The organism is Halanaerobium sp. ST460_2HS_T2 (assembly GCF_003337665.1).
GTDB classification, from domain to species: domain Bacteria; phylum Bacillota; class Halanaerobiia; order Halanaerobiales; family Halanaerobiaceae; genus Halanaerobium; species Halanaerobium kushneri.
The window spans coordinates 57,672-115,342 of the sequence record NZ_QPJF01000004.1 but is presented as its reverse complement, the minus strand read 5'-3'; the positions used below and the strand labels follow the sequence as shown (position 1 = coordinate 115,342).

Genomic DNA, 57,671 nt, shown 5'->3' with positions numbered 1-57,671 from the left:
TTTCTAAGGTGCTTGATCCAGATAAAACAAATGTTGTGTTTAATGGTGACTGGTTAAATGAAATGGATTTTGCTGATGTATTAGAACTTTCCGCTCATTATACAGTAGCAAGAATGCTGGAGCGTGATGATTTTTCCAAGCGCTATAATTCGGGAAAACCAATCGGGATTCACGAATTTTTCTATCCTTTAATGCAGGGTTATGATTCAGTTGCAATTGAAGCTGATGTTGAATTGGGGGGGACTGACCAGCGTTTTAACCTTTTAGTTGGACGCAAACTGCAGCAGGAATACGGCCAGGAGGCTCAGGTAGTACTTATGATGCCTTTACTGGAAGGTTTAGATGGTGTTAATAAGATGAGTAAAAGTCTGGATAATTATATTGGAGTTTATGATCAGCCTGCTGATATGTTTGGAAAGGTAATGTCGATTCCGGATGACATGATTTTACGTTATTTTGAGCTTTTAACTGATGTTTCAATTAAACGCTTAGAAGAGATGAAAGAAAAGCTCAGTCGGGATGATTTTAATCCTATGGAGCTAAAAAAGGAACTTGCACATGAGATTGTAAGCGAATATCACAATGATGAGGCGGCAGTTAAAGCCCGCCAGGAATTTGAAAGTGTGTTCTCAAAAGGTAATCTGCCAGAAGATATTCCTGTAATTGAGATCGCAGAATCTGATCTGGAAGCTGGCGAGCTCTGGATAGTTAAACTGGTTGCTGCCACTGGACTTGTTGACTCTAACAGTCAGGCCCGCAGAATGATCAAACAGGGTGCTGTCACAATAAATGATGAAAAATATGAAAAGATTAATCTGGATATTAAAGTTGAGGATGAAATGATAATTCAGATTGGTAAACGCCGCTTTGCTAAAATTAAATTAGTTTAAATGGTACTATAATTTATTTTTCTGTTCATTATAAATTAGTTTAAAATAACTAGGGTCTCAAAATCTTAATTCTCCATCCAGATCAGCTTTAAGAAAAACAAATAATCATATTTTGCAATTAATAAGACTACCTTCCCGATCAGAACCTCGTGTTCTGCGGTCAGCTGAGAGCATCCTGTTCTCAGGTCTTATTAATTGCTCATATTCTTAAAGTTTTTCTAGAAAAGCTGCTTAGTCAGTCGATTTAAGATTTTGAGCACTAGTTTCAGTTAAATACAATTACGAACAGAAAAATAAATATACTTTAATATAACTAATTTAATTTCAGCGGCAGCAGTTATTAGGAGAACAATCCATAATTAATTCTCAATGAAAAGCGTCGTGGAGATTAATATCTGAGAGAAAGAAATAAATTTATAGAGAGGAAGGTTTTAATGATTAAAAGTGGAGATGAAATAAGACAGGCTTATCTTGATTTTTTTGAGTCAAAGGGTCACTTAGTTATGGATAGTGCACCGCTGATTCCCAAAAATGATCCGAGTCTGTTGTGGATAAATGCCGGGATGGCTCCTTTTAAGCCTTATTTTGACGGCAGCCTTGAGCCACCTAAAAAGCGTATTGCTACCAGCCAGAAGTGTATCCGTACAAATGATATAGAAAATGTCGGTAAAACAGCCCGCCACCACACCTATTTTGAGATGCTGGGTAATTTTTCTTTTGGCGATTATTTTAAAGAAGAGGCCATTACCTGGGCCTGGGAGTTTGTAACAGAAGTATTGGAACTGGATCAGGATAAGCTCTGGATAACAATTTATAGAGAAGATGAAGAAGCTTTTAAAATCTGGCATGATCAGGTTGGGCTGCCGGAAGAAAGAATTGTCCGCATGGGGAAAAAAGAAAATTTCTGGCAGATTGGAACTGGTCCCTGTGGTCCCTGTTCGGAGATTCATTATGACCGCGGTGTAGAAGCTGGAGATAGTGAAGAAGATGTACTCGGTGGTGAGGGTGACAGATATTTAGAAATCTGGAACCTGGTATTTACTCAGTACAATTATACTGAGGCGGGAGAATACAAAGAATTACCAAATAAAAATATAGATACCGGAATGGGTCTGGAGAGGGTTGCATCAATTCTGCAGGAAACTGAAACCAACTTTGAAACAGATTTAATTAAACCGATTATCGATCAGGTAGTAGAAATGACAGGTATTCCCTATCAGCAGGATCAGGAGAGTGTTACTGCTTATCGAGTAATTGCCGACCACATTCGTTCAGCCTCTGTTGCTATTTCAGATGGAGCTCTGCCTTCCAATGAGGGACGGGGTTATGTAATTAGGCGGCTGATTAGAAGGGCTGCTCGTTATGGCCGCAAACTTGGTTTTAAAGAACCATTTTTATATAAATTAGTAGAAAAAACAGCTGAGATTGTAAAGGGAGTTGCTCCCGATTTAAAAAAACAGCTGGCTCATGTTAAAAATGTGCTTAAATCTGAAGAAGAAAGTTTCTTAAAAACCTTAGAACAGGGTTTAAATATTCTGGAAGAAATGCTGGCTGAACTTGAAGCCGAAAATAAAGAAGTACTGGCCGGTAAGGATGCCTTCCGCCTCTATGATACTTACGGCTTTCCCCTTGATTTAACTGAAGATATTGCAGCCGAAGCCGGAATTAAAGTTGATGAAGATGGTTTTGAAAAAGAGATGGAAGCTCAGCGGAAAAGAGCTCGCGAAGCCAGAGAGGAAACTTCTTTCAGCAGTGGTGAGGTAGAAAAGTTATACGCAGAGTTTAAAGATCAGATTGAGGAAGATAACTTTACCGGTTACCACTCCTTCAAAGAAAAGACTAAAGTTGTTGGCCTGCTTAAAGATAAGCAGAAGGTCGAAAAGCTTGGCAAGGGGGAAAACGGTGAGATTATTCTTGCAAAGACTCCATTTTATGCAGAAAGTGGAGGTCAGATTGGGGACAAAGGGGTAATTAAGTCTGATAATTTTGAGGCAGAGGTTAAGGATACTATTAAAAAAGCTGATGTTTTTGTTCATCAGGTAGAAGTAAATAAAGGTGAACTCAAGCCTGGTTCTGCTGTGGAAGCAGTAGTATATCATAACCGCCGTCTGGCAACTGCCCGTCATCATTCGGCAACTCATCTGCTTCATAAAGCTTTAAAAGAAGTCTTAGGTGAACATGTAAATCAGTCAGGTTCTCTGGTAGCTCCAGATAGATTGCGTTTTGACTTTACTCACTTTTCTGCTCTTACAGCAGAGGAAATTGATGAGATTGAAAGAAAAGTAAATCAGGCAGTAATGAAAAATTATTCTGTTCAAACTGAGATAAAAGATATTGATGAAGCTAAAAAGATGGGAGCGACTGCTCTTTTTGGTGAAAAATATGGCGAAGAAGTCAGAGTTGTTAAAATGGGTAATTACAGCCTTGAATTATGTGGTGGAACCCATGTTGATGCTACTGGTGACATCGGAGCCTTTAAAATTGTTTCGGAAAGCGGTATTGCTGCTGGAGTAAGAAGAATTGAAGCAGTAACCGGTGAATATGCTCTTGATTACTTTAATTCAAAACTTGATCTTTTAAATAAGACTGCTGCTGAACTAAAAACTGAGCCTGATAATTTGCTGCAGCGGGTTAAACAATTGCAGAAAGAACAAAAAAATCTGGAAAAAGATCTGGAAGCATTAAAACAGAAATTAGCTGGTTCGAAAAAAGACGAATTGATTGACCAACTGCAGGAAGTAGAAGGAGTAAATTTACTGACAGCAGAATTGGATGGACTTGATAATTCAGCCTTAAGAAATTTAAATGATCAGCTGAAAGATAAAATTGATTCAGCTGTAATTGTTCTGGCCAGTAAAGGTGAGAACAAGGTTATTTTTGTTGCCTCTGTTACTGATGATCTTATTAAAAAAGGATTTAAAGCTGGAGATATTATCTCAAAAGTAGCCCGAATTGCCGGTGGTGGTGGGGGTGGACGTCCTGATATGGCCCAGGCAGGAGGTTCAAAACCAGAAAAGACTGCTGAGGCACTGGCAGAAGTAGAAAAAATTGTGAGGGAAATTGAAGGCTGATTAAATAAAATATTAAATTAAGCTTTATAAGTAAAAATTACTGATAAAAACAAGGAATTTGCAGCTGACTGCAGAAATAATAATATAAGGCAAATTAAAATACGGGATGTGATATATATGGCCGCAGAAGATTTTAATGATAAAACTATGAGATTTAAGATTAATAAAGAAGAATTAAGTGAAGCAGCATTTGTGCTGGGTAAGGTTTCTAAGGCCCTGGAGGAAAAAGGGTATAATCCTATTAACCAAATTGTCGGATATTTACTTTCTGGAGATCCTGCTTATATAACAAGCTACAAAGATGCCCGGACAATGATTAGAACTATTGACCGCGATGAGATTATAGAAGAATTACTGCGGAGTTACTTAAATAACTAGCAGGATGATACTGTTAAGGCAGCTGAATTTTCTCAGCTGTCTTTTTTTAACTAAAGATATCAAAAAATGTTGAATATCAACTAAGGAAAACAATAAATGTCTTGTTATTATTCTTTTTTTTATATAAAATTTGCTTATAATCAATTAATCATATTTGGGAGGAATTAATAATGAGATACGCAGTAATTGGAACCGGGTCACGTTCAGCAATGTATTATGAAGCCTTAGTTGAAAATGAAAAAATAGCAGCAGAAAATGAACTGGTTGCTCTGCTTGACTTAAATCAGACAAGAATGGACTATGTTAACGAAAAACTGGGTCTTGAGCTGCCAACCTATAAGCCGCATCAGTTTGAAAAAATGCTGGCAGAAGAGAATATCGAGGGGATTGTAGTTACCACCAAAGATTCACATCACCATGAATACATAATTAAGGGTCTGAAAAATGATTTAAAAGTGATTACAGAAAAGCCGATGACCACCAACGAAGTAAAAAATCAAGAAATAATTGATACTATGGAAGAAACAGGTAATGATTTAACTGTTACATTTAATTATCGTTATTCACCTTACCGCTCTAAAGTAAAGGAAATGCTGCAGGAGGGAGTAATTGGTGAGGTGACAATGGTTGAGTTTCACTGGTATCTGGATACGACTCATGGTGCTGATTATTATCGCCGCTGGCATGGAGAAAAAAGAAACTCAGGTTCACTCTGGGTTCACAAGGCAACTCATCATTTTGATTTAGTAAACTGGTGGCTTGACTCAGCCCCCGAAGAAGTATTTGCCTTTGGTGAGAAAAGATTTTATAAACCAGAAACTTTTCAGTATAGAATGAGATGTAAGGATTGTGATGTTAAGGAGCAATGTAATTTTGAACTTGATATGAGTTCTTCAGATAAACTTTCTGCTCTTTATCTGGATGCAGAAGCTGAAGACGGCTACTTTAGAGATCGCTGTGTATTCTCTCCAGAAATAAATATCTGGGATACAAGAGCTCTGACTGTCAGGTATCAGAACAGAGCACTTTTAAGTTATTCACTTAATAACTATGCACCTTATGAGGGATATAAAGTTGCCTTTATTGGAACTGAGGGAAGAATTGAACAGGATGTTGTCGAAGCTTCTTATATTAGCGGACATGATGGAGAATTAGAAAGACAGACCCCGGATAATAATATCAGGCTGGAAGTTTTTCCACTTTTTGAAGAGTCCTATACAATTGATGTAGAAGTGGAAGAGGGTGGACATGGTGGAGGAGATAAGCGTTTATTAGAAGATATTTTCCTTGAAAATCCTGAAGCAGATCCACTGGGACGACAGGCAGGTGGCTATGATGGGGCAATGTCAATTTTAACAGGTATAGCAGCCAGACGGTCAATTGAAAAAGATCAGCCAATTAAGATAGATAATTTGGTAGAATTTCCATCAAGATTAACAAAATAATTTTGATTAGCAAATATAGTTTAACTCCCTATTAAGTAGATAAGACTTCTGATTAATTTCAGAAGTCTTAATTGCTATTAAGACATAAAAATTATGGAGTGATAAAATTGAATTCATTTAAAAGATTTTTAAACTATGTTAAACCTTACTGGCATTATATTTTATTTGCTGCTTTTGGGGGAACAATTAAATTTGTTCTGCCAATGATTTTTCCTCAGATTATGCGATATTTTGTTGACGAAATCCTTGTTAATGCGGGCAATATATCTGTCGGTCTGAAATCTGAGTATATTAGTAAAATCCACTATTATTCTTCGTTGATGATTGGCCTTTATTTTTTCGTCTGGATTCCAGGGGTTTATATTCGACATAAATATGCAGGTAAACTGGCTCAGAGTGTAGTTTTTGATCTTCGTTATAATCTATTTAAGCATATTCAGAGAATGTCTGCTTCTTATTTTGATCAAAATAAATCAGGAGCCATTGTAACCAGATTAATCAGTGATATTCAGCTCTGTCAGAATATGCTAAATAGTGCTATGACAAATGTCTGGATTGATGGGTCTATTTTAATATTTCTGCTGATTATTATGTTTAAGATGGATGTAACACTGACTCTGATCAGTTTATCAATTCTACCTTTTTATATAATGATAATTAAAACTATAGGCCAGCGGGTTAAAGAATCGAGTAGAATGGTTCAGGATGAAATCGAAAATATTCAGGGGGATGTTCAGGAAAAAATATCAGGAGCAACTGTTATTAGAGCTTTTACAATGGAAAAACAGGAAGAAGAAAAATTCGAAAAAAAATCTAAAAAACTTTTTAATTTTAATATGAATCGAGTTAAACTCTCTTCTATTAACAATGCTTTAAATGGTTTTTTAATTAAAATAGCACCTGTAATTATAATCTGGTTTGCTTCAATAAGTATTCTTAATGGTAATTTATCAATTGGTGAGATGACAGCTTTTTATGCCTATCTGGGTATGTTCTATATGCCAATTGAACGATTTTCTCGGCTAAATGTTGTTTTTTCGAATTCAATGGCGGCTATCGATAGAGTTTTTGAGGTTTTTGATAAAACACCTGAGGTGCAGGAAAAAGAAAATGCCCGAGAATTCGTTGATATGGAGAAAAAAATAGAATTTAAAAATGTTAATTTCTCCTATAATGGGGAAGAAAAAGTTTTAAAAAATATAAATTTGACTGTAGAAAAAGGAGAAAAGATTGCTTTTGTAGGGGCAAGTGGAGCCGGGAAATCCTCTCTGGTCAATTTGATTCCTCGTTTTTATGATGTATCTTCAGGTAAAATCTTAATTGATGGAGAAGACATAAGAGAATTTAAGCTAAAATCACTGCGAGAAAAGATAGGAATAGTTCTTCAGGAGGCAATTTTATTTAGCGGTACTCTTAGAGAAAACATTCTTTACGGGAAAAAAGATGCTGCGGAAGAAGAAATAATCAAAGCGGCTAAAGCAGCTAATGCTTACGATTTTATTATGCAGCTGGAAAATAATTTTGAATCTGAGGTCGGGGAAAGAGGTGCGCGCCTTTCGGGAGGACAAAAACAGAGAATAACAATTACCAGAGCTTTTTTAAGTGACCCTTCCATTTTAATTCTTGATGAAGCCACTTCTTCACTTGATTCCAGATCCGAAAATTTAATCCAGGAGTCTTTAGAAAAATTAATGGAAGGAAGAACAACTTTTATTATTGCACATCGTCTTTCTACAATTATGAATGTGGATAAAATTGTAGTTTTGGAGAAAGGAGCAATTAAAGAAATAGGCAGTCATCAAGAATTACTGCAGAAAAATGGCCTTTATAAAAAATATTTTAAAGAACAGTTTCAGGAGGCGATTAAATATTCAAAAGAGGATTTGCTGGAAAACTCAACTACTTAACTGAATAAATTTAGTATTCGAAACTATTTTCTGAAAATGTTTTTTATCTAGCTAAAGGCCTCTAATTAGAGGTCTTTTACTTTTCTGTATTCAAGTGGTGATAAATCTGTAAAATCCTTAAAAATTCTGCCAAAATGAGTAATGTTATTAAAACCAACTTTGGTTGCAATTTCTGTAACAGAAAGATTACTCTGCAAAAGCAGTTTGCTTGCTTCTTTTATTCTTACATTATTTTTATATTCTACAAAGTTAAAGCCTGTAACTTCCTTAAACACACGGCTTAAATAGCCAGAGCTGTAATTAAATTTTTTTGCCAGTCTACCTAGAGTTAATTTTTCATTGTAATTCTGACTTATATAAGCAGCAATTTCAGAAATTTTCTTATGTTTCTGGTCCGGATACTTGAGATTTTGAATGGTTGATTTTGCCAGAATTCTTTTAATGAAAATTAACATTTCAGCAATAATTAAATTTATATATAAAGCATTTTCTGCATCTCTTTCTTTTTTTGATTCGGCAGTTAACTTAAATAGTTCTTCTTCCAGCCAGAGCTGCTGCTCTGGATTCAGGCTTAAAACATTTTCTTTCTTCTCAAAAATCCCAAAAAGTTCTGCTGCATTCATTTCGGCTGCCAGAGAAGAAAATAGATTCTCATCAAACTGAATTAAAATCCTTTCATGTTCAGGTTTTTTCCTATCAATAGTGCTGGTTTTATGAAGAATATTTTTATTAATTAAGACCAGATCCCCTTTTTTTACATGGTAGCTGCGCTGATTAATAAAATAATTGCGTTCACCTTTTAAGAGATAATAAATTTCAAATAGATTGTGGTAATGTTTTTGATCCATATTAAATGGTTCTGAATTTCTTTTTACATGAGTAATAACAGGTTTGTTCATTTTTCGCCTCCAGAGAATAAATTAAATTGATTAAATCACTTATCTTTAAGCTGAAAAATTTGCTTATTTACTAAAATGATTATATAATATTTTATTGAAGAAAGAAAATTGGAGGCAAAAGATTTGAGAATTTTAGGACTGGATTACGGTAACAAAAGAGTTGGAGTTGCAGTAAGTGATTCTCTGGGCTGGACAGCTCAGCCGCTGTCAACACTCAAAATGCACGGACATCAGGAACTGCTTTTAGAAATTAAAGAATACATAGATAAATATGCTGTAGAAAAAATAGTTGTCGGGATGCCCTATAACATGGATGGTTCAGTCGGAAAAAGAGCGGAAATAACTCAGGCTTTTGTTAACTTTTTAAAAAATAATCTTGAGCTTCCGATAATAATTCAGGATGAACGTCTAACAACAAGTCAGGCTAAAAATATTTTGCTGGAGGCTGATGTGAGTAGACAGGGTAGAAAAAAGGTGATTGATAAGATGGCTGCTGCTTTAATACTGCAGTCTTATCTTGATCAGCAGTAAAATTGCTATCCAGTATCAACAGTTAATTAAAAGAAAGGGGTAATTAAAATGAGTGATGGTAAGTTTTGGATTGACGAAGATAAAAAGGAATTAGTTTTATCAGATGGCACCGGAGAGAGCCGTTTTATAATAGAAGATGATCTGGTTATTGATGGGGTTAAATATCTAATAATTGTTGATGCAAGAGCGGGCGAAAATGCTGATGCAACAGTTGTTAAAATTTTAAATGAGGGTGAAGAAGAAATTATTATTCCTGTTGAAGAAAAAGAGGAATTTGAAAAAGTTCAGGCAGCTTACATAGAAGATATGGAGTAATTTTTAATTAAGCCGGCTGAGCTAAAAACCTGCTTTTATCTGGATGAATTTTTAGAAACTAAAGAATTAGATTATGAGAGGAAGAATATGAAGTTGAAAAGAACAGCCCTGGTATTTTTAGTTTTTATTATATTACTCAGTTTTTCGCTGAGGGCTTATTCTTTAATGGAGCCTATAAATGAACTCGATCCACAGGAAATTCTGGTTGAGATTGAAAAAGGAATGACAGGTCGTGCAATTGCGGAAAAACTGGAAAAAGAAGGAGTAATTAAATCTTCAACCATTTTCTATTTATTACTTCGATTTAAAGGGATTGATAATCTCAGAGCAGGTTATTATCGCTTTTCAACTTCCGATACTCCTCTAAAAATTATAGATAAACTGCAGCGTGGGGAAGAAGAAATATTTAAAATTACTATCCCGGAAGGATTTACTCTGCAAGAAATTTTAAATAGATTTGCAGCTCTGGAGATTCCTAAATATAAGAGAGATTTACTGGCCAGAGAAATAAATCGTCAGGTTGCAGAGCTAAAACTGCCAATGGATTTTTCTGATTCAGATTTAAGTAAAGATCAGATTTATCCGGCTGAAGGAATTATTATACCTACAACTTATAATTTCCCCCTCAGTTATAGTGAGAGTGACATAGCTGAAGAGCTGATAAATTATTTTGTAGAAAAAAGACTGCCACAAATTAAAGAGGCAGCTGCCAAAATGGATTATTCTGCTTATGAACTTTTAATAATTGCTTCTTTAATTGAAGAAGAAGGGAAACTAAAATCCGAAAATAAAACTATTGCTTCGGTTATTTATAACCGTCTGCAGGCAGGGATGCCGCTGCAGTTGGATGCTACTGTTCAATATGCTTTACCAGAAAGAACTAAAAGAGTGTTATATAATGATTTAAAAATCGATTCTCCCTATAATACCTATCAGGTATCTAATCTGCCGCCCACTCCAATCGCCAGTCCCGGAGATCTTGCTGTAGAAGCAGCTATTAATCCTGCTCAAAGTGACTATTTATTTTATTTTGCCCGGGAGGACGGCAGTCATGTTTTTACAGAGAGTTATGACCAGCATCTGCAAAAACAGAAAGAACTAAATTATTAAAAGCAGAAAAATCATTAAGCAATCAGTCAAAAAGCAGGCAAAATTTAAGGAAGTAGATTATGAAAATTACCGATATTAACAATCAATTTGCTAAAAATAAATACATAGAAGCGGAATTTGTTGAGATTGAAAAAGAATGTAAAGCAAAGCATATTCCAATTATTGATCGCGATGCGGCAGATTTGCTTAAAATGCAGTTAAAAATTAAAAAACCCCATAAAATACTTGAGATTGGAACAGCCGAGGGTTTTTCAACATTATTACTGGCTAAATACAGTTCTCAGTGGTCAGAGATAACTGCTGTCGAAATTGATTCTCAGAGAGCTTTAAAGGCAAAAGAAAATTTTGCTCGTTTTAATTTTCAGGATAAAATTGATTTAAAGATTGGCGATGCTTTTGATATCCTAATGTATTTACAAAAAGATTATGATTTTATTTTTCTTGATGCTGCCAAGGGGCAGTATTTTTATCTTTTTGAATATTTAATGGAGCTTCTGGCTCCAGAAGGACTTTTAATTTCCGATAATGTGCTCTATAAAGGTAAGGTTTTAGAAACAGGTGAAACACATCATAAAATCAGGACAATAGTCAATAATTTAAAAAAATATTTAAAATTAATAATGAACCATCCAGAGCTTGATTCTACTATAGTGACTGCAGGCGATGGGATGGCAATTAGCAGGAGGAAGGATATAAATGAATAAAGTTGAATTACTGGCACCGGCAGGGAGTTTAGAAAAATTAAAAACTGCCATTTTATTTGGTGCAGATGCTGTATATTGTGGAGGTTTAAACTTTGGCTTAAGAGCTGGAGCTGATAATTTTACTGTTGAAGAACTGGAGGAAGGAATTGAATTTGCTCATCAGCGTAATAAAAAGGTTTATATGACTCTGAATATGATTCCTCACAATAAGGAGTTGGCTCAACTTCCAGAATATATAGATCAAATTAAAAAGCTCAATCTGGATGCATTAATTATTTCTGATCCAGGAGTTTTTGCTGCAGTTAAAAAAGAAATGCCGGAGATGGAAGTTCACATCAGTACCCAGGCCAACAATGTTAACTGGGCTTCGGCTTTATTTTGGGCTGATCAGGGTGCTGAACGGATTATTCTGGCCCGGGAGCTCAGTCGGGAGGAAAGCAAAGAAATTATAGCAAAAACAAAAGGCAGAGTTGAACTGGAGTATTTTGTTCATGGAGCAATGTGTATTTCTTATTCTGGCCGCTGTCTATTGAGCAATTATTTTGTTGGGCGTGATGCAAATAAGGGAGACTGTGCTCAGTCCTGCCGCTGGAAATATCATCTGGTTGAGGAAAAGAGGCCTGGCGAATATTATCCAGTTGAAGAAAATGATCAGGGAACTTTTATTATGAATTCTCGCGACTTAAATCTGGCAGAAGAGATACCAGAACTAATCGATATAGGACTCAGCAGTCTAAAAATTGAAGGTAGAATGAAAAGTATTCATTATGCTGCCACAGTAGTTAATACTTACAGGCAGCTTATTGATCAGTATTACAGGGATCCTGAAAATTTTAAAGCTGATCCCGAACTCCTGGCAGAACTCAGAAAAATAAGTCATCGAGATTACACAAAAGGTTTTTATTATGGAAAACCTGGAGCTGAGGGGCAGCGATACGAAAGCTCTTCTTATTTGAGGAGTTACGATTTTATGGGAGTTGTTAGAGAATATGATAATTCTAAAAGGGAAGCTGTTGTAGAAGTCAGGAACAAGATTTTTAAGGGAGATGAGCTGGAATTTATAGTACCCGGGCAGAAAACTTTTACAGTTAATGCCTCTTATTTACTTGATGAAGAAGGGGCAGAAATCGATTCAGCTCCTCATCCAAAACAGCTAATTAGAATCCCACTTAAAATTGAAGTTCCTGCTGGATCGTTACTGCGCCGGCAAAAGGAGAATTAAGATGAAGGATACTTTAAAGCTGAGATATGAGATTGATCCTACAGAAATTAATTATATTGACATGATTATTAAAGCCTACGAGGGAGTTGGCATTGTAAATGTCGATCATGATAATCCAGGTGAAATTTGGATTGATGTTACAGAGGGCACCAAAAATGAGGTTAAAGAAATAATGTCTGATCTGGGGCAGGAATTTAAAGTGAGATTGATTTCAGAAGAATAATTTTTTATCTTATTAAAAAGGTTATATCCATTATTCCCTGTATTGACTACAATCTTAAATATTCTAAATAAGAACTGATTAAAATGTAAAATAAGAACATTTGACAATCAGTCAGTAATTGTTTATTATTAAGTTGATAATCATACATAATTTAATAAGTCGATAATGATTATTGATGTTGAACTGGAAGTAAAAGAAGGAGGAAGATTGTATTATACATTTAACTAGTAGTTTACAACAGGGAGGTAATAGTGATGCTGAGTAAAAGCAGGATTTTAATCTCGGTGATGTTACTCCTCATAATGGTGGCTTTTGTCAATCTCGAGGAAGCGAAGGCTCTGGAACTGACTGAATTTGGAAGTAGAGCAATGAGCAGGGGAGACGAAGGAATAGATGTAGCTGTATTACAGCAGAAACTTAAACAGTTAAATTTTTATAAGGGAAATATAGATGGGATTTATGGAGGAGTTACAGTTAAAGCAGTTAAGAAATTTCAACAAGAAAATGGACTAAGTGTAGATGGCGTTTTTGGTGAGAGTTCTTTTAAAGTTCTACCTGAGTTAAAAGCACAGTTAAACTACAACATATCCAGAGATGATATTATCTTACTTGCCAGAATTATTCATGGTGAAGCTAGAGGTGAAGATTTTAGAGGGAAAGTTGCTGTCGGATCAGTTATTTTAAATAGAATTGTCAGTAATCAGTTTCCAAACACAATTAGAGATGTTATCTTACAGAAGGGACAGTTTAGTAGTTTAATGGATGGGCAGGCTAACTATTATCCGGGCGAAGAAGAACTGCAGGCTGCCAGAGCAGCTTTAATTGGATATGATCCAACTCTGGGTTCGATTTATTTTTACAATCCGGATATTGCTACAAATACTGCCTGGATATCTCGACGTAATTATGTAACCAGAATTGGTGGTCACGTATTTTTACGATAGAACAAAAAATGAAAGTTTCATAAATATAAATATAAATATTATTAATTAAACTATGTAGAAGCAAAAAAATAGCACCATTCCGGTGCTATTTTTTTAGATATTAATATCCAATTTTTGTTATTTGGGTAAAATATTATTTTTCTTCCTGCAGATTTTTCATATTCTCCATACATTCTCCGCAGATTGTTCTACCTTTATATTCGATAGTGTCATCTGCACTGCCGCAGAATATACAGGCTGGTTCATATTTTTTCAAAATAATTTTTTCTTCGTCAACGAAGATTTCCATTGGGTCTTTTTTATTGATATTCATAGTTTTTCTGAGCTCAATTGGAATTACCATTCTACCCAAATCATCAATTTTACGGACGATACCAGTAGATTTCATGTTAATTCTCCTTTCTTAACAAATTTCGACAAATTATTCTTATTTATTACATTATACAATTATTCAGACCCATAGTCAATACCCAAAAGTTATTTTTTCAAGTAAAAAATGGATATTTAAGCGAAAAAATTCAAAAAACTTATTAATATCTCTCCCGATTTATGATAGAATATAAACAGTCATCTAAAATGGGGTGTTATATATGGAAAAGTTAAAGGAAAAGTTTCAGAGAAAGTTAGCAGAAAATAATTATAAATTAACCAGGCAGAGAGAGATTATTCTGGAAACAATTCTGGCAAAAGAAAACTGGCATTTTACAGCCGAAGACTTATTTTCAGCAGTAAAAAAAAGGGATAAGGATATTGGCATGGCAACTATTTATAGAACCCTGGAGCTGATGCAGAATTTAGATATAGTACATGTTCTTGATTTTAATGATGATTCTCGTAAATACGAAATTCATCTTGAGGAGGCTCATCATCATCATTTAATTTGTAAAGGCTGTGGTAAGTTGATTGAATTTAGTGATCAGGATATAAATTATTTTGAAGCTGAGTTGGAAGAAAAATATAATTTTGAAATTACAGAACATAAGTTAAGATTTTATGGTTATTGTCAAGAATGTAAGGAGAGAAATTAAGCAAGAATAAAGGTTTTTTTTCTTTATTATAGAATAGTATATATATAGCAATTAAGAGAGGTAGGTTGAGTTATGGAAGAAACTAAAAAATGCTTAAAAGATTTAATTGTATTTCAGAATCTTGACCCGGAGGAACTGGAGTTACTATGTGAAAATTCTTATGCTAAATTTTACGAAAAAGGTGAAGTTATCTTTTTTGAAAATGACAGTGTAAAAAAATTATATTTACTTGTAAATGGTAAGGTTAAACTTTCTATGCTTTCTGCAGAAGGGAAGGAAAAAGTACTGACAATTCTGCAGGAAGGAGATATTTTTGGTGAACTTTCACTTTTTGACGAAGACCCTCATCCCTTAACAGCCGAAGTGATGGATGATGCCCGTCTGTTAATTATTCCCTGGAATGAAATGGAGAAGATGATTATTGACAGGCCTTCACTTGCAATTAAGATTATTGAGGCTCTTTCCAAAAAAACTAGACTTTTAACCAGTCAGGTAAGAGAACTGGTTTTTCAGGACGCTGCAGGTAGACTGGCCAGCCTGCTTTCGAGACTGGCAGAAGATTTTGGTCGAGAAATTGAAGATGGAACGGTGATTGATTTAGTTTTAACCCATCAGGAAATAGCAAATTTGATTGGCTCTTCCCGGGTTACAGTTACTAAATTGATCAATAAGTTTATTGATGATGGTGTAATAACAATTAAAAAACGAAAAATTATTATTAAAGATTTTGAATCACTGGGAGAACGTCTGCAGACAGTTTTTTAAATAAAGCTGGATTGAATCCCGGTGTTCCAATACATAGGAGACACGCTGGTATACTTTTCCAGCGTGTTTTAAGTTAAATAAAAGAATAACAAATTTAAGAATTCAGGAGGTAGAAGATGAGTATTTTTATACCAGATAGTGAAACAAAATTATATGGCTTACTTGGTAAAACACTAAGTCACTCGATTTCCCCATCTCTGCATAATAATGGTTTTAGAGATTTAGGGATTAATGCAATCTATTTGATGCTGGAAACTAAAGATCAGGATCTAGGAGAATATATTAGTTCTCTTAAAAACTTAGGATTTGCCGGCTGGAATGTGACGATTCCTCATAAAGAAAGCATTATTCCTTATTTAAATGGCTTTTCTTCTCTGGCCAGAGCTGCAGGAGCGGTAAATACTGTTTTAAATAGAAGGGGAAGATTGACCGGTTATAACACAGATGTAATTGGTTTTCAGCGTCAGGTTGAGGAAACTGGATTTAAGGTTAAGGATAAAAGAGCAGTTGTAATTGGAGCGGGAGGAGCAGCCCGTGCAGTTATTGCAGCTATGGTTCAGCTGGATCTTAAAGATATTACAATTATCAATCGAACAGTAGAAAATGCAGCAGAACTGGCAAAACTTTTTAAAGAAGAAAATTCTAAGCAAAACTTCGATTTCTGCAGTCTGGAAGAGCAGGAATATGCAGATGTTCTAAAAGCAGCTGATCTGGTAGTTGATACAACTCCAGTTGGGATGTATAGTAATAATATTAAAAATATAGTAATCAATCCTGATTATCTGCATGAAAAGCAGCTGGTGATAGATCTGGTTTATAATCCTTTAAAAACCGAAATTTTAAAGGAAGCAGAAAAGCGAGGAGCACAGATAGGGAATGGCCTGCCAACTTTAATTTATCAGGCAGAAGCGTCTTTTAAACTCTGGACACAGGAGATGCCAAAAAAGAAGAAATGGTATCAAATAGCCGAAAAAGCAGTCAGGGAGATTGAAGCAAAAAAATAAATAAAATATTATAATAAAAGCAAAACTGACGAAAGTCTGTGACGCAAAAACATAAGTCTAAGGATTATTTTCTATGATTGTTATGTTTGCCTCAGGTGGAAAATTGCCGGTGTTTAAAACATCATGGCAATTTTTTGCTTTATAGATAATTTTAAAATAATTATTAAACTTTCATTAAAATTATGCAGGAATTTCATAATCGATGCCGAAATTAATTATATCATCGCAATAATTTAACAAAATCTTTCAAATTTCAACAAAATAATATATATTTTATTAAAAAGGAGTATTTTTATGAGTCCAAGAAGAAAAAAAATTGGAGATCTACTTTTAGAATATAATTATATAACTCCCAGACAATTAGAAGATGCTCTCTCTGCTCAGGATGAAATGGACATGCGTCTGGGACAGGTTTTAACAGAGTTAGGTTACATTTCAGAAGAAGATTTAACAGATGCTCTAGAAATTCAGCTTAACATTCCTAGAGTTCATTTAAATAATTATTTAATAAATGCACATTTATCTCAGTATATATCAGAAAATATTGCCCGAAGACATCATGCTGTACCATATGATGTTGAAGATGATACCTTAAAAGTTGCGATTCAGGATCCAACTGATCTAGTAGCTATAGAAAACATTGAGGTTAATTCAGGGATGAAAGTTGATATTGCAATAGCTACTCATTCGGAAATTATGAAGGCAGTTAATCAAATATATTCTCTGGTTGATACAGATACTTCAGAGATTTTTGACAGGTTAGATCAGTATAATCAAATTAATGAAGAGCCGGAAATAGACCAGCTGCGGCAGATGGTGGAAGATGCTCCGATTGTCAGGCTGACCAATTTAATTATTACTCAGGCTATACAAAAACAGGCAAGTGATATTCACATTGAACCTTTAAAAAACACTTTAAGAGTTCGCTACCGGGTAGATGGTATTTTGCATGAGGAGCTGACAGTTCCCAAACACTCGCAGGCGGCTTTAATTTCTCGTTTAAAAATTATTGCTGATCTTGATATTACCAAAAGAAGAATTCCACAGGATGGCCGGGTGCAGATGACCTTTAAGAGTATGCAGATTGACATGCGGGTTTCTACACTGCCTACAATTTATGGAGAAAAGGTGGTTATCCGACTTTTAAATAGAGATGACAGCCTCTTAGATATTAATAAACTTGGTTTTCGCTCTGATAATCGCGAGAGATTTAATAGACTGATCAAAAAACCATATGGAATTTTGTTGGCGACCGGACCTACTGGTAGTGGTAAATCAACAACTTTATTTGCAGCCTTAAGCGAAATTAATTCACCAACTAAAAATATTGTTACAATTGAGGATCCGGTTGAATATCAGCTGGATGGAGTAAATCAGGTGCAGGCCAATACAAGTACCGGTTTGACCTTTGCCAAGACCTTAAGATCGATACTGCGTCAGGATCCGGATATTGTAATGGTCGGTGAGATTCGGGATGAAGAAACTGCAGAAATTGCAATCAGAGCTGCCTTAACAGGACATTTGGTTTTAAGTACTCTGCACACTAATGATGCCAGTAGTGCAATCACCAGACTTTTAGATATGGGACTACCAGATTATTTGGTAGCTTCAACAGTGATTGGAGTTGTAGCTCAGAGGCTGGTGCGGAAGTTATGTCCAGACTGTAAGGAAGCTTATCAACCTGGAGTTGAAGAAAGAAAATTTTTAGGTGACCCAAATGTTGAAAAACTTTGGCGACCTTCTTCTGATACATGCAAAAAATGTACAGATGGCTATAAGGGAAGAATTGCAATTCATGAGGTTCTTGAAATCAATGATGATATGGAAGAAATGATAGCTGAAGGAGCAAACGAACTGGAGATTAAAAAATATGCCAGAGAAAATAATATGAAATCCTTATTAGATGATGGTAAGCAGAAATTAAAAGAAGGTATTACCAGTTATCAAGAAGTAGTAAGTTCTATTATTTAAAATCTTTTATAAGGGAGGGATGCCGATGGATGTTCTTGATGTTATGAAAAAATTAGCAAAAGATCGTTCGGTTTCTGATCTTCATTTAACAGTTAAAGAAAAACCCATTATTAGATACAATGGGAAACTCACTTATTATGAGGAATATCCAAATAAACTTGAAATAAGTGAAGTTAAAGAAATTGCAAAGGACTTAATGACAAAAAGGCAATGGGATACTTTTGAAGAACTTGGTGAGATTGACTTTTCTTATAGTTTGCCTGGTCACTCAAGATTTAGAGTAAATGCCTTTAAACAAAGAGGTTCAGTTAGTTTAGCTTTAAGAATAATTCCTCAAGAAGTACCTGATATTGATTCATTAGGTTTACCAGATATTTTAAAAAAATTGTCAATGCAGAGGAAAGGACTTATTTTATGCACCGGTCCAACTGGGAGTGGTAAATCTACTACTCTTGCTGCAATGGTCAATATGATTAATGCCAATAGGCATGCGCATATTATTACTTTAGAAGATCCAATTGAATATTTGCATACTCATGATAAATCAATAGTACATCAAAGAGAAATTGGTTTTGATACAATGTCATTTAAAGCAGGATTGAGAGCTGCTTTAAGACAGGATCCAGATGTAATCCTTGTGGGTGAGATGAGAGATTTGGAAACCATATCTACAGCTCTAGAAGCATCAGAGACTGGACATTTAGTTTTTGCTACTTTGCATACAAATGATGCTCCCAGTACTGTAGAAAGAATTATTGATGTTTTCCCTGCACATCAACAACAGCAGGTAAGAACCCAGCTAGCAGCTTCAATAAATGGCATTATATCACAACAATTAGTAAATAGAAAAGATGAAAATGCCCGTATAGCGGCCATGGAAATTTTAGTTGCGACATCTGCTGTCAGAAATATTATTCGTGAAGGGAAAACTCATCAACTGCTTTCTGCAATGCAGACTGGTGGCAAATATGGAATGATAATTATGGATAATTATCTTGTAGATTTATATAATAAAGGTATTATATCATATGAAGAAGCTATTCAACGTTCTGATGATTCTAATTATATTAAGAAAAAAGTTAGTAGTGCGGGAAGATAAAGGGGGGATAATAATGGCTTCTTTATTTGAATATAAAGCAAAAGACAAAAATGGGAATAAAATAATAGGAGAATTAGAAGCAGATAATAAAACTGCAATTGCATCTCAATTAAAAGAAAAAGGCTTTTATATTACAAATATTAGTGAAAAGAAAAAATCTAAAGATGTAAGAGAAATTATAAATTTTACTAATAGTGTAAGTACCAAAGAATTATCAGTTTTCAGCCAGCAGTTTGCAACAATGATTGATTCTGGAATTAGTCTAGTTGATTCTCTGCAGATTATGTATGATCAAATGGATAACAAATTTTTCAAAAAATCATTAGAAGAAATATTAGAAGATGTTGAAACAGGGATCTCTTTAGCAAATGCTATGCAAAAGCATAAAAAAATTTTTCCGACTTTATATATTGAATTAATTCGAGCTGGAGAAGCTGGAGGTGTATTAGATGTTGTTCTTAACAAACTGGCTGATCATTATGAAAGACAGAGCAAATTGAATTCAATGATTAAATCAGCACTTTATTATCCATTAACTATTTTAGCTGTTGCTATTTTAGTAGTTACCTTTCTAGTAGTTCAAGTGGTGCCTCAGTTTGTAGGTATGTTTAGCAGTTTGGGAGCAAATTTACCTTTGATAACTCGTATTTTACTTGCTATTAGTGATTTTATTAGAAGTTACTGGTGGGCTATTTTGCTTTTCCTAACTTTAATATTTTTTCTTTTTAGTAGATATCGGAAAACAGAAAAAGGACGACTTAAGACTGATAATTTAATTCTTAAGATACCAATTTTCGGAGACATGATGCAAAAAATATATTTATCAAGGTTTTCGAGCACCCTTTCAATTTTAGTTGACAGTGGAGTAGGTTTACTTGAATCCCTATCTATAGTAGAGAATGTTATCAATAATAAAGTCTATAGTGATGCTCTTACTATGATTAGAGTTCAGGTTAGAGAAGGAATGAGCCTCGCAGCAGAACTTGACAGATATCCCAAGTTATTTTCGCTGATGGTTATACAGATGACAAGAGTTGGGGAAGAAACAGGAGCATTGCCTAAGATGATGGTTAAAATATCTGATTTTTATGATAGTGAAGTAGAAACAAGTGTTGATGGAGTTATTACTTTAATTGAGCCGGCAATGATTGTTATTCTAGCAGTTGTGGTTGGTTTTGTGGCTGTTTCAATAATTACTCCAATGTTTGATATGTTCCAATATATTTAAATTATTTGATAAGGGGTTACTATTTTGTTGAAAATAAAGGAATATAATTATAATATAATCAAAATTATACCTATTTTTATGATAATATTTTTCACACCTCTGATAGTTTTTTTAAAAAAAAGAATTTTATCTGAAGTAACTTCTTTATACTGGGTTGAATCTTATAATCTTGATTTTTTCTCATATTATAAGATGGTCTGGCTTTTAGGATGGACACTGATTTTGTTATTTTTCTTCTGGCGGGAAGCTAAAAAGAGAAAACTTAAATTTAGAGTACAATTTATTTTTTTAACTGTATATCTAATAATGATAATTTTATCAACAATTTTTTCTGATTTTCAATATGTTTCTCAAATAGGATTCCCTGATCGTTATGAGGGGATGCCGGTTTTAATTTCTTATTTAATAATAATGATGGCAAGTTATTTTTTAATTAACAGTAAAAAACAATTAGAAATATTGATTAATGGTTTATTTATTTCTGCATCTATAATTGCTCTAATAGGAATTTATCAATTTTTCGGTTATGATTTTTTCAGGAGCATTATTGGGAGAAATTTAGTTTTACCAGAACAAATGTCTCAATTAGCAGAAAGTATGACTTTTAACTTTGGTGAAAATATTATTTATTCGACTCTTTATAATCCAAACTATGTCGGTAGTTATTTTTCGATGCTGCTTTTATTATCATTGGTTTATTATATTATGCAGGAAAGCAGAGAAAAACAGTTTTTATATGGATTTTTTGTTTCTTTATTTTTTGCAGCCTGGATAGGTTCAATGTCTAGAGCCGGTATGGTCGGTGGAATATTTGCTTTTTTATTTTTGCTGATAATAATGTACAAAGAGATAATTAAAAAGTGGAAATCAATTTTAGTTTTATTTATTATTTTATTTTTAATTGCACTCGGAATGAATTATCAAAGCCAGGGGAAAGTTTTTGGAGAGTTTTTAACTTTTGGTAAAGAAACTGAAATGGCCTTAAAAGGTGAAGAGGAATTAGATTTAAAAATCAAAAAAATTGTAACTTCAGAAAATAATTTGATTTATAATACAAAAGATTTTAAGTTATTAGTTAAAAAAGAAAATACTGATCAAAAGAATAATTTGAGCTTTTATAATGGCAAAAACAATAAAAATTTGGCTTTAGCAAGAAATAAAAATAGTTATATTGAAGTTGAGAATCCTGATTTCGAGCTTCTTAAAATGAGATTTGATTCTAGAAGAAATTCCTTATTAATCAAATATGGAAATAAAAGGTCTGTATTTTTAATTAATGAAGAGGGATTCTGGATAATGGGTTTAAAAGGTGGAGCTTATAAAATAAATGAAGCAGCAAAATGGGGATTTAAAAACAAGGAAAAATTTGCGAGTTCCAGAGGGTATATCTGGTCGAGATCTATTCCTTTGCTTAAAGAAACGTTATTACTTGGTAATGGTCCTGATACCTATCCTTTTTACTTTCCTCAGCATGATTATAGGGGTAAGTTAAATGCATTTAATTTAACTACTAAAATTGTAGATAAACCACATAATTTTTATCTACAGCTTGCTATTAATACAGGTTTAATTTCTTTAATATCTGTTTTTTTATTATTTGCTTATCATACTATAGAAAGTTTAATGTTTTATTTTAAAAGAGATTTTAATAACTATTTTGACTATCTTGGAGCTGCAGCTTTTACGGCTTTTGTAGCTTATGCCGCGGCAGCTTTATTTAATGATAGTGTTGTTTCAGCAGCACCTGTTTTTTGGTTTATTTTGGGTATAGGAGTGAAATTGAATTATTTAAATAAGCAGAGGGGGTGATTTTTTAATTAGAGGTTGGTTTAAAGTGGGGAAGATATTATTAAATATTTAATAAAAAAGAGGAGAGATAAAAATGAGAAAACTAAGAGAAAAAATTTATAATGACGCAGCTTTTACATTAATTGAGTTACTTGTAGTGATAGCAGTTTTAGGTATTTTAGCAGGTATTGCTGTGCCAAGGATTACTGGGGTACAGGATCAAGCAAGAAAAGAAGCATTAAATGCTACTGCTAGCAGTGTTCGTAATGCGATGGAGATGGCATATGCAAGTACAGGGAAATATCCAGATTTAGATAGTATCACATCAACTAGTGGGATAAGTGGTTTGAGTAGTGCTATTAGCAGTGGGACAGGTATTTCAATCAGTCTTTCTGGAAATGATGATATTACAGTTGATGATGGAGTAACAACTTCTACTGATGGTGGATTTACGATAAAATTAAGCGATGGAGATAATGATATTACAATTAATGAAGATGGATTTAATTCACTAAACTAGAATGATTAATCTAATATTTTTTACATTTGGTTTAACCATAGGTAGTTTTCTAAATGGTGTAATCTACCGCTTACCTGAAGGAAAATCTTTAGTTAAGCCTAGATCACACTGTATGAACTGTGGAACTACCTTAAAAGTTTTTGATTTAATACCTATATTTAGTTATTTAATCAATAAAGGTAAATGTAGATACTGTGGGGAAAAAATTTCCCTGCAGTATCCATTAATTGAATTATTAACAGCAGTTTTATTTTTATTAACTTATATTAATTTTGGTTTAACTATCAAAACTTTTGTTTATCTTTATTTATTATCACTTCTGATAGCAGCTGCTGTTATTGATTATCAAAGACAGATTATACCAAATAAAATAACTTATGTTGGTTTTATATCAGGCTTGTTTTTTGCTATAGTGTTTAATTATATTTCTTTTCAGACAGCAATAATTGGAAGTTTAATTCCTGCCTTATTTCTGCTGCTAATAATTTTGATTTATCCACAGGGAATGGGAATGGGAGATTTAAAACTAGTTGCTATAATTGGAATTTTTACAGGCTGGCAGGTTCCGTTAATTGGAATCTTTATTGGCTCTTTTATTGGAGTTATTATAGCTCTACCATTTTTGATCAGCGGTAAATTTAACTCTAAAACAAAATTGCCTTTTGGACCCTTGATTATAACTGGTAGTTTGATAATGATGTTCTGGGGAGAAGAACTGATTAATTTTTATTTCAATTTATTTCTTTAATGGCTTATTTTATGAAAGGAGGCCAGGTCAATGATAAAAAATGAAAAGGCATTTGCAATGATATTTACCCTGGCTTTACTTGCTGTTGTGCCAGTTATGGCACTTACACTTGCTAATTATAGTCTTAATTCTTTTCAAATTGCAAGAAGTACTAATAATAAGACTAAAGCTTATTACATTGCCCGTTCAGGGGCTGAAGCAGCTATATCTGCCTGGAAGGAAGCAGACATAGAAAATGGCAGTTTAGAAACAGTAATTTTTGATGATCAGGATAATTTTGTTTTGAAAAGTGAATATCAAGATAATCCTTCTCAGTATGGAGAAATAATAGCTGAAATAGATGTTGAATTTGAAAAGGAAGCTATTAATCCAAACCAGGATCAGTATGGCCATACTATTTTCACCTCAACTGCTAAAATAACTAATTCTTCAGGTGAAGAAACAGTTAAGGCTAGAGTAAGTCCGTATCTTAATGTTAATAGTCAAACTAACGCTGAAGACTTAGGCTGGTATAATTATGATACTGGTCAGATTTTGCCTGGTTCAAATGTTAAAGAAACAACAGTAACAGAAGATTTTTGGGACTGGCTATCTGGCATATTTGGACTCGGATATGAAGCAGAAACAGTAGAGATTAAATACCATGATCAAGTTTATGGTAGTGTAGAAATTACTACTGATGATTCTGATTTATACTTACAGAATAACAATAGTAATAATAAGGTTGCTTATTCTGCTAACTCAATCTATTTTAATAATGAACTTGATTTAAAACAGAGTGGAGATAATCAGGGTGCTTTGATTACAATTGGTGAGAATTTAGTTTTTAGAGAAAGAATAGAAATTAGAAAAGGTTTGACAAGTTATGGCTCGTTAATAATTGGATTACCTGAAGGTTTGGGTTATCAACTTGACGGCTATAGCGGTGATTTTGGTAGAGTGTATTTTAATCAGGGAGTTTATAGCCCCTTATGGTTTTGGGATAATGAAATTATAGCTCCTGGTTCTGCTTATTATTTTAAAAAAATTACTGAAACAAATGAAAGTGGAGAAATAGTTCAAACAGGTATAGATTTACTTCGCTGGGACGATGGCGATTATGACGGACAGGTTTTGATACCTATTCCAGCAGATGATCCAAACTATTCACCACCTGTTCCTGAAGAAGAGTATATTATTAATTGGTTTTAAATTATGATTTTTGACAAATAGACTGGAGGTATCACAGATGAAGATCAACAAAGGTACAGCAGCATTTACATTGATTGAAGTTTTAATGTCTCTTGTTGTTGTAAGTATAATAATAGCAGGTGTGATGCCTACTGTAATTGAGTCATTTAAAATAATCAATCAATCAGCTCAAGAAAATCAGCAGGTTTTAGAATCAGAAGGACAGGTTCAGAGTAAGATTCCTACTAATGAAACTTTTACTGGAAGTATTTTTCCGGTTAAATTTAAGAATGAAAATTTAGATACTATAGATGTTAAAGGAAGTTTAATTAAATCAACTACCAGTGAAGCAAATTATATTACTTTTTTAGCTGATAGACCTTATATTAAACTTAATCCTTATGTTTTGGTTGAGGGATATAAACCACTAAGTGCCGGTTATGATCCTTCAGAATTATTAGTTGATGCCTATAATACAAATTTTAGCTCTGAATTAACAGAACTAAATATTTATGATAAAAATAACAATGACATATTAAGTTCATTTTATAGCTTAGATAGCATAGATGAAAATCCTACAGCACCTTTAGATGATCGAGCTTTTATTGAGTTGTCATCTGGTTTAACTAATGCTTTTTCTCCATATACAGTAGAAATGATAACCGAAAGAGATGAAAGTATTGAAGCTGAAGAACCTCAAATTGTAAAAGCTAAATTAGATATTTTATTACCTAATTTTATTGCAGCTGGTGATTCTGGTAGAACAGTAGTTTCAGCTGATGGAGACTACTGGGTTAATCGAGATATTACTAGTACAAATAAAATTAATTCAGTTTTAAAGGGAAATGAAGAATTCTTACTCTTAGGTGATAATGGGAGGATTAATATTTTAGCTGATGAAGAAGATTGGAATTCTATTACTCTTCCAGTTGACTACACACAGCTTTCTAGTGATTTTAATCTTAATTCTGGTATTTATTATACAGAAGAAGATGATAAAAAGTATGAATTAGTAAGTAATTTTGGTGTTTTTATTAATAATATAAATAATAGTGGCTGGTCTTTAAATCCAGATGTTCCGGTTTATAAAACTAATGTAACAGAATTAAATGACAAATCATCTCTGTATTTTGATAATAAGAAAAATAGTATTAACACTGAATTATCTGATGCCTTAGCAGGAGATAATCGAGCAATATTCATGGTTTTGCAGCCTGAAGATAGTGCTGAAATATTATTTGATATCAATGATTATTTTATTAATCAAAATTCAGGAGAACAAATGACTTTATTAAGAAACTCAGAAAATAAACTTCAGCTAAAAATAGATCAGGATTCATATTTGCTTACTGATGAGGTAGTTAATAATGATCAGGCTTATTTAATAACTATAAATATGACAGGACCAAGTCTTACAAACATTGATCTTTACATTAATGGTGCTGAAACAACTAATACTATAACTAATGATCAAAATATTAACACTCAAGCTAAGAAAATCTTTTTTGGAAATAATTTTAAAAGCAACAAGCAATTTTCTGGGCATATAGCAGAATTTATTATTTATAATAAAATGCTCTCTGCTTCTGAGTTAGATGCCATTAATAATTATCTTCTGCAGAAATTTGATATATCTGCAGTTAGTGGTACTGCACCTACGGATTTATCTAATATAGTTAACTGGTTAGATGCAGAATATTTATCATCAGTAAGTAATGATGATAAGATATATTCTTTACAAAGTTCAGATATGAGGAAAGGGAACACATATAGTTTTGAAAATGAAGCTTTAAATTCTATAACTTTAGCTAATATTTCTAATTCTCAAATTATGGTTGCGGTTGGTGATAATGGAATTATTTTAAGAAAAGAAAATGATGAAAACTGGAGTTTTATTAGATCAAATATTAATGAAAGTCTAAATGAAGTTGTTTATAGTTCTCAATTAGGAAAATTTATTGCTGTTGGTTCAAAAAGTGGTAATACTTTAATCAAAATCTCTGATGATGGTCATAGTTGGAATGATATAACTCTAACATCAATTGATACTGATAGAATTTTAAGCTCCATTACAAGTTATGATGCGGATGATTCTACAACATTGATTGCAGTTGGAGATAGCAGTTCAAATAATGATTCTATTATTTTATATTCTACAGATGGTGAAAACTGGTCTGAATATAGTTCTAATACAGATAATAATTTAAAAGATATTGATTTCAAAAAAATAAATGAAGAAATCGTTTATGTGGTAGTTGGAGACAATGATCCAATAAATAATGAAGATGCTGTTATATTATATTCTACAGATGGTCAGAGCTGGATTGAATATAATTCTGGTGTTTATGATGATAGTTTAAATGGGATAGGGCGATAACTATGAAAATATATAAATATTTTAAAAATGAAAGTGGTATTACACTTGTAGAATTTCTGGTTACACTTGGTGTTATTGGAATTGTTGGTGGTTTAGGGACAATGGTTTATATTCAAGCAAATAATGCTTTTGATGCAGCTGAGCAAAAATGGCAGGTACAAACTGATATGAGGATACTTGCAAATTTTTTGAACTCAAATTTAAGAAATGCTTATGGAGTAGATATTTCACCTGATGGTTTTGTAGGGAATTTTACTGATCAAGATCGATATATTTATATAAATGATAATAATGGTGATGGATTTGGAGAGGTTATTTACAAAGATGAAAATCTTGAAAAAAGAATTATTGGGCAAAATGAGTTTAAATATAAAATTGACTGGACTAAAGAAGCAGGAGATAAATCTAAAGTTATAAGATATATTATTAGATCTATGTATAATGATGAAGAATTAAATTATTCTGTGGATTCTAAAATATTTTTATCAAATATGGCTAAAAATAATGAAATATCAGAAATTAACGGTAGTATAAATGGAATTTATTTTAAAAGTTCTGCTGAAGGTACCCCGTTACCAAATTCTCAAGTTAATACATTTTGTTTTATAGCTACAGCTGCTTATGGTTCTCCTTTTAATCCAGCAGTTAAAACATTAAGGATGTTCAGAGATTTATACTTATCCAAATATAAATTGGGCCAAAAATTTATTGCTTTATATTATAAATATTCACCAAGTTATGCAAAAATAATTTCTTCAAATCTTTTTCTTAAATCTATAACTAATATTTTATTAATGCCATTAGTTTTTTTATCTTTTCTGTTAATTATTAAAGAAACAGGATTGATAGTACTTTTTTATCTTATACTACTAATTATTTTTGCTTGGAAAAATAAATTTTTGGTTAAGGCTTTAAATAATAAAATATAAAAGTAGGAAAGTGAGGTGTCTGAATTATGTTTTTCAAAAAGAAGAATTTTACCTGTATAGATATTGGAAATCATAATATTAAAGTAGTAAACTTAAATGTTGATGGAGAAAAATTAAAATTAAATGATTTAGCGATTAAAAGAATTCCAAATGAAATTGTAAAAAATGGTATTATAATTGATTATGCAATAGCGGGTGCTGAGCTAAAAGAAGTTGTTAATTCAATGAAAAATATCTCCAAAAATATAATAACTACAATACCAAATAGAGATTTATTAATTAGAGAAGTAGAAATTCCACTTATGAAAGATAATGAAGTTAAAGAATCTTTAAAATGGGAAATAAATGATGAACTACCTTATGATGTAGAAAATGCTGTATTTGATTATGAATTAGTAAAAAAGTTTAAAGATAAGTTAAAGTTTATGGTTATAGTTGTTAAAAAAAATATTTTAAAAAATTATCTTTCAATATTAGAGAAAGCTAACTTAAAAGCTAAAGTTGTTAATATTCAACCAATGGCATTACTTTCAATCTTAGAATATAGTAATCTACTAAATAATTCAGAGATAATTGTAGATATAGGTTCTTTTTCATCTCAAATTACAATAGGTAATAAAACCGAGATTTTCCTTTCGCGAACAGTAGACATTGGAGGAATAAATTTTACAAAGATTTTAATGGATAACAAAAATTTAGATTATAAGACTGCAGAAAATGAAAAACACGATTTGAATTTAGATACTGAACTTAGCGAAAAAAATGATTATAATTTAAATTTAGATGCAGGAATTAATTATAATTATCAATTTGTATCATCAGTTAATGATCTAGCTTCTGAAATTAATAGATCTATTGAATTTGTTCAAATGAAAAATAGAGAGCTTAAGTTTGACAATATTTATATAACTGGTGGTGGGTCTAAACTTTCAGGTTTGAAAGATGAATTAGGAAAAAATATATCACAAAGCTTAATTACTCTTAATAATTATAAAATGATTAATATGAATTCTAAAATAGAAGAACAGTTTAGAAATAATAAAGCAGAATTTGCAGTAGCTATTGGCCTTGGAATTAGTGAGGTGATGGCAGATGAGGATTAATCTGATTAAAGAAGAAAAAAAGCAGATAAGCTTTGATTATTTTGGAGTGGGAATCCTTTTAACAATTTTAATTCCAATTATGATGATTGGAATAATCCAGTATTCATTAATTTCTGAGAAAAGAAATGTGCAGGCAGAGATAAAACAGATCGAAAGTCAGCTGGATATTTATCTGCCTTTAGAAAGAGAATTCAAGGAATATGAGGAAATCATAACTGCTCTTAAAGAAACCCCTACTGTTCCTGGTTACAGCTGGGACGGACCAATTGAAGCTCTCGGTTATATAACACCTCTAAGAGGGGTTATTGATAATTTTTCTTTAAGACAAAAGACTTTAAATATCAGAGGCAGAACCAGAATAGGGGAAGAGCTGCAGGAATTCAGACAGGCCTTAATCAATTCTCCTTATTTTATCAATGTGAAATTGGATACTTTGGAAAAACAGGAGGTAGTAAATTTTACTATTACTGCTGACTTAGTTAGAGAGGAGGGCGAATAAAATGTTTAAGGATTTAAGCAGAAGAGAAAAAGTATTATTAATTTTGGCATTTTTAATTGCCCTCTCAGCTATTTACTATTTCTATTTTTATGAGCCTTTAAAAGCAGAAATTGGAGTCTTAGAAAATGAGAGGAATAACAGGCAGAATCGCTTAGATATAGCAATGACTTTTGCCAGTAGACTGCCGGAAATCAAAGATGAATATAGAGAAATAATAGCTGAGTTAGAAAGTAGAGGCGAGTATATAGATAAGGATGTAATTAATCTTTTAATTGATTTTAGAGAAATTGCTCGTGAGAATAATCTTTCTTTAACTCTATTTAGACCAAGAGAAAATGAAGGGGATATTTCGATGGCAGTAAATATCAGTGGTGGTTTTAGAGAAGCCAGCAGTCTTTTAGAAGCCTTTAAAGACTGGAATTACTGGTTTGAATTTAGAGATGTTAATATCAGCCGGAATGCAGAGGGTGTTTTACTTTCAATGACAGTGCTTTATCATGACCGTCTTGTAGATCAAGAACTACTTCGTAAGGGGGTTGAGACAGATGAAGGATAAATTATTAATGATTTTTATTATATTGTTTCTAACTTTTTGCTTTTCTTTCTCTGTGCTTGCTCAAAATCAAAATGGAGAAATCTATAGTGGAAAAGAATTTAGAAATCCTTTTGTAGAATATATTGACCCCGTACCTGAGATGCCTGTTGAAAGCAATAGCGTTCAAGCAGAAGAGCAGTCTGACAATCAGACCCAAAACACAGCTGCAGAGCAAAACAGAAAACCGGCACCACCTAAAATAACAGTTGAAGATGTAAGAAGGGAACTTCCATTTTCTTTAAATGGAATTATCAGCAGTAATAAAGAAAAAGTTGCACTGCTAAATACCGGAGGAAGTATGAAACTTATCCGTGGGAATTATAAAGAAAATGATTATCAGATTATCTCTATAGAAAAAGAAAGTGTGATAGTTCAAAATCGCGGATTTAAACTTCGGTTAAAGATTGGAGGGGAAGTTGATGAAATATAAAAAGAGATTACTTATTTTTACTTTGGTTTTTGTTTTTGCTTTTTCCTTGGGGGTTATGGCAGGACCACAGGATAAGATTGAAAATATGTCTTTTAAAAATACTGAGGTTGTAGATGTTTTACGTGCCATTGCAGAAGTTGCAGATGTTAATTTAATTACTGACAGTAACGTATCAGGTAATATTACAGTTAGTCTAAAAGATATTACGTTTGAAAAATCTCTTGATTTAATTACTCAAACTCGAGCGTTAAGCTACAAATGGGACGAAAATACTGTCGTGGTTGCGGCTCCTGAAAGACTTGATAGTATTTATGCAAATATTAAAACAGAATTTGTAAAGGTGGAATCTGCTGACTTTGATAATATTGGGACTATTGTTAAAGATATTTTCCCTGAAACTCAGATTACAGCTGACTCAGTTAGAAGACAATTTATTTTAAAAGGTGAAGAATCAAGGATTAATGAAATTAAGGAAATGATTAATCGACTTGATTCGTCAGCAGTGATTCAGGAAAAGAAAGAAAAAGAAATTGCCCAGGCAGAATCTGTAAAAGCTGCTGAGGAAGCCAAAGAAGAAAAGTATACTAATAGTTATCAGGTTATTAATGCTGAAATAGCAGATTTAAGTGATAAATTAAAAAATATTAATTCTAAACTTTCAATTAGATCAAATCCTTTAACAAATAAAATTATTATCAGTGGAAATAAAGAAGATGTAGAAGCTGCAATCTCAATGGCCAAAACTTATGATAATAGTTTAGAACCAGAAACAAGAAATATACGAGTTGATTATGTTGATACAGAACAGATTACCGAAATAGTGGAAAAATTTTATCCAGATATTAAGCTTCATGTTAATGCAAAGCGCAAAGAGATAATAATTAATGGAGCCAAAAATAAGTTGAATAATGTAGTGAATCTTGTTAAAAAAATTAATGTACCTCAGTATCAAGTAATGATTGAAATTAGAGTAGAAGAAATTGGAGCTGATTTATCGAGAGAGATTGGTATTGACAGTCTCGAAAACTTTTCAACAATAGAATTTGAAAAAGATTCTGATGGAAATATTGATGGAATTAATTATACCTGGCCAGAGTTATTTAGACTTTTAGATCAGAACAGTAATTCTGTAACATTAGCAAATCCTCGATTAATGACTTTAAATGGGGAAGAAGCTACTATGTCTATTTTAGATGAAGAACCATATCCGGTAAAAGAAATAAACGATGATGGTTCAAGCAGTATAACTTATGAATATGCTGAAGCTGGAGTAAAAGTTCTATTTACTCCCTGGATAACTGAAAATAATGAGGTCGAGTTAAGTATTGAACCTGAAGTGAGTAATTTTACAAGAATTAATCCTGATTCACAGGTTCCACCTGCTACCAGTACTAGGAGTGTAAAAACTAAATTAAGATTACAGGATGGTGAAATGTTTGCCATTGGAGGTTTAATTCAAACCGAAAAAAATGGTTCAGTAACCAAAATTCCATTACTTGGAGATATACCTATTATAGGAGAACTATTTAAGTCGAGGTTGGATGAAAATGATAGAACAGAGTTAATTATTTTTGTCAGGCCCAAAATATTAAAACATGGAGAAGGAATTAATAATTCTAAACATTTAATTTCTACCGATTTGAATCTTAATGAAGATCCAGAAGATAATAAAAATGAAAAGGTTAATAATAAAAATGAAGTAAATCTCGAAAAAAATAAATCTAATGAAAAAACTAAAGATGAAATACTTGAAGAATATAGTAACAAGTCTGAAAAGGAATTTGAGGAGTTAACTCCTGAAGAATTAGAAGCGATTTTAAATAAAGAATAAAAAAGACTTAATAATAAATTAAGCATCGATATATGATAATTTAAATTTATTTGATGATAATATTAAAATTTAAAAATCATAGAAGTAAGTTCAGTTCTGTTATTCACCTCAGTTTTATTAAAAATATTACTGAGGTGTTTTTTTATTGTATTTACTGAAATAAAAAGATTTTCAGCTATTTCCTGATTATTTTTACCTTCAATAAGTAATTTTAAAACTTCCCTTTCTCTATTAGTAAGATTGTACCTATTGGCTGCGATTTTCAATAAACTATTTTTTCTCTTAGTCTTTTTATTTTTTAAATTTTCAATGGTAAATAATTTGTGTAAATGGTTAGAGCATTGCTTACTTATTAATTCTAAATAAATTAAATCAGTTAAAGTAAAATTGTTATCTTTCTGGCTTCTAAAAAGGCTTATTGTTCCCAACAGTTTATTTTCAAAATGAATATCTATTCCACAGGAGTAATAAAGATTATTTTTAGCCAGAAAATCATTGAAGTATTCTGTTTTACTCCAACTTTTATAATTCATTAGATCAGTGCTTCTAATTGGTTCAACTTGATTAAAGGCAATTTTTCTTATGTCGTCAAGTTTATGGTAATAATCATTATAGGAATTAAGTGCCAATTTACTAATATTAAAACAAATTGGATCCTGTAATAAATCTTCATTTTCATCAAAAAGAAAAAAATTAGCTCCATAAAAAGGAATTATATTATTTAATTTTTTTAAAAAATTATAAGAATAGAATTGAAGATCAACTATTTTACCTGTTTCATAAATAAAATCAAATAAAAGTTTCCAGTTTATTTCTTTTTGATTAAAACTCATAAATATCTCTCCTAAAATATAATACTTTTGGGTAATATTAATTTAAAATATAAAATGTTATACTTTATACAATATATAATATAATTCAGGATTTTCGACAAAATTCCTGCAAAAAATAAAGGGGGAGTATTTATGAGAAAAAAATTACTTGTAGTGGGCTTAGTTTTATTATTTAGTATTCTTTTAAATAGTGCTGTTTATGCACAAATTGGGGGTTTTTATGGTTTAGATTCAATTTTGATGTCTGACTGGCAGTTAGATTATATTAAACCATTAGATCCAGGAGATCTTAAAAAAGGAGAATATAGATTTAGTCCTATTATTGGACGAATAAAGACTGGAAGAAATGAATATGATTTTACAACTTCTACAGAAGACTATAATTATGATAATACTACCACTGCATATATTTTAGTCTTTGATACGGCTCTATCTGATAATTTGAGTCTACACAGCAAATATGCATATCAGCCGTGGGAAACATATACTTATGATGACTATAGAAATATAGATGAGTCGAGAGGAAGTCTTTTAGATCTTTTTATCAATTATGAGTTCAAAGAAGATAAGACAATGTTTTTTGGTTATAATAGAAGTCTAAGTAATGACAGAGATTATAATAACTCAGATGAATTAATTGATGAAACAGAGTCTTTAAATAATATTTATTATTTAGGTTTTGAAATTAGAGGCTCATTTGCTAATGAAAAAGAATAAATAATTTTTAAAATTACTGCTCCCTTAACCGGGAGCTTTTTTCTTATCCTAAAGCTTGACTTTTCAAAATGAAAACTATATAATTTATAGACAATAAATATTAAATATAATGCTATCTCTATAGTAAAAAAGCTGACAGTTTTATTAAAAAATAAAAATAAATTTAAGGAGGACAAAGTAGTGAGCAGAAATATTTATTTAAACGGAGAGATTGTTCCGGAAGATCAGGCAAAGGTTTCAGTTTTTGACCATGGTTATTTGTATGGTGATGGTATTTTCGAAGGGATTAGAGCCTACAGTGGTCGAGTTTTTATGATGGATGAACATATTGAAAGATTATATGAGTCAGCAAAAACAATTATGCTTGATATTCCATTGAGTAAAGAAGAGATGGAAGCAGCTATTTTAGAAACAATTAGAGCTAATGAATTAAGGGATGCTTACATAAGAGTAGTAGTTTCACGTGGAAAAGGAGATTTGGGTTTAGACCCCCGTAAGTGTCCAAAGCCAACAGTTGTAATTATTGCCAGTGCTATTCAGCTTTATCCAGAAGAACTATATGAGACAGGTTTAAAACTTGTTACAGTACCAACACGTCGGAATGGTCCGGAAATGGTTAATCCCCGAATTAAATCTTTAAATTATTTAAATAATATTATGGCGCGAATTGAAGCCAATATGCAGGATGCACCGGAGGCTATTATTTTAAATAGTGATGGTTATGTTGCAGAATGTACGGGTGATAATATCTTTATCATTGATGGAGAGACTCTTTATACTCCACCTAAATATGCGGGTATTTTAAAAGGAACTAAAAGAGAAGTAGTACTTGAAATAGCTGAAGAAATGGGATTAGAAGTTAGAGAAGAGCTATTTACAAGACATGACATTTTTACCGCAGATGAATGTTTCTTAAGTGGAACTGCAGCCGAAGTTATTCCGGTGGTAGAGGTAGATAGTCGTAAAGTAGGAAATGGTGAAGTTGGAGCAAAAACAACCAAACTAATTGCAAAATTTAGAGAAATTGCAAATTCCACTGGAAAAGAAATTTATACTGATTAGTCTGTCAGGTGGGCCTTTAATAATTAAGTATTAATATATGAGATATATTCTAAATAATGAATATAAATAAGCTTTTCAGAAAGAAGTTAGTAGATTAAGGAGGAAAAGAATGAGAAGTGATAAGATAAAAAAAGGTATCGAAAGAGCCCCTCATAGATCATTACTTTATGCTCTGGGACTCGACGATAATGACATAGATAAACCTTTAATCGGGATTGCCAACTCGGCAAATGATATAATTCCCGGTCATAAACATTTAGACAGAATTAAAGATGCTGTTGAACATGGAATTACTGCAGCTGGTGGTACAGCTCTAACTTTTGGTACTATTGGAGTCTGTGATGGAATTGCGATGGGCCATAGTGGAATGCATTATTCTCTGGCCAGCAGAGAAATAATTGCAGATTCAGTGGAAGCAGTGGTTAATGGACATCAGCTGGATGGGCTGGTTTTAATACCAAACTGTGATAAAATTGTACCTGGAATGATGATGGCAGCAGCTCGACTTGATATTCCGGCAATTGTAATCAGTGGTGGACCAATGGAAGCAGGCAGCCACTGTGGTAATGCCATTGACTTACACAATGTCTTTGAGGCGGTCGGTTCTGTTACTTCCGGTAAGATGGAGGAAGAAGAGCTGGATCAGATAGCCCGTTCTGCTTGTCCAGGAGTTGGCTCCTGTGCCGGGATGTTTACAGCCAATTCGATGAACTCTCTGGCTGAAGTATTAGGGCTGGCTTTACCGGGTAATGGAACAATTCCGGCTGTTAAGGCTGATCGAATTAGACTGGCTAAAGCTGCTGGAAGAGCAGTAATGAAACTGGTGGAGAAGGATATTCGACCTTCTGATATTTTAACAGAAAAATCATTTGAAAATGCAATTACTGTTGATATGTCCCTGGGCTGTTCAACAAATACAGCTCTGCATCTGCCGGCAATCGCCCATGAAGCAGGAATAGATCTTCCTTTAGATAAGTTTAACGAGATTAGTGATCAGGTGCCTCATATCTGTTCTCTAACTCCAGCCGGTAAAAATCACATGGAAAACTTAAATTCAGCTGGCGGTATCCATGCAGTTATTAATGAGCTGGTAAAAGGTGATCTAATTAATTTAGATACAGTTACTGTTACCGGGCAATCACTGAAAGAAAATTTAAAAGCTATTAATTTTGTAGATCATAATATTATTCGTTCTTTAGATAATCCTTATCATGATCGAGGTGGACTTGCTATCTTAAAAGGTAATTTGGCTCCAGAAGGTTCGGTTGTCAAAAGAGCAGCGGTAGCGGATAATATGATGTCCCATCGGGGACCAGCAAGAATTTATAATAGTGAAGAAGAATCAATTGCTGCTATTAATAATGGAGAAATTAATCCCGGTGATGTGGTAGTTATTAAAAATGAAGGTCCTAAAGGAGGACCGGGAATGAGAGAAATGCTCTCACCTACTTCAGCTCTGGCTGGAATGGGCCTTGATGATAGTGTGGCTTTAATTACTGATGGTCGTTTCTCAGGCGCTACCAGAGGAGCAGCAATCGGCCATGTATCGCCTGAGGCAGCTGCCGGGGGACCAATAGCGGCTCTAGAAGAAGGAGATATTATCCATATCGATATGGATAAATTTATTCTGGAAGTAGAGTTATCAGAGGAAGAATTAGCAGCCAGAATGGATAAAGTAGAACCATTTGTCCCGGATATCAGCGGTTATTTAAAGCGCTATGCAAAATTAGTAGGTTCAGCTTCTAAAGGAGCAGTACTTGATTAAAAGTATTATATAGTCTAAAATGTAATAAATATCTAAAAAATCAAAGATATTTTGTGAAAATGATTGATAAAAGTATCATAATTTAGTATAGTAAAAATATAAATAGAATATTAAATGAAGTTATAAGAATAGCAAGCAGTAGAGAAGGGTTGGCTTCATTTAAGAATTTTATTAGTCGAAATAGGAGTTTAGTTTTTTTAATCTAGGATTAAAGAAGCTGAAAATTACTGAAATTTTATTTTAAATAATAAACAAAGAAGAAGTTTATTTAATTTTCAGTTAATTTAAACCCGGTTTTCGATTATAGATTCTTAGATAATTTTCTGCCCTGGATAATTGTATTCAGGGCTATTTTTGTATCTATTTATAATTTTAATTTTTCAAAATCACAGCGGAGGTGAATCTATGCCAAAATTAAATGGTGGAGAAATAATTATTGAATCATTAAAGAAAGAAAATGTTGAAGTTGTATTTGGTTATCCTGGAGGTGCTGTTATTAATCTCTATGATGCTCTTTACAATTCAGATTTAAAACATTATCTGGGAAGACATGAACAGGGAGTTGTTCATGCGGCTGATGGTTATGCTCGCAGCAGTGGAAAAGTTGGAGTCTGCATTGCAACTTCTGGACCAGGAGGAACAAATTTGGTTACAGGACTGGCCAATGCTCAAATGGACTCTGTGCCCTTAGTAGCATTTACAGGTCAGGTTTCCAGCTCTTTAATTGGAAAAGATGCCTTTCAGGAAGCTGATATTACGGGTATTTCCCTACCCATTACCAAGCATAATTTCTTGGTCACAGATATTAAGGATCTGGCAAGAACAATTAAAGAAGCTTTTTATATTGCCCGTACAGGGAGGCCAGGACCGGTACTGATTGATCTGGCCAAGGATGTAACACAGGCGGTTACAGAGTTTAAATATCCTGATCGAGTTAATCTACCTGGTTACAGACCAACTTTCGAAGGACATAAACTGCAGATTAATAAGGCAGCTAAAGCAATCAATAATGCAAGTCGTCCACTTTTATATGTAGGTGGAGGAGCGGTTATCTCAGGGGCAGAAAAGGAATTACGAGAAATGGTCGATAAAGCCAAAATCCCTGTAACCACAACTTTAATGGCACTTGGTATTTATCCGGAGGATCAACCTCTGGCCCTGGAAATGCTGGGAATGCATGGTACTCAATATGCAAATAAGGCGACTCTGGAGACCGACCTTTTAATCGCAGTTGGTGCTCGTTTTGATGATCGAGTAACCGGTAAATTGGATGAATTTGCTGCTCAGGCAGATATAATTCAGATTGATATTGATCCAGCAGAAATAGGGAAAAATATTGATGTAGAAATTCCAATTGTGGGGGATGTAAAGACAGTACTTAGAGAACTGCTTCCTCATATAGAAGCGAAAGAAAATGGAGTCTGGCAGCAGCGGATCAAAGAGCTTAAGGAAAATTATCCACTAAAATATGAAGATGATGGTTCAGAGACTATAAAGCCTCAGTACATTATGGAAGAAATTGATAAATACACTAATGGTGATGCAACTATTGTCACTGAAGTTGGTCAGCATCAGATGTGGGCGGCTCAGTTCCACAAATATAAAAAGCCACGTCAATTTATCACTTCCGGAGGACTGGGGACAATGGGCTATGGACTTCCGGCCGCAATCGGAGCTCAGATTGGACAGCCGAAAGAAAAGGTTGTGTTGATTGCAGGAGATGGCAGTATTCAGATGAATATTCAGGAACTTGGAACAGCTCAGGCTTACAATATTCCGATTAAAGTAATTATTTTTAACAATAAATATTTAGGAATGGTCAGGCAGTGGCAGGAAATATTCTTTGAAAAAAGATATTCTTCTACAAAGATTCCGGCTCCTAATTTTGTTAAGATGGGAGAAGCTTATGGGATCTGGTCTAAGTCTGTGGATAAAAAATCAGAACTTGATAGTGCCTTAAAGGAAGCCATGGAGCATCAGGGACCGGCTATTTTAGATGTACACATTCCGGAAGAAGAAAATGTCTATCCAATGGTACCAGCAGGTGCCGGCTTAAAAGATATGATAGGGGGATAATTTATGACACATATTTTATCAGTTTCCGTACTTAATAAGCCCGGTGTTTTAACCAGAATTGCCGGACTCTTTAGTCGGCGGAATTTCAATATTGAAAGTTTAAATGTTGGTAAAACAGAAAATCCTGAGATTTCAAGGATGACAATTGTAGTTCAGGGTGATGAGAAAGTATTAGAGCAGGTAACCAAACAGCTGCACAAGCTGATTAATGTTTTAAAAATTACTGAACTTGACAAAAATTCTATTGTGGAAAGAGACTTAATTTTAATCAGAGTTAAGTGTACTCGCAAACAGCGATCAGAGATTATCCAGATTGCTGACACATTTAGGGCTCAGATTGTTGATGTAGCACCTGATAGTTTAATGATTGAAGCCACAGGTACTGAAGATAAACTGGAAGCTTTAACGGAACTTTTGAGGGATTTCGGTATAGCAGAATTTGTAAGAACAGGAATAGTTGCCTTAAGTAGAGGACAGGCAGCTAAATAAAATATAAGAACATAAAAGGAGAAGATAAGAATGGAAATATATTACGATAAAGATGCAGATTTAAAGTACTTAGAGGATAAAGTAGTAGCAGTTATTGGTTATGGTAGTCAGGGACACGCTCAGGCTCAGAACTTAAAGGATAGTGGAGTTAATGTTGTAGTTGGTTTAAGAAAAGAAAGCTCAAGCTGGCCGGTAGCAGAAGAGGATGGCTTTGAAGTTTTGACTACTGCAGAGGCTGCAGCAAAGGCGGATCTAATTCAAATTTTAATTCCTGATATCAAACAGGCTACAGTCTTTAAAAATGATATTGAACCTAATTTAGAGGAAGGAAATGCCCTGGTGTTTTCCCACGGTTTAAATATTCATTATGATCAGATTGTACCACAGAAAAATATTGATGTCTTTATGGTAGCTCCTAAATCACCAGGTCATTTAGTTCGTCGTCTTTATGAAGATGGTAAGGGTGTACCAGGATTACTTGCTGTTTATCAGGATTATACAGGTAAGGCTTATGAGCTTGGTTTAGCCTATGCAAAAGGAATTGGCTGTACTCACGCTGGAGTTATTGAAACAACCTTTAAAGAAGAGACAGAAACTGATCTCTTTGGAGAACAGGCTGTTTTATGTGGTGGTACAACTGCACTTGTAAAAGCCGGTTTTGAAACTTTAGTTGAAGCAGGTTACCAGCCAGAAATTGCTTATTTTGAAGTTTTAAATGAGCTGAAATTAATTGTTGATCTGATGTTTGAAGGTGGAATTTCTACTATGAGAGATTCTATTTCGGATACAGCTCAGTACGGAGATTTGATATCTGGACCAAGAGTAATTGATGAACATGTTAAAGAAAACATGCAGGCTGTATTAGAAGATATTCAGTCTGGTAGGTTTACTAGAGAATGGATTTTAGAAAATCAGGCAAATCGTCCTGTATTTAATTCCTTAACAGAAAAAGACGAAAATTCTCAGATCGAAGCAGTTGGACGTAAATTAAGAAAGATGATGTCCTGGATTGATTAGTTAGCAGGACAGATAAAAGGTGGTGAATATGATGGCAGGTGTTAAAATATTTGATACAACATTAAGGGATGGAGAACAGTCTCCAGGTGTGACTTTAATTCCCGAAGAAAAGCTGGCAATTGCCAAACAGCTGGCCAAGATGAAAGTTAATGTGATTGAAGCTGGATTTCCTATTTCCTCAGATGGAGATTTTAATGCAGTTAAAATGGTAGCTGAAAATGTAAAAGGTGTTGAAGTAGCAGCTCTGGCTAGATGCCGCAAAAGTGATATTGATCGAGCCTGGGAGGCTGTGCAGCATGCTGAAAACCCCAGGATTCATGTTTTTATTGCATCTTCGCCAATACATTTAGAATATAAATTACAGATGTCAGAAGATGAAGTATTAAATAATGCGGTGGAAGCTGTTAAATATGCGGCTCAGTATACTGATAATATTGAGTTTTCAGCAGAGGATGCCTCTCGCACAGGTACTGATTTTTTGGCCCGACTTTTTGAGGCAGTAATTGATGTTGGTGCAAAAGTAATTAATATTCCGGATACTGTTGGTTATGCAGTACCCTCAGAATTTGGTCAGTTGATCAAGGATGTTAAAGAAAAGACTCCTAATATTGATCAGGCTGAAATTAGTGTTCACTGCCATAATGATCTGGGGCTTGCAGTGGCCAACTCTCTGGCAGCTATTGAGAATGGGGCAAGTCAGGTAGAAGTTTCAGTTAATGGCATTGGTGAGAGAGCCGGAAATGCTGCTCTAGAAGAAATTGTGATGGCCTTATATACCAGACAGGATTATTATAATCTGGATATAACTCAGGATACAACTCAAATTGCTCGTCTCTCTAAGTTAGTAGCTAATTCGACCGGTATTACTCTGCAGGCCAATAAAGCAATTGTAGGAGCTAATGCCTTTGCTCATGAAGCAGGAATTCATCAGGATGGTGTGATCAAGGAAAGAACTACCTATGAGATTATGGATGCAAAAACCATTGGTCTTGACCATAACAAACTGGTTTTAGGTAAACATTCCGGACGTCATGCTCTAAAAGATTTTCTGGAAAAATATGATTATGAACTTGATCAAGAGAGCTTTGAAAGCTTTTTTAAGCGGTTTAAAGATCTGGCTGACAAGAAGAAAAATGTCAGTAATGCAGATATCATTGCTCTTCTGGATAATGAACTCTATGATTACGAAAAGATATATGAAATGGAGTATATATCAGTATTAACAGGTAAGGGACTACTCCCAACAGCTACAGTTAGACTGAAAAAGGAAGGCGAAATTATTCAGTCGGCCGCCTGTAATGGCGATGGCCCGGTAGATGCAATTTTCCAGACTATCAATGAATTAACTGGTATTGAAGATATTAAACTGATGTCTTATAAGATTGATGCGGTTACAGAAGGTAAAGATGCACTGGGAGAGGCTTTTATTGCTGCCGAAATTGATGGCAAAATTTTTACTGGTCACTCATCTCAGACTGATATTACAGAAGCCAGTGCAGCCGCCTACATTGAAGCAATTAATAAGTATCTTGTTTATACTAAAAATAAATAAAATCAAAACAGCCTGAGATTACTCGGGCTGTTTAAGAATATTTTAAAAAAATCTATAATATTATAAGGAATTTAAGAGGAGTGATTAACTAAATGGGAATGACAATGATTGAAAAAATCCTGGCTGCTCATTCTGATCGGGATGAATTAAAACCTGGAGAGATAGTAAACGCCAGAGTTGATATGGTGCTCGGTAATGATATAACAACTCCAGTGGCAGTAAAGGAATTTGAAAAAATTGGTGTGGATAAAGTCTTTGATAAGGATAGAATTGCAATTGTACCTGATCATTTTACTCCAAATAAGGATATTAAAGCAGCAGAGCAGGTTAATATGATCAGAAAGTTTGCCAAAAAATATGAAATTACAAATTTCTTTGAAGTGGGTCAGATGGGAATTGAGCATGTCTTACTACCGGAAAAGGGATTAACTTTGCCTGGTGAAATTATTATTGGTGCGGATTCTCACACCTGTACCTATGGTGCTTTGGGTGCTTTAGGAACTGGAGTTGGAAGTACTGATATGGCAGCAGCTATGGCTACAGGTAAAGCCTGGTTTAAGGTGCCACCTACAATTAAAATTATTTATAAAGGTGAGCTTAAGCCTCACGTTAGTGGTAAGGATTTAATTTTATATACAATTGGGAAAATTGGTGTAGATGGTGCTTTATATAAAGCGATGGAATTTACAGGAGAAGCAATTGAAAATCTTTCTATGGACGGCAGAATGACAATGTCTAATATGGCAATTGAAGCTGGAGGTAAAGCGGGATTAATTGCAGCAGACGAGAAAACAGAAGCCTATCTTAAAGATAAAGCTCAGCGTGATTATACTGTACTTAATGCAGATCCAGATGCAGAATATGAGAAGGTAATCGAGATAGATGTCAGTCAAATCACACCTCAGATTGCTTTTCCTAGTCTGCCTGAAAATACCAAAGGGCTGGATGAAATCGAAGAAAAAATTGAAATTCAGCAGGCGGTTATTGGTTCCTGTACCAATGGTCGACTGGAAGATTTAAGAGTAGCAGCAGAAATATTAAAAGGACATACAGTTAACGAAAATGTTCGCTGTCTTGTATTTCCAGGGACTCAGAAGATTTACAAACAGGCAATGAATGAAGGATTATTTGATATTTTTATTGATGCCGGAGTAGCAGTTTCTACACCAACCTGTGGACCCTGCCTGGGTGGACATATGGGTATTTTAGCTGAAGGTGAAAAAGCTATTTCTACAACCAACCGTAATTTTGTCGGTCGGATGGGTTCAACTAAAAGTGAAGTTTATCTGGCTAGTCCAGCTGTGGCGGCAGCATCAGCAATCAAAGGCTATATTGCCGGTCCAGAGGAGGTTAAATAATGAAATTAAAAGGAAAAGTATTTAAATATGGAGATAATGTAGATACAGATGTGATTATTCCAGCTCGCTATCTTAATTCATCGGATCCAGCCAATTTAGCGGCTCACTGTATGGAAGACATTGACGAAAATTTTGCTGAAGAGGTAACTGACGGTGATATTATTGTTGGTGGTAAAAACTTTGGCTCCGGTTCTTCTCGAGAACATGCTCCTCTTGCTATTAAATATGCAGGGGTTTCCTGTGTGATAGCAGAAAGTTTTGCCCGAATTTTTTATCGTAACTCGATTAATATTGGTCTTCCAATCTTAGAGTCACCGGAAGCTGTTAAAGCAGCCGAAGCAGGAGATGAGCTGGAAGTTGATATTGATCAGGGTGAAATTAAAAATATGCGCACAGGTGAGACTTATCAGGCAGAACCATTCCCTCCCTTTATGCAGGAAATTATTAAAGATGGCGGTTTAATCGAACATGTCAAAAAGGAGCTGGTATAGATGAGTAATATAGCATATATACCGGGTGACGGAATTGGAGAAGAGGTTACCCGACAGGGAATAAAAGTTTTAGAGTATCTGGATAATGCCTATAATCTTGGTCTGAAGTTCGAAAAATTTGATCTGGGGGCTGAACGATATTTAAAAACAGGCGATATTTTACCTGATGATGTTTTAAATAAGTTGGAAACCTTTGACTCAATTTATCTGGGAGCTGTTGGGGATCCACGAGTTGAGCCAGGAATTCTAGAAAAGGGAATTTTACTTAAACTTCGCTTTTATTTTGACCAGTATGTAAATTTAAGACCTATTAAATTGTATAAAGAAGAATTTTCTCCTCTTAAAGGTAAAGGAATTAAAGATATTGATTTTACTGTTGTTAGAGAAAATACTGAAGGAATTTATGCTGGTATAGGTGGCTTTTTAAAGAAAGATACTCCAGATGAAGTGGCTACTCAGGAAATGATTTCTACTCGTAAAGGTGTGGATAGAGTAATCAAATATGCTTTTGAGTATGCTCAAGAATTTGGTAGAGAACCTAAACTAACTGTCTGTGATAAGAGTAATGTATTGACCTATGCTCATAATCTGTGGCAGCGCTCTTTTAAAGAAATGGGTAAAAATTATCCTGATGTTGAACAAAATCACTTTTTAGTTGATGCAATTACCATGAAAATGGTTCGTAATCCGGAAATTTTTGATGTAATTGTTACCTGTAATATTTTTGGTGATATCATTACTGATCTTGGAGCAGAAATTCAGGGAGGAATGGGAATGGCTGTTTCTGGTAATATAAATCCAGAAAGCATTTCTATGTTTGAACCCGTTCATGGAAGTGCACCCGATATTGCCGGTCAAAATATAGCTAATCCACTGGCAGCCGTTTTAGCAGCGGGAATGATGCTCAGAGAACTTGGCCATGGTAATTTGACACCAAAGGTAGAAGAGGCAGTTAAGGATGCTTTAGAGAATAATATGGTTACTTCCGATCAGGGTGGAGACTTAAGTACAGATGAAGTTGGGGATTATCTGGTTCAAAATCTTAAAAGCAAAGAGGAAGGTGAGTAGTGATGACTAGTGGGATTAACACTTTATGATACAACTTTAAGAGATGGCTCACAGGGAGAAGGAATTTCTTTATCACTTGATGATAAGCTCAGAATTACAAGACAGTTAGATCGTTTTGGAATTGATTTCATTGAAGGAGGATGGCCGGGTTCCAATCCTAAAGATGAGGCTTATTTTCGCGAAGTTCAGAATATGAATTTAGATCACGCTAAAATAACTGCTTTCAGTTCAACCAGAAGAGCTAATATAAGAGCTGCAGAAGACAGTAATATTTTAAAACTTGTTGAAGCAGGAGTTGATTATGTTACTATTTTTGCTAAAAGTTGGGATCTTCATGTAACTGATGCTCTTCAGATTCCACTAAAGGAAAATATAGAAATGATTAAAGATACTGTTTCTTTTTTAAAGTCAGAAGGATTAAATGTATTCTTTGATGCTGAACATTTCTTTGATGGTTATCTTGCTAATCCAAATTATGCTTTAAAAACATTAAAGGTGGCTGCTGAAGCGGGAGCTGAACTTTTAATTTTATGTGATACTAATGGAGGAATGCTTCCCTCTCAGGTGACAAAAATAGTGCAGGAAGTTAAGGCAGAGTGTGATACTCCACTTGGTATTCATTCTCATAATGATGGCAATCTGGCTGTAGCAAATTCTCTGGCGGCTTATGAGGAAGGTGCAGTTCAGGTTCAGGGCACGGTTGGAGGTCTGGGAGAGCGCTGTGGTAATGCTGATTTGTGCAGTGTTATTCCTGCTCTACAGTTAAAGTATGGTGAAGAACTGGTGACCTCTGAACAATTAAAACAATTAAAACCACTTTATTTCTTTGTTACTGAAACTGCCAATTTAATCCCAATTAATAATAAGCCCTATGTGGGGAAAAGTGCTTTTACTCATAAGGGAGGAATTCATGTCAGTGCGGTTCGTAAAAATCCTCATACTTATGAGCATATAGAGCCGGAGTTGGTTGGTAATGAGCGCCGGGTACTTGTTTCTGAGTTAGCTGGAAAGTCAAATCTGAGGTATAAGTTAAAAGAAATTGGTTTTAATCTTGAAGATTTTTCTGATGCAATGATAAAAAAACTGATCAAAAAAGTTAAATCATTAGAAAATCAGGGTTATCAGTTTGAAGGAGCAGAGGCTTCACTGATTCTTCTAGCCTTCAGAGAATTTAAGGATTATAATCCTTTTTTTGAGATAGAAGATTTTAGAACCAATAGTGTAAACCGTGATAATAAAACCTATTCAGAAGCTGTAGTAAAAATGAAGGTTAATGGTGAGAAGGTTCATATTGCTGCTGAAGGAGATGGTCCTGTTAATGCGCTGGATAATTGTTTTCGTAAGGCTTTAGTATCATTTTATCCGGAAATAACCGAAACCAAACTAATTGATTATAAGGTTAGGGTTTTGAACGGAAATGATGGTACCGCAGCTAAGGTAAGAGTATTAATTGAAACTGCTGATCTGGAAAAATCATGGACAACTGTTGGAGTTTCTACCAATATTATTCAGGCATCCTGGGATGCACTACTGGATAGTATAGAATACTGGCTTTTAATTGAAGCAGGAATAAGTATAAATTAAAAATGAGATAATTTAAAGAGACAGCTGTAGAGTAAGATCTGCAGCTGTTTTACTATGTTATTGTGTTATTTTTCACTAATAAAATAGTTATTAATGTATAAAATTAGAAATAATTTAACTATTAATTTGTATAAAAAGAAAAAAATTACAAAAATATGCAGGAGAATTTTTTTTGACCACGAATTAATAAATTATCATAGAATTTTTTAACAATTAATTTAAATAAAATAAAAATATGGTAATTAATTAAAGAGAAAAGATAAATGGGTGGTAATTTTATGCAAAATTTTTGTGAATATTTATACAAAAAATATAGTTTTGATCAGAAAATTAGAAATGAAATTGAATCAAAAATTACAGAAAAAGGAACTAAGTCTTTAATAAATTATATAAAGGAAGAAAATATATTAAGCGAAAAACAGTTGCTGCAGGCAGTATCCGTATATTTTGAAATTGAATTGTTTGAAAATTCGCAGGTTAAGGTAGATAAAAAAATTGCTCTTAAGCTTGATCTTTCTCAGTCTGAAAAATATAGGCTTTTATTACTGCAAAAAAATGAAAAGATAATAATATTTGGCAGTATTTATCCTCCTGATTTGTTTTTAAAAGAAAAGTTAAAATACCAGTTTAAAAGCAGTATTAAATTTTATTTAATGACCGAAGTTGAATTTAATAGAGTAAAAAATTCAATTTATAATAGTTATTTTCAATTGGATCAGCAGGAACTGCTGAGTGATTTTGGGAATTTTAAAAAAATTGATAGCAGGGATATTGATAGCTTAAAAGATCTTGTTGATGATGCACCAGTGGTTAAATTACTCAATAAAATTTTAACTGAAGCAATTTCATTAAATGCAAGTGATATTCATCTGGAAAAAAAGAAAAATTACTTTAAAATTAGATACAGAATTGACGGTATTTTAAAAAGTTATTATAACTTGCCTGTCGAAATAGCAGCAGCTGTTATTTCAAGAATTAAAATAATTTCAGGAATGGATATTACAATACGTCATTTACCTCAGGATGGAAAACTGGAATTTAAATTCCAAAATTCTAATTATGATATTCGCTGTTCAGTCATTCCAACTATTTATGGAGAAAAGGCGGTTTTGAGACTTCTTTTAAGAAGTGAAAAATTATTGTCAGTTAAAGAACTAAATTTAAATAGCTATAATCTAAAAAGATTCAAAAATATTTTTAAATATAATTCTGGAATAATATTACTTTCAGGCCCTACCGGAAGTGGTAAAACAACAACTTTATTTTCAATTTTAAATAGGCTGGCTGCAGAAAAAAATAATATTATTACTGTAGAAAATCCTGTTGAATATAGATTAGAGCTTCTAAATCAAATTGAAATTAATAATGCTCAGGGCTTAAGTTTTCCTGTTATTTTGAGATCTATATTAAGACAGGATCCTGATATTATTATGATTGGAGAAATAAGGGATAAAGAAACTGCAGAAATTGCAGTAAGAGCAGCCATTACAGGCCATCTGGTTTTAAGTACTATACACACCATTGATAGTGTTTCTGCTGTAACAAGACTTATTGATATGGGGATAGCCCCATATTTAATTAGCAGTACTCTTAAAGCAGTTGTAGCCCAGAGGTTACTGCGTAAATTATGCCCGGATTGCAGAGAAAAAAGAAAAATCACCCGAGAAGAGATTAATTTTATTGGAGAACAAAAATGTAAATATGTTTTTCAGGCTGTAGGCTGTCAAAACTGTAGTGAGGGTTATCTGGGAAGAACTGCAGCAGCAGAAGTACTACTGATTAATAAGGAATTAAGAAAACTGATCAGTCAGCAGGCAGATTATGAGCTGCTCAAAAAAGCAGCGCTGACTTCAGGAATGTTAAGTCTGGCTGATTCTGCTTTTAAAAAGTTAAAAAAAGGTGTCACCTCAAGCGAGGAAATTCTAAGAGTAATCGAACTTAATTCCTGAGACAGGAGGAGATTCAAATTAATTTAAATAGAAAATTTGATCTTAAATTTTTTGCGTCTCAGCTTAAAATAATGTTAGATTCTGGCTTGAATTTAAACAGATCTTTAATGATCATCTCAAAACAGACAAAAGTTCAGCAGGAAGAAAAAATTTACGGAGAGCTGTTAAAAAATATTGAGTCAGGTTTAAGTCTTGCTGAAGCAATGGAAGAGGAAGAAGTTTTCACCAGTCTTTTTACTGAAGTAGTCAGAGCGGGAGAAGAAAGTGGGACTCTGGTTGAAGTTTTAGAAAAGCTGGAGAAATATTACAGCAGCCGAGAAAAGCTGAAAAAAGAAATTAAAAAAGCAGTTTTTTATCCACTTACTGTAATTATTACTATTTTTACTGCAGCTGTTTTTATTTTTAAATTTATTTTACCTGTATTTGTGGATCTATTCGCAGAATTTAGTGGAGAACTACCGCTAATTACTGAGATATTTTTGCTGTTGAGTCGAGCATTTAATGATTATTTCTATATAATAATAATTTTCATAATATTTTCAATAATATCTTTTGTATATTTTTACAAAAGTGAGAAGAGGAGAGATTTAAAAAGTAAAATCATTATGCATATTCCGTTTTTATCAGTTGTTTATCGTGATTTGATTTTAACTCAAATAGCTATTTATTTAGCTCTATTCTTAAAAAGTGGTTTAAAATTAATTTCTGCCCTGGAACTTGTAAAGAATATAATCAGTGATTATCATTATCAAAATTTTATAGATAAAACAACTTTGAATATTTCAAAAGGGGCTTCTTTAGCGGAGTGTTTTGCGGATAGTAGATATATTCCTGATCTATTTTACTATCTTATAATGACTGGCGAAGAGACAGCCCGAATGGAAACTATGTTGGAAAGAGCAGGTGATTATTATTATCAAAAATTAAATGATGAAATTGCTCAAATGCTGCAGTATTTAGAGCCGTTTTTAATAACATTAACTGCAATTTTTGTTGCTTTACTTGCTGCAGCAGTAATAATGCCAATGTTTCAGATCTATTTAATTATTTAATTTTATGTTTAGGCTTATTTAAATTGATTTAGCTTCAACTTAATGGAAACTTAACAGAGAAAGGAATTTATTAATGATAATTGAATCTAATTTAATAAACAGAAATTTGACTAAAAATGAAGAGGGATTTACTCTAATTGAATTATTAATAGTAATTGTAGTACTTGGAATTTTAATGTCAATGGCTGTACCTGCATTAAGTGGAGTTAAAAATAAAGCAGATACAGCAGTAGCTAAAGCTGATCTTCATAATATCATGCAGAGTCTTGAAATGTATTATCTTGATCATGGTGAATATCCTGGCCAAAGTACTAAAAGTGATATAAGTTCGATTAGCAGTGATTTAACTGAATTAAATATAAAAAATTCAGAGACTGATTACAGTTATCAGAGTGATTCTGATACTGGAGCAGAAAAATATATAATAATTTATCAAGCTGCTGCAGATGAATTTTATTATATTTCTACTGCCGAATCTTCCCTAATTGGACCTGAAGCTACAGAACCTACATTATAGCTCAATGGAAAATAGGCAGGGTTTTACTTTGATTGAGATTTTAGTTGTAATTACAGTAATGGGGATTTTATTTACAATAAGTTATCGTCCACAGTTTAAAAATGATTTTACAATCAGGCAGGAAATTAACTGTTTAGCAGCAGATTTTAGGTGGGCCAGAAATAAGGCAATCCTGGATAATCAGACTTATATTTTTAGAATTTATACAATTAAGGAAAGTCCTGAATCCAGTAAAATCCCTTATTACTTTTATGTTGAAGAAGATGAAAATATGATTATTAAGAAAAAAGGGTACTATTCTTCTGATTTGATTCTTTATAAAACCTTAAGCTATAAAGCGGTAACAGATAATTATTATGAATGGATTAGATTTAATAATACAGCTACAGCTAGAGGCGGAACAGTTGCCCTGGCTAAGGCAAAAACAGGGGCCAGAAAATATTCAATTACAGTAAATCAATTAGGGAGGGTTAAAGTTGAAAAATAATGCTGGATTTTCTTTACTGGAGGTTATAATAACAATTTCTCTAGCAGGAGCTGTTCTGGCAGTGATGAGCAGAACAATCAAAACTGGACTGGAAGTACACACTTTTCTTGCAGACAAAAATGCAGCTGTAAACTGGACTGAGTCTGTATTAGAGGCTTATAAAAATAGAGAATTAATTAGTGAGGGGGTTGAAGACAGCAGCAGTGAGTTTATTAGAAATTTAGAAATGCTGGAAAATGAATCTCTACCCAGAGATTACGAGATGACAAGAGTTGAGGTGATTCCATATGAAAAAGATGGAATAAAATATGATGGTTTATATAAGTTAAAGGTTGAAGTTGATTTTAAATGTAGGAATAAGGAGCATCAGAATGAAGTTTTCAGTTTGTTGCAGAAATGAACTTAAGGTTGAAGAAGGATTTACTCTGTTAGAAATATTGATAGTAATTACTATCTCATCTTTGCTGGCTGCAATCTTTATGCAATTAATTATCAGCCTCTATCAAAGCAATAATTTTTTAAACCTTCAAAATTCCTGGCAGCTGGATGGTTATTTGGTTGTTGATTTTATGTCCTTACAAATTAGAAATGCCAGTAAAGTTGAGATTATTAATCAGAAAGAAATTGATGTTTTCAGCTATTATGGCGAAGAATATCAGTGGCTTAAATTTAATATCTATCAGAGTGGGGGACATAATGCTCTTGGGAGAGCAATTGGAAGTAATAATCCTGATTTTAAAGATTTTGGTAGAAACCTTGCTCTGGTAGATCAGATTGAAGATTTAAATTTTAAATTAGTAGATCCAGATTTGCTTAAAATCACTCTTTGGGTAAAAAAAGGAGAGAAAAAATTAATTATTAGCAGGTTAATAGATTTATAGATTTAAAAACAATAATAAAAGCAGGTTTAGATTATGATGATAAAAAATAATAATGGCTTTGTTTTATTTCTAAATTTGATTTTGATTACATTAATTGGGCTGTTTATACCTCTTTTAATTCAACAACAAAGAATTAATTTTAAAATTTTAGATAATAGAATTGTGGCAGCTCAAAATAAAGAAGCAGTTGATTCAGCTCTGCAGTATCAGCTCTATTTTTTGAAAAACGAAGATCTACTGCTTAATGAAAAACTGGAATTAACTAGTGAGTTAAAAGTAAATATTTATGGAAGGGAGGATGATACATTTATCTATCTTTTTGCCAGAATTGATAGTGAAATTCCTTATAATGCTGAAATGAAACTGGAAAAAGAAAGTTTAAGAATCATTGAGAAAAAAATATATAGGAGTGATTGATAATGTTTAATAATTATTATTCAGTAACAATACCGGCTGAGGACAGTCTGAAGAATTTAGTTGCCAGAGCAAAAGACAATAAGATTAATTTTGTAGATGGTATTAATGAGATTTCTTCTATAGGTAAAATCAAAAGATTTAATTTTAACTGTCAGTATATAGTTTTGCTGCCTGCAGCTTCACTTTTTTATCACTCAGTTGCACTGGAAGAAAAGAACCCTTATCGAATTAGTGAAGATAATATTTTGAGTAAATTTGCTGAGGTAAAAAGTAATTTTGAAGACGAATACTACTATGATTATTTAGAAATAGTCTCCGATCAGACTCAGGAACGAGAGGTTAAATTTTTTGCAGCGGATAAAAGAATGCTGGATCCCATAACCGCAGATATGGAAAAATATAAAAATAATTATTTGGTTTCGGCTCTTCCAGTTGCTATATTTTCAGTAATCAATAAAATTGTAGATGCAGAAAACTATCTTCTTTATTATCAAATAAATGGCAGCTATACCTTACTGACTGCATTAAATAAAAAACTTGATCTACTTCAGTCCTCAATTAAAGAGAAAGAGTTGAAACAGGAAATTAAAAGAACAAAAAAATATTATTTAAATAATAAAAATATTAAACTTGAGATTCTGGAAGGAAAAAGTGATTTGCTAAATCTTGGTGATTTAATAGATTTAGAAGCAGATGATTTTGTGTTTTTGACTTCTTTACTCTGGAGTATCAGCAAATGCCAGTGATTTTTAAAGAAAAGAATTTTGACCGAACATTGATTTTAATAAAATATTTTTTAGTTATTATTTTAGTACTGCTTATAGCCCTAATTATTGTAAATTATAATCTCAAAAATAAAAATAACATTTATCAATCCAAATTAGAACAGCTTAAAAAAGAGGCAGACAAATACTTTTATTTAAATAAAGAAAAAAGTAAAAATAAAAACCAACAAAATATTACTCCCAAAAAATATATTTTATTAAAAACTCTGGCAGCAAATACTGAAAACGTGATTTTTAATTCTGTATATTTCAAAAATAACAAAATTATTCTGAATGCAGAAAGTGAAAACCAGAAAAATATATTTAGATTTATTGAGCATTTAAAAACTAATAATAATTTAACCAATATAAATTTAGTTAAGATCAGACAAAATAATAAATATTTTTTTCAACTTGAAGCAAATATAAGTCGGTAATGGGGTGTAAGGATGGAAAAAAATATGAACAAACCACTAATAATTTCTTTATCTTTTTTGGTCTGTTTTTTATTAATTATACAGCTTGGAAATAGCAGAGTATTATTTGATAGACAAAAAACACTTAAAGAAAACATAGAAAAACAGCAGCAGAAAAATATTTTATTAAAAAATAAATATTCTTTAAATGAGACCTTTTCTCAAGCTGCTTCTCGAGAAAAAATAGTTAATTTAAAAGAAATAACTACCCAAATACTTGCAGAATTAAAGCTTTATCATTTAATATTAATTGATTTTAGCAGTACAAAAAATGAACTTAATTTAAATTTAACTGGAGACTTTAATTCTTTTCTGAAATTTCTATACTATATAGAAAATGAACTAAAAGTTTTAAAGATTGAAGAATTTAAAATAAAGGACAATAGTAAAAGCTTATTTTTCTTTTTAAAATTAAAAAAAGAGCTGATTTAGATGAAGAAAATTCTTATAAATAAAAAAATGATTTTATTTTTAGCTGTTGGATTATTGCTTATAGTCTTTTTGATCTGGACCCAATTTTTTGGAGTTGAAATAAGCGATATTTATGATCAGCCTGATAAGTTTAAAAATGATAAAATATTTGCTGAGAAATCGAAGCAGAAAAAAATAGTTAAAACAGAAAATGAGGTTTCTAAAGAAAAAATAAATGAAGTAAAAAATGAAACACAACTGAAAACAAAAATTAAAGAAATTGCTTTGATCAGCGAGATCAAAGACCCCTTTAAGTCTGTTAACAGCTCTCAGAACTCTAAAAAAAGAGCTTTAAAAAGTATAAATAAACCAGATCAGTTGTCAGAAAGTAATAATAAAGAAAATTATAATCCAAAACTTATAGATTTAGAAAAAAATATTATAGCTGATGATTTAAATAACCATTCCAGTAAAGATAATAAGCTGCAGGTTAAAAATAATAATGCTAATGAGGCAAAAAAAATAAATATAGAAAGGGTTAAACTTCCCTTTAAATTATTGGGTATTATTCGAAAAGGAACAAAATCTACTGCTTTATTTCTCTACCGCGGACAAACTGTGACTAAAAAAGAAAATGATAAAATTGGTAGGTTTACAATTAAAAAAATTAATAACAATAAATTAACTATCAGTTATCAAAAAGCTGAAAGAATGATCAATCTCTGGGAGGTTGAAGGAAATGAAAAGTAAAGTACAGAAAGTGTTTCAAATATCAATTATTTTAGTTATTATTTTGCTGGTTTCCGCTTTTGTTAAAGCAGAAAAAGGATCGGAAAATAATTTGATCTCAATTAATTTAAGAGATGTAGAGCTGGAAACAGCTCTAATTATGCTGGCAAATACTGCTGATAAAAATTTGATTTGTGACAGTTCAGTTAAAGGAAAAATTACAGTTATTTTTAATGATATTCCCTTTGAAAATGCTTTGAATTTAATTACTGACAGTTTCAATCTTGATTACAGTTATCAAAAACAAATAATTTATATTAGTACAAGAGAAAAAATGGCTGCCAGAAATCAAAAATTTGTCAGTAAAAGTTATAAATTCAATAATTTAAGTTCTGAATTAGCTGCTGAGATTTTAAGAAATAACTTTGAAGAAATTAAGATTATTAACTTAAATAGTGAAGGTCTGATTATTAACTGCAAGGAGAAAAATTTAAAAGAGTTAGAAAAAATAATATCTCAGATAGATCAGCCTCAAAAACAAATAATGATCAAAGCTAGAATAGAAGAAATAAGCAGAACAAAGATAAAAGAATTGGGTATTAATCCCAATCAGCTGGCTGAATTAAAGATTATAAAAAATGATTCTGGAAATATTGAAAAATTAAAACCGGGGTGGCCGGAAACACTTAAAGCGCTGAATGAAAAAGGGCTTTCCAATATTCTGGCAAATCCCAGCCTGATGACACTGGATCGAAAAAAAGCAAAACTTGTAATTGGTGATCAAATTCCAGTTAAACTGGAAAGAATAGAATCAGATAAAACTGTATCAACTATAAGTTATATTGAAGCAGGTATAGTTCTTGAATTTCTCCCTAAAATTATTAATCAAAATCAAATTCTTCTCGAAATAAAGCCTTCAGTAAATAGTATAGGACAAATACTGGCAGATGGATTACCGGCAGTGAATTCGCGCAGTGCAGAGACTACGGTTATATTAGAAGACGGAGAAACACTTGCAATTGGTGGTTTGATTAAAAAGGATGAACTTAAAACTGTTAAAGAAATTCCTATTCTTGCTGATTTACCACTTCTTGGATCTCTTTTTTCTGCCGCAAAGAATACAGATATAGAAACAGAACTTATAATATTTATAACTCCAGAAATAATAGAATCAGAAGTCAGAATAGTTCAAAATAAAATAACAGAAAGTAATAATAATGAAATTAATAAAAAAATAAATAGTCAAAAAGAGGAGATTAAAGGGGAAAAGCAGAATAAAAACAATAGAGAGTTTAAAACACTAACTGAGGAAGAATTAAAAGAAATTCTCAATTAATAAAAGGATATTTGCAGTTTTTAGAGAAATTTAATTCAGGGGAAACCCTGAATTTTCTTTTAATTAATTTCATTTTTTTCTATATTTGCTTACGTACTACAGGCAGTATTCAATATAAGTGTAGTTACAGTAGCTCCAGTATTCTGGACTATTTTAGGTTTTGCCGGGGCTTATATTATAAATTTTAAAGATTATTAGTTTGAGGAGGAGAATAGTAGATGAAAATAGTTTTAACCGGTTTTATGACTGCAGGAAAGACTACAGTCGCCAAAATTCTGGCTGATAAAAAGAATTTTAATTTTTATGATAGTGATGATTTAATAGAAGCCAGAGAAAAGATGAGTATTGAGGAGATTTTTACAGTTAAAGGAGAAGATTATTTTAGAGAAGTTGAAAAAGATATTATAGGTGAGCTGCTAAATTCAGACGAAGATCTGGTTTTATCTCCGGGAGGAGGAGCTGTTTTAAATGATGAACTGCGGCAGCTGATGCTGAATCAGGCTGAAGTTTTCTGTCTTGATGTTAGTGCTGAGGAAGTACTGAGCCGAAATAAAAATGATGAAATTGTCAGACCTCTTTTGGAGGTCGATAATCCTCTGGGGAAAATTAATTCTCTTTTAACTGAAAGGGAAAAGTATTATCAGGAGATCCCCATTCATTTTGATAGTGAACGATATTCAGCAGCTGAAATTGCTGACCAAATTTTAGCAGAGATTCCTGATCAAAAACTTAAAATTGAAATTAAGGCTCAAAACTCTTCTTATCCTGTAATAGTTGATAAAAATTTTAAACAGAGCAGTTTTAATATAATTTTAGAGAAGATAAAAGGACGAAAAGTATTCTTACTGGCCGATCAAATAGTAATGGACAACCATGCAGAACCAATTCTTAGTCTAATCAAAAAAAATGCTGAACTTATCAAATTAGAACTTGAGGCTGGAGAAAAAATCAAGGACCTTGAGTATTTAAAGCAGGCATATGATATTTTATATGAAAATAATTTTACTCGTTCAGATTATGTAATTGCTTTTGGAGGAGGCACAATTGGAGATCTTGGAGGCTTAATTGCTTCAACGTATTTACGAGGATTAAAATTGATTCAGATGCCTACAACTTTGATTTCTCAGCTTGACAGTAGTGTAGGAGGAAAGACAGCTGTAAATTTTAGAGATACTAAAAATTTAATCGGTAGTTTTTATCAGGCTGATCTTGTCTATTATCAATTGCACTGGCTTGATAGTCTGGAGATGAGAGAAATAAAATCAGGTCTGGGAGAGGTAATTAAATATGCTATCCTGGGTGGTAATCCGCTTTTTGATATTTTAAATAAGAACAGAAAAGAAATTATAAATTTAAATAAAGATATTATGCTTAAAATCTCAAAAATTTCTCTAGAAATGAAAGATTATTATGTAAGTGAAGATGTCAAAGATCGGGGATTACGCAAAAAATTGAATTTGGGACACAGTTTTGGTCATGCTGTAGAAGGCGCGGAAAAATTTAGATTTAAACATGGTGAGGCTGTTGTGATGGGAATAGCTTTTACAGCTTTTTTATCGTATAAAATTGGTGATTTAAAGAAAGATGTTTTTAATAAAATTATTGATTTGATTCAAACTTTTGATTATCAAATTTTTCCATCTCAAGACATTGAAGCTGCAGAACTGGCATCATATATTGCACATGATAAAAAAATTAGTGATAATAAAATGTGGTGGGTTTTGATTAAGGATTTAGGTTCTACATACTTAAGTGATGAATTTGATCACAAAAATATTCAAAAATATATGGAGGAATACTTATGCAAAAAGTGGCTGTAATACATGGTCCTAATTTAAATATGCTGGGATTGAGAGAGCCAGAAATTTACGGGACAACAAATTTAGAAATGTTAAATGAAGATTTAAAAGTGAAAG

57 protein-coding genes and 1 riboswitch (2 of these 58 cut by a window edge) are annotated in these 57,671 nt (G+C 32.8%); of the genes, 54 read left to right on the top strand and 3 right to left on the bottom strand.

Annotated elements, in window-relative coordinates:
* The 5 genes from tyrS to DFR80_RS03200 all read left to right on the top strand — a co-directional run.
* On the top strand, window positions 1–890 hold the 3' portion of the coding sequence (gene tyrS / locus DFR80_RS03220; protein ID WP_076543663.1) for a tyrosine--tRNA ligase. Its footprint begins 331 nt before the window's first position; 890 of the gene's 1,221 nt are visible here — the last part of the coding sequence; its start codon lies beyond the left edge, outside the window; the stop codon is at window positions 888–890.
* Window positions 891–1,324: 434 nt separating this feature from the next.
* Complete coding sequence (gene alaS / locus DFR80_RS03215) at window positions 1,325–3,961, top strand: alanine--tRNA ligase (protein ID WP_114489195.1); 2,637 nt, start codon at window positions 1,325–1,327, stop codon at window positions 3,959–3,961.
* 117 nt (window positions 3,962–4,078) lie between these two features.
* Window positions 4,079–4,339, top strand: a complete 261-nt coding sequence (locus DFR80_RS03210; RefSeq protein WP_076543661.1) for an IreB family regulatory phosphoprotein — start codon at window positions 4,079–4,081, stop codon at window positions 4,337–4,339.
* 170 nt (window positions 4,340–4,509) lie between these two features.
* On the top strand, window positions 4,510–5,784 hold the full coding sequence (locus DFR80_RS03205; protein WP_076543660.1) for a Gfo/Idh/MocA family protein: 1,275 nt from the start codon (window positions 4,510–4,512) through the stop codon (window positions 5,782–5,784).
* Between the two features lie 107 nt (window positions 5,785–5,891).
* A complete protein-coding gene (locus DFR80_RS03200; RefSeq protein WP_158537673.1) occupies window positions 5,892–7,691 on the top strand; it encodes an ABC transporter ATP-binding protein in 1,800 nt (599 codons plus the stop codon).
* 65 nt (window positions 7,692–7,756) lie between these two features.
* Here DFR80_RS03200 and DFR80_RS03195 read toward each other — a convergent pair whose 3' ends face one another.
* Window positions 7,757–8,590, bottom strand: a complete 834-nt coding sequence (locus tag DFR80_RS03195; protein ID WP_114489193.1) for an AraC family transcriptional regulator — start codon at window positions 8,588–8,590, stop codon at window positions 7,757–7,759.
* A 123-nt stretch (window positions 8,591–8,713) separates the two neighbouring features.
* Between DFR80_RS03195 and ruvX the strand changes: the two genes are divergently transcribed.
* The 7 genes from ruvX (at window position 8,714) to DFR80_RS03160 (ending at window position 13,639) form a co-directional block, all read left to right on the top strand.
* On the top strand, window positions 8,714–9,121 hold the full coding sequence (gene ruvX / locus DFR80_RS03190) for a Holliday junction resolvase RuvX (RefSeq protein WP_076543657.1): 408 nt from the start codon (window positions 8,714–8,716) through the stop codon (window positions 9,119–9,121).
* Window positions 9,122–9,169: 48 nt separating this feature from the next.
* On the top strand, window positions 9,170–9,436 hold the full coding sequence (locus DFR80_RS03185) for a hypothetical protein (protein WP_076543656.1): 267 nt from the start codon (window positions 9,170–9,172) through the stop codon (window positions 9,434–9,436).
* Between the two features lie 87 nt (window positions 9,437–9,523).
* The gene (gene mltG, locus DFR80_RS03180) at window positions 9,524–10,546 is read left to right on the top strand and encodes an endolytic transglycosylase MltG (RefSeq protein ID WP_076543655.1); all 1,023 of its coding nucleotides are present in this window, start codon (window positions 9,524–9,526) and stop codon (window positions 10,544–10,546) included.
* A gap of 59 nt (window positions 10,547–10,605) precedes the next feature.
* Entirely contained in the window at window positions 10,606–11,250 is a 645-nt protein-coding gene (locus DFR80_RS03175) for an O-methyltransferase (RefSeq protein ID WP_076543654.1), read from the top strand.
* Window positions 11,243–12,472: a U32 family peptidase gene (locus DFR80_RS03170; protein ID WP_114489192.1), complete on the top strand. Its 1,230-nt coding sequence runs from the start codon at window positions 11,243–11,245 to the stop codon at window positions 12,470–12,472. Before DFR80_RS03175 ends, DFR80_RS03170 begins: the two co-directional genes overlap by 8 nt.
* A 1-nt stretch (window position 12,473) precedes the next feature.
* Window positions 12,474–12,695 (top strand): DUF4911 domain-containing protein, encoded by a 222-nt coding sequence (locus tag DFR80_RS03165; protein ID WP_114489191.1) that lies wholly within the window; start codon window positions 12,474–12,476, stop codon window positions 12,693–12,695.
* 254 nt (window positions 12,696–12,949) lie between these two features.
* Entirely contained in the window at window positions 12,950–13,639 is a 690-nt protein-coding gene (locus DFR80_RS03160) for a cell wall hydrolase (RefSeq protein ID WP_084566044.1), read from the top strand.
* Between the two features lie 133 nt (window positions 13,640–13,772).
* On the opposite strand, the gene DFR80_RS03155 is transcribed toward DFR80_RS03160, so the two are convergent.
* Window positions 13,773–14,027, bottom strand: a complete 255-nt coding sequence (locus DFR80_RS03155) for an AbrB/MazE/SpoVT family DNA-binding domain-containing protein (RefSeq protein ID WP_076543651.1) — start codon at window positions 14,025–14,027, stop codon at window positions 13,773–13,775.
* 202 nt (window positions 14,028–14,229) lie between these two features.
* Between DFR80_RS03155 and DFR80_RS03150 the strand changes: the two genes are divergently transcribed.
* The 17 genes from DFR80_RS03150 to DFR80_RS03070 all read left to right on the top strand — a co-directional run bounded on the left by DFR80_RS03150 (window position 14,230) and on the right by DFR80_RS03070 (window position 32,724).
* Window positions 14,230–14,667 (top strand): Fur family transcriptional regulator, encoded by a 438-nt coding sequence (locus tag DFR80_RS03150; RefSeq protein WP_076543650.1) that lies wholly within the window; start codon window positions 14,230–14,232, stop codon window positions 14,665–14,667.
* 72 nt (window positions 14,668–14,739) lie between these two features.
* Window positions 14,740–15,432, top strand: a complete 693-nt coding sequence (locus tag DFR80_RS03145; RefSeq protein ID WP_076543649.1) for a Crp/Fnr family transcriptional regulator — start codon at window positions 14,740–14,742, stop codon at window positions 15,430–15,432.
* A gap of 116 nt (window positions 15,433–15,548) precedes the next feature.
* Window positions 15,549–16,436, top strand: coding sequence for a shikimate dehydrogenase (locus DFR80_RS03140; protein ID WP_076543648.1), 888 nt, complete (start codon window positions 15,549–15,551; stop codon window positions 16,434–16,436).
* Window positions 16,437–16,444: 8 nt separating this feature from the next.
* A riboswitch (cyclic di-GMP riboswitch) is annotated at window positions 16,445–16,530 on the top strand.
* 200 nt (window positions 16,531–16,730) lie between these two features.
* Window positions 16,731–18,407, top strand: coding sequence for a GspE/PulE family protein (locus tag DFR80_RS03135; protein ID WP_114489190.1), 1,677 nt, complete (start codon window positions 16,731–16,733; stop codon window positions 18,405–18,407).
* Window positions 18,408–18,432: 25 nt separating this feature from the next.
* Window positions 18,433–19,506, top strand: coding sequence for a type IV pilus twitching motility protein PilT (locus DFR80_RS03130; RefSeq protein WP_114489189.1), 1,074 nt, complete (start codon window positions 18,433–18,435; stop codon window positions 19,504–19,506).
* 13 nt (window positions 19,507–19,519) lie between these two features.
* Complete coding sequence (locus tag DFR80_RS03125; RefSeq protein WP_114489188.1) at window positions 19,520–20,734, top strand: type II secretion system F family protein; 1,215 nt, start codon at window positions 19,520–19,522, stop codon at window positions 20,732–20,734.
* A gap of 24 nt (window positions 20,735–20,758) precedes the next feature.
* Window positions 20,759–22,543, top strand: coding sequence for an O-antigen ligase family protein (locus tag DFR80_RS03120; RefSeq protein WP_114489187.1), 1,785 nt, complete (start codon window positions 20,759–20,761; stop codon window positions 22,541–22,543).
* 73 nt (window positions 22,544–22,616) lie between these two features.
* On the top strand, window positions 22,617–23,042 hold the full coding sequence (locus DFR80_RS03115) for a type IV pilin protein (RefSeq protein ID WP_114489186.1): 426 nt from the start codon (window positions 22,617–22,619) through the stop codon (window positions 23,040–23,042).
* A gap of 1 nt (window position 23,043) precedes the next feature.
* Window positions 23,044–23,790, top strand: coding sequence for an A24 family peptidase (locus DFR80_RS03110; protein ID WP_114489185.1), 747 nt, complete (start codon window positions 23,044–23,046; stop codon window positions 23,788–23,790).
* Window positions 23,791–23,820: 30 nt separating this feature from the next.
* Window positions 23,821–24,981: a hypothetical protein gene (locus DFR80_RS03105; protein WP_114489184.1), complete on the top strand. Its 1,161-nt coding sequence runs from the start codon at window positions 23,821–23,823 to the stop codon at window positions 24,979–24,981.
* Window positions 24,982–25,018: 37 nt separating this feature from the next.
* Window positions 25,019–27,337, top strand: coding sequence for a LamG-like jellyroll fold domain-containing protein (locus tag DFR80_RS03100; RefSeq protein WP_114489183.1), 2,319 nt, complete (start codon window positions 25,019–25,021; stop codon window positions 27,335–27,337).
* 2 nt (window positions 27,338–27,339) lie between these two features.
* Window positions 27,340–28,266, top strand: a complete 927-nt coding sequence (locus DFR80_RS03095; RefSeq protein ID WP_114489182.1) for a CFI-box-CTERM domain-containing protein — start codon at window positions 27,340–27,342, stop codon at window positions 28,264–28,266.
* A 26-nt stretch (window positions 28,267–28,292) separates the two neighbouring features.
* Window positions 28,293–29,369: a type IV pilus assembly protein PilM gene (gene pilM / locus DFR80_RS03090; protein WP_114489181.1), complete on the top strand. Its 1,077-nt coding sequence runs from the start codon at window positions 28,293–28,295 to the stop codon at window positions 29,367–29,369.
* Complete coding sequence (locus tag DFR80_RS03085) at window positions 29,359–29,868, top strand: PilN domain-containing protein (RefSeq protein WP_114489180.1); 510 nt, start codon at window positions 29,359–29,361, stop codon at window positions 29,866–29,868. Before pilM ends, DFR80_RS03085 begins: the two co-directional genes overlap by 11 nt.
* Window position 29,869: 1 nt before the next feature.
* Window positions 29,870–30,424, top strand: coding sequence for a hypothetical protein (locus DFR80_RS03080; RefSeq protein ID WP_114489179.1), 555 nt, complete (start codon window positions 29,870–29,872; stop codon window positions 30,422–30,424).
* Entirely contained in the window at window positions 30,414–30,893 is a 480-nt protein-coding gene (locus DFR80_RS03075; RefSeq protein WP_114489178.1) for a hypothetical protein, read from the top strand. The genes DFR80_RS03080 and DFR80_RS03075 overlap by 11 nt, the downstream gene beginning before the upstream one ends.
* Entirely contained in the window at window positions 30,883–32,724 is a 1,842-nt protein-coding gene (locus DFR80_RS03070) for a type II secretion system protein GspD (protein WP_114489177.1), read from the top strand. The genes DFR80_RS03075 and DFR80_RS03070 overlap by 11 nt, the downstream gene beginning before the upstream one ends.
* A 62-nt stretch (window positions 32,725–32,786) precedes the next feature.
* Here DFR80_RS03070 and DFR80_RS15515 read toward each other — a convergent pair whose 3' ends face one another.
* Window positions 32,787–33,557: a response regulator transcription factor gene (locus DFR80_RS15515; RefSeq protein ID WP_114489176.1), complete on the bottom strand. Its 771-nt coding sequence runs from the start codon at window positions 33,555–33,557 to the stop codon at window positions 32,787–32,789.
* Between the two features lie 132 nt (window positions 33,558–33,689).
* Between DFR80_RS15515 and DFR80_RS03060 the strand changes: the two genes are divergently transcribed.
* The 25 genes from DFR80_RS03060 to aroQ all read left to right on the top strand — a co-directional run.
* Window positions 33,690–34,274, top strand: a complete 585-nt coding sequence (locus tag DFR80_RS03060; protein ID WP_076543629.1) for a hypothetical protein — start codon at window positions 33,690–33,692, stop codon at window positions 34,272–34,274.
* 180 nt (window positions 34,275–34,454) lie between these two features.
* A complete protein-coding gene (gene ilvE, locus DFR80_RS03055) occupies window positions 34,455–35,336 on the top strand; it encodes a branched-chain-amino-acid transaminase (protein WP_076543628.1) in 882 nt (293 codons plus the stop codon).
* A 109-nt stretch (window positions 35,337–35,445) separates the two neighbouring features.
* Window positions 35,446–37,101: a dihydroxy-acid dehydratase gene (gene ilvD, locus DFR80_RS03050; protein ID WP_114489175.1), complete on the top strand. Its 1,656-nt coding sequence runs from the start codon at window positions 35,446–35,448 to the stop codon at window positions 37,099–37,101.
* Window positions 37,102–37,506: 405 nt separating this feature from the next.
* On the top strand, window positions 37,507–39,177 hold the full coding sequence (ilvB, locus tag DFR80_RS03045) for a biosynthetic-type acetolactate synthase large subunit (RefSeq protein WP_114489174.1): 1,671 nt from the start codon (window positions 37,507–37,509) through the stop codon (window positions 39,175–39,177).
* Window positions 39,178–39,180: 3 nt separating this feature from the next.
* Window positions 39,181–39,666: an acetolactate synthase small subunit gene (gene ilvN / locus DFR80_RS03040; protein ID WP_076543625.1), complete on the top strand. Its 486-nt coding sequence runs from the start codon at window positions 39,181–39,183 to the stop codon at window positions 39,664–39,666.
* A 30-nt stretch (window positions 39,667–39,696) separates the two neighbouring features.
* The gene (gene ilvC / locus DFR80_RS03035) at window positions 39,697–40,683 is read left to right on the top strand and encodes a ketol-acid reductoisomerase (protein WP_114489173.1); all 987 of its coding nucleotides are present in this window, start codon (window positions 39,697–39,699) and stop codon (window positions 40,681–40,683) included.
* A gap of 31 nt (window positions 40,684–40,714) precedes the next feature.
* Complete coding sequence (locus tag DFR80_RS03030; protein WP_114489172.1) at window positions 40,715–42,235, top strand: 2-isopropylmalate synthase; 1,521 nt, start codon at window positions 40,715–40,717, stop codon at window positions 42,233–42,235.
* A gap of 92 nt (window positions 42,236–42,327) precedes the next feature.
* Window positions 42,328–43,593: a 3-isopropylmalate dehydratase large subunit gene (gene leuC / locus DFR80_RS03025; RefSeq protein WP_076543622.1), complete on the top strand. Its 1,266-nt coding sequence runs from the start codon at window positions 42,328–42,330 to the stop codon at window positions 43,591–43,593.
* Window positions 43,593–44,084, top strand: a complete 492-nt coding sequence (leuD, locus tag DFR80_RS03020; protein WP_076543621.1) for a 3-isopropylmalate dehydratase small subunit — start codon at window positions 43,593–43,595, stop codon at window positions 44,082–44,084. The genes leuC and leuD overlap by 1 nt, the downstream gene beginning before the upstream one ends.
* A complete protein-coding gene (locus tag DFR80_RS03015) occupies window positions 44,085–45,152 on the top strand; it encodes a 3-isopropylmalate dehydrogenase (protein ID WP_076543620.1) in 1,068 nt (355 codons plus the stop codon). It abuts the gene before it with no gap.
* Window positions 45,153–45,161: 9 nt separating this feature from the next.
* Complete coding sequence (gene cimA, locus DFR80_RS03010; RefSeq protein ID WP_076543619.1) at window positions 45,162–46,736, top strand: citramalate synthase; 1,575 nt, start codon at window positions 45,162–45,164, stop codon at window positions 46,734–46,736.
* A 278-nt stretch (window positions 46,737–47,014) separates the two neighbouring features.
* Window positions 47,015–48,685, top strand: coding sequence for a GspE/PulE family protein (locus tag DFR80_RS03005; RefSeq protein ID WP_076543685.1), 1,671 nt, complete (start codon window positions 47,015–47,017; stop codon window positions 48,683–48,685).
* Window positions 48,682–49,737: a type II secretion system F family protein gene (locus DFR80_RS03000; protein WP_369862580.1), complete on the top strand. Its 1,056-nt coding sequence runs from the start codon at window positions 48,682–48,684 to the stop codon at window positions 49,735–49,737. The genes DFR80_RS03005 and DFR80_RS03000 overlap by 4 nt, the downstream gene beginning before the upstream one ends.
* 73 nt (window positions 49,738–49,810) lie before the next feature.
* Window positions 49,811–50,254, top strand: coding sequence for a type IV pilin protein (locus DFR80_RS02995; protein ID WP_114489170.1), 444 nt, complete (start codon window positions 49,811–49,813; stop codon window positions 50,252–50,254).
* A gap of 4 nt (window positions 50,255–50,258) precedes the next feature.
* Complete coding sequence (locus tag DFR80_RS02990; protein WP_114489169.1) at window positions 50,259–50,741, top strand: Tfp pilus assembly protein FimT/FimU; 483 nt, start codon at window positions 50,259–50,261, stop codon at window positions 50,739–50,741.
* Window positions 50,731–51,141 (top strand): prepilin-type N-terminal cleavage/methylation domain-containing protein, encoded by a 411-nt coding sequence (locus DFR80_RS02985; RefSeq protein WP_076543615.1) that lies wholly within the window; start codon window positions 50,731–50,733, stop codon window positions 51,139–51,141. Before DFR80_RS02990 ends, DFR80_RS02985 begins: the two co-directional genes overlap by 11 nt.
* A complete protein-coding gene (locus DFR80_RS02980) occupies window positions 51,113–51,622 on the top strand; it encodes a PilW family protein (RefSeq protein ID WP_114489168.1) in 510 nt (169 codons plus the stop codon). The genes DFR80_RS02985 and DFR80_RS02980 overlap by 29 nt, the downstream gene beginning before the upstream one ends.
* A 33-nt stretch (window positions 51,623–51,655) precedes the next feature.
* Complete coding sequence (locus tag DFR80_RS02975) at window positions 51,656–52,039, top strand: hypothetical protein (protein WP_076543613.1); 384 nt, start codon at window positions 51,656–51,658, stop codon at window positions 52,037–52,039.
* A 2-nt stretch (window positions 52,040–52,041) separates the two neighbouring features.
* Window positions 52,042–52,785, top strand: a complete 744-nt coding sequence (locus DFR80_RS02970) for a hypothetical protein (protein WP_114489167.1) — start codon at window positions 52,042–52,044, stop codon at window positions 52,783–52,785.
* Window positions 52,776–53,240, top strand: a complete 465-nt coding sequence (locus tag DFR80_RS02965) for a PilN domain-containing protein (protein ID WP_114489166.1) — start codon at window positions 52,776–52,778, stop codon at window positions 53,238–53,240. The genes DFR80_RS02970 and DFR80_RS02965 overlap by 10 nt, the downstream gene beginning before the upstream one ends.
* A gap of 12 nt (window positions 53,241–53,252) precedes the next feature.
* Window positions 53,253–53,711, top strand: a complete 459-nt coding sequence (locus DFR80_RS02960; RefSeq protein ID WP_114489165.1) for a hypothetical protein — start codon at window positions 53,253–53,255, stop codon at window positions 53,709–53,711.
* On the top strand, window positions 53,712–54,440 hold the full coding sequence (locus DFR80_RS02955; RefSeq protein ID WP_114489164.1) for a hypothetical protein: 729 nt from the start codon (window positions 53,712–53,714) through the stop codon (window positions 54,438–54,440).
* On the top strand, window positions 54,430–55,755 hold the full coding sequence (locus tag DFR80_RS02950) for a type II secretion system protein GspD (RefSeq protein ID WP_114489163.1): 1,326 nt from the start codon (window positions 54,430–54,432) through the stop codon (window positions 55,753–55,755). The genes DFR80_RS02955 and DFR80_RS02950 overlap by 11 nt, the downstream gene beginning before the upstream one ends.
* Before the next feature lie 218 nt (window positions 55,756–55,973).
* Complete coding sequence (aroB, locus tag DFR80_RS02945; RefSeq protein ID WP_076543607.1) at window positions 55,974–57,575, top strand: 3-dehydroquinate synthase; 1,602 nt, start codon at window positions 55,974–55,976, stop codon at window positions 57,573–57,575.
* Window positions 57,557–57,671, top strand: the 5' portion of a protein-coding gene (aroQ, locus tag DFR80_RS02940) for a type II 3-dehydroquinate dehydratase (RefSeq protein ID WP_114489162.1). It continues 332 nt past the right edge of the window; 115 of the gene's 447 nt are visible here — the first part of the coding sequence; the start codon lies at window positions 57,557–57,559; its stop codon lies off the right edge, out of view. Before aroB ends, aroQ begins: the two co-directional genes overlap by 19 nt.

Bases quoted from the DNA above. Each gene is read 5' to 3' on its own strand.
- alaS (WP_114489195.1), top strand. From the start codon at position 1,325: ATGATTAAAAGTGGAGATGAAATAAGACAGGCTTATCTTGATTTTTTT.
- DFR80_RS03210 (WP_076543661.1), top strand. From the start codon at position 4,079: ATGGCCGCAGAAGATTTTAATGATAAAACTATGAGATTTAAGATTAAT.
- DFR80_RS03205 (WP_076543660.1), top strand. From the start codon at position 4,510: ATGAGATACGCAGTAATTGGAACCGGGTCACGTTCAGCAATGTATTAT.
- DFR80_RS03195 (WP_114489193.1), bottom strand. From the start codon at position 8,590: ATGAACAAACCTGTTATTACTCATGTAAAAAGAAATTCAGAACCATTT.
- DFR80_RS03185 (WP_076543656.1), top strand. From the start codon at position 9,170: ATGAGTGATGGTAAGTTTTGGATTGACGAAGATAAAAAGGAATTAGTT.
- mltG (WP_076543655.1), top strand. From the start codon at position 9,524: ATGAAGTTGAAAAGAACAGCCCTGGTATTTTTAGTTTTTATTATATTA.
- DFR80_RS03175 (WP_076543654.1), top strand. From the start codon at position 10,606: ATGAAAATTACCGATATTAACAATCAATTTGCTAAAAATAAATACATA.
- DFR80_RS03170 (WP_114489192.1), top strand. From the start codon at position 11,243: ATGAATAAAGTTGAATTACTGGCACCGGCAGGGAGTTTAGAAAAATTA.
- DFR80_RS03165 (WP_114489191.1), top strand. From the start codon at position 12,474: ATGAAGGATACTTTAAAGCTGAGATATGAGATTGATCCTACAGAAATT.
- DFR80_RS03160 (WP_084566044.1), top strand. From the start codon at position 12,950: ATGCTGAGTAAAAGCAGGATTTTAATCTCGGTGATGTTACTCCTCATA.
- DFR80_RS03155 (WP_076543651.1), bottom strand. From the start codon at position 14,027: ATGAAATCTACTGGTATCGTCCGTAAAATTGATGATTTGGGTAGAATG.
- DFR80_RS03150 (WP_076543650.1), top strand. From the start codon at position 14,230: ATGGAAAAGTTAAAGGAAAAGTTTCAGAGAAAGTTAGCAGAAAATAAT.
- DFR80_RS03145 (WP_076543649.1), top strand. From the start codon at position 14,740: ATGGAAGAAACTAAAAAATGCTTAAAAGATTTAATTGTATTTCAGAAT.
- DFR80_RS03140 (WP_076543648.1), top strand. From the start codon at position 15,549: ATGAGTATTTTTATACCAGATAGTGAAACAAAATTATATGGCTTACTT.
- DFR80_RS03135 (WP_114489190.1), top strand. From the start codon at position 16,731: ATGAGTCCAAGAAGAAAAAAAATTGGAGATCTACTTTTAGAATATAAT.
- DFR80_RS03130 (WP_114489189.1), top strand. From the start codon at position 18,433: ATGGATGTTCTTGATGTTATGAAAAAATTAGCAAAAGATCGTTCGGTT.
- DFR80_RS03125 (WP_114489188.1), top strand. From the start codon at position 19,520: ATGGCTTCTTTATTTGAATATAAAGCAAAAGACAAAAATGGGAATAAA.
- DFR80_RS03115 (WP_114489186.1), top strand. From the start codon at position 22,617: ATGAGAAAACTAAGAGAAAAAATTTATAATGACGCAGCTTTTACATTA.
- DFR80_RS03110 (WP_114489185.1), top strand. From the start codon at position 23,044: ATGATTAATCTAATATTTTTTACATTTGGTTTAACCATAGGTAGTTTT.
- DFR80_RS03105 (WP_114489184.1), top strand. From the start codon at position 23,821: ATGATAAAAAATGAAAAGGCATTTGCAATGATATTTACCCTGGCTTTA.
- DFR80_RS03100 (WP_114489183.1), top strand. From the start codon at position 25,019: ATGAAGATCAACAAAGGTACAGCAGCATTTACATTGATTGAAGTTTTA.
- DFR80_RS03095 (WP_114489182.1), top strand. From the start codon at position 27,340: ATGAAAATATATAAATATTTTAAAAATGAAAGTGGTATTACACTTGTA.
- pilM (WP_114489181.1), top strand. From the start codon at position 28,293: ATGTTTTTCAAAAAGAAGAATTTTACCTGTATAGATATTGGAAATCAT.
- DFR80_RS03085 (WP_114489180.1), top strand. From the start codon at position 29,359: ATGAGGATTAATCTGATTAAAGAAGAAAAAAAGCAGATAAGCTTTGAT.
- DFR80_RS03080 (WP_114489179.1), top strand. From the start codon at position 29,870: ATGTTTAAGGATTTAAGCAGAAGAGAAAAAGTATTATTAATTTTGGCA.
- DFR80_RS03075 (WP_114489178.1), top strand. From the start codon at position 30,414: ATGAAGGATAAATTATTAATGATTTTTATTATATTGTTTCTAACTTTT.
- DFR80_RS03070 (WP_114489177.1), top strand. From the start codon at position 30,883: ATGAAATATAAAAAGAGATTACTTATTTTTACTTTGGTTTTTGTTTTT.
- DFR80_RS15515 (WP_114489176.1), bottom strand. From the start codon at position 33,557: ATGAGTTTTAATCAAAAAGAAATAAACTGGAAACTTTTATTTGATTTT.
- DFR80_RS03060 (WP_076543629.1), top strand. From the start codon at position 33,690: ATGAGAAAAAAATTACTTGTAGTGGGCTTAGTTTTATTATTTAGTATT.
- ilvD (WP_114489175.1), top strand. From the start codon at position 35,446: ATGAGAAGTGATAAGATAAAAAAAGGTATCGAAAGAGCCCCTCATAGA.
- ilvB (WP_114489174.1), top strand. From the start codon at position 37,507: ATGCCAAAATTAAATGGTGGAGAAATAATTATTGAATCATTAAAGAAA.
- ilvN (WP_076543625.1), top strand. From the start codon at position 39,181: ATGACACATATTTTATCAGTTTCCGTACTTAATAAGCCCGGTGTTTTA.
- ilvC (WP_114489173.1), top strand. From the start codon at position 39,697: ATGGAAATATATTACGATAAAGATGCAGATTTAAAGTACTTAGAGGAT.
- DFR80_RS03030 (WP_114489172.1), top strand. From the start codon at position 40,715: ATGGCAGGTGTTAAAATATTTGATACAACATTAAGGGATGGAGAACAG.
- leuC (WP_076543622.1), top strand. From the start codon at position 42,328: ATGGGAATGACAATGATTGAAAAAATCCTGGCTGCTCATTCTGATCGG.
- leuD (WP_076543621.1), top strand. From the start codon at position 43,593: ATGAAATTAAAAGGAAAAGTATTTAAATATGGAGATAATGTAGATACA.
- DFR80_RS03015 (WP_076543620.1), top strand. From the start codon at position 44,085: ATGAGTAATATAGCATATATACCGGGTGACGGAATTGGAGAAGAGGTT.
- DFR80_RS03005 (WP_076543685.1), top strand. From the start codon at position 47,015: ATGCAAAATTTTTGTGAATATTTATACAAAAAATATAGTTTTGATCAG.
- DFR80_RS02995 (WP_114489170.1), top strand. From the start codon at position 49,811: ATGATAATTGAATCTAATTTAATAAACAGAAATTTGACTAAAAATGAA.
- DFR80_RS02990 (WP_114489169.1), top strand. From the start codon at position 50,259: ATGGAAAATAGGCAGGGTTTTACTTTGATTGAGATTTTAGTTGTAATT.
- DFR80_RS02980 (WP_114489168.1), top strand. From the start codon at position 51,113: ATGAAGTTTTCAGTTTGTTGCAGAAATGAACTTAAGGTTGAAGAAGGA.
- DFR80_RS02975 (WP_076543613.1), top strand. From the start codon at position 51,656: ATGATGATAAAAAATAATAATGGCTTTGTTTTATTTCTAAATTTGATT.
- DFR80_RS02970 (WP_114489167.1), top strand. From the start codon at position 52,042: ATGTTTAATAATTATTATTCAGTAACAATACCGGCTGAGGACAGTCTG.
- DFR80_RS02965 (WP_114489166.1), top strand. From the start codon at position 52,776: ATGCCAGTGATTTTTAAAGAAAAGAATTTTGACCGAACATTGATTTTA.
- DFR80_RS02960 (WP_114489165.1), top strand. From the start codon at position 53,253: ATGGAAAAAAATATGAACAAACCACTAATAATTTCTTTATCTTTTTTG.
- DFR80_RS02955 (WP_114489164.1), top strand. From the start codon at position 53,712: ATGAAGAAAATTCTTATAAATAAAAAAATGATTTTATTTTTAGCTGTT.
- DFR80_RS02950 (WP_114489163.1), top strand. From the start codon at position 54,430: ATGAAAAGTAAAGTACAGAAAGTGTTTCAAATATCAATTATTTTAGTT.
- aroB (WP_076543607.1), top strand. From the start codon at position 55,974: ATGAAAATAGTTTTAACCGGTTTTATGACTGCAGGAAAGACTACAGTC.